The organism is Micromonospora sp. URMC 106 (assembly GCF_051386395.1).
Lineage (GTDB): Bacteria > Actinomycetota > Actinomycetes > Mycobacteriales > Micromonosporaceae > Micromonospora.
The window spans coordinates 1-49,953 of record NZ_JBPQTP010000042.1 but is presented as its reverse complement, the minus strand read 5'-3'; the positions used below and the strand labels follow the sequence as shown (position 1 = coordinate 49,953).

48 protein-coding genes and 1 pseudogene are annotated in these 49,953 nt (G+C 74.2%); 23 read left to right on the top strand and 26 right to left on the bottom strand.

What is annotated here, in order from left to right:
• Window positions 1–67: 67 nt before the first annotated feature.
• Complete coding sequence (locus ACSNOB_RS15610; protein ID WP_393103391.1) at window positions 68–769, bottom strand: lysophospholipid acyltransferase family protein; 702 nt, start codon at window positions 767–769, stop codon at window positions 68–70.
• Between the two features lie 524 nt (window positions 770–1,293).
• On the opposite strand from ACSNOB_RS15610, the gene ACSNOB_RS15605 reads away from it, so the two are divergent.
• Together ACSNOB_RS15605 and ACSNOB_RS15600 are read left to right on the top strand one after the other, a co-directional pair.
• Complete coding sequence (locus ACSNOB_RS15605; protein ID WP_436687275.1) at window positions 1,294–2,142, top strand: DUF308 domain-containing protein; 849 nt, start codon at window positions 1,294–1,296, stop codon at window positions 2,140–2,142.
• 217 nt (window positions 2,143–2,359) lie between these two features.
• Window positions 2,360–3,778: an alpha,alpha-trehalose-phosphate synthase (UDP-forming) gene (locus ACSNOB_RS15600; protein ID WP_436687274.1), complete on the top strand. Its 1,419-nt coding sequence runs from the start codon at window positions 2,360–2,362 to the stop codon at window positions 3,776–3,778.
• Window positions 3,779–3,787: 9 nt separating this feature from the next.
• Here ACSNOB_RS15600 and ACSNOB_RS15595 read toward each other — a convergent pair whose 3' ends face one another.
• From ACSNOB_RS15595 to ACSNOB_RS15570, 6 genes are all read right to left on the bottom strand, one after another.
• The gene (locus ACSNOB_RS15595) at window positions 3,788–4,591 is read right to left on the bottom strand and encodes an alpha/beta hydrolase (protein ID WP_436687273.1); all 804 of its coding nucleotides are present in this window, start codon (window positions 4,589–4,591) and stop codon (window positions 3,788–3,790) included.
• 11 nt (window positions 4,592–4,602) lie between these two features.
• Complete coding sequence (locus ACSNOB_RS15590) at window positions 4,603–6,009, bottom strand: flavin-containing monooxygenase (protein WP_436687272.1); 1,407 nt, start codon at window positions 6,007–6,009, stop codon at window positions 4,603–4,605.
• Window positions 6,010–6,101: 92 nt separating this feature from the next.
• Window positions 6,102–6,809 carry an endonuclease/exonuclease/phosphatase family protein gene (locus ACSNOB_RS15585; protein WP_436687271.1) on the bottom strand — a complete coding sequence of 236 codons (708 nt, stop codon included), beginning with the start codon at window positions 6,807–6,809 and terminating at the stop codon, window positions 6,102–6,104.
• A gap of 10 nt (window positions 6,810–6,819) precedes the next feature.
• Window positions 6,820–7,767, bottom strand: coding sequence for an ROK family glucokinase (locus tag ACSNOB_RS15580; RefSeq protein ID WP_436687270.1), 948 nt, complete (start codon window positions 7,765–7,767; stop codon window positions 6,820–6,822).
• Between the two features lie 76 nt (window positions 7,768–7,843).
• A complete protein-coding gene (locus ACSNOB_RS15575; protein WP_436687269.1) occupies window positions 7,844–8,488 on the bottom strand; it encodes a hypothetical protein in 645 nt (214 codons plus the stop codon).
• A gap of 31 nt (window positions 8,489–8,519) precedes the next feature.
• Complete coding sequence (locus tag ACSNOB_RS15570; RefSeq protein ID WP_393103375.1) at window positions 8,520–8,975, bottom strand: SRPBCC family protein; 456 nt, start codon at window positions 8,973–8,975, stop codon at window positions 8,520–8,522.
• A 190-nt stretch (window positions 8,976–9,165) separates the two neighbouring features.
• On the opposite strand from ACSNOB_RS15570, the gene ACSNOB_RS15565 reads away from it, so the two are divergent.
• The 5 genes from ACSNOB_RS15565 to ACSNOB_RS15545 all read left to right on the top strand — a co-directional run bounded on the left by ACSNOB_RS15565 (window position 9,166) and on the right by ACSNOB_RS15545 (window position 16,129).
• Window positions 9,166–10,977 carry an AMP-dependent synthetase/ligase gene (locus ACSNOB_RS15565; RefSeq protein WP_436687268.1) on the top strand — a complete coding sequence of 604 codons (1,812 nt, stop codon included), beginning with the start codon at window positions 9,166–9,168 and terminating at the stop codon, window positions 10,975–10,977.
• Between the two features lie 14 nt (window positions 10,978–10,991).
• Window positions 10,992–12,686 carry a sensor histidine kinase gene (locus tag ACSNOB_RS15560; RefSeq protein ID WP_436687267.1) on the top strand — a complete coding sequence of 565 codons (1,695 nt, stop codon included), beginning with the start codon at window positions 10,992–10,994 and terminating at the stop codon, window positions 12,684–12,686.
• Window positions 12,687–12,693: 7 nt separating this feature from the next.
• Window positions 12,694–13,362, top strand: coding sequence for a response regulator transcription factor (locus ACSNOB_RS15555; RefSeq protein WP_007072219.1), 669 nt, complete (start codon window positions 12,694–12,696; stop codon window positions 13,360–13,362).
• Between the two features lie 183 nt (window positions 13,363–13,545).
• Window positions 13,546–14,355, top strand: coding sequence for an SAM-dependent methyltransferase (locus ACSNOB_RS15550; RefSeq protein WP_436687279.1), 810 nt, complete (start codon window positions 13,546–13,548; stop codon window positions 14,353–14,355).
• 118 nt (window positions 14,356–14,473) lie between these two features.
• Window positions 14,474–16,129 carry a putative bifunctional diguanylate cyclase/phosphodiesterase gene (locus tag ACSNOB_RS15545; protein WP_436687278.1) on the top strand — a complete coding sequence of 552 codons (1,656 nt, stop codon included), beginning with the start codon at window positions 14,474–14,476 and terminating at the stop codon, window positions 16,127–16,129.
• Between the two features lie 18 nt (window positions 16,130–16,147).
• Here the strand turns inward: ACSNOB_RS15545 and ACSNOB_RS15540 are convergent, their stop codons facing one another.
• From ACSNOB_RS15540 to ACSNOB_RS15525, 4 genes are all read right to left on the bottom strand, one after another.
• Window positions 16,148–17,272 carry a glycosyltransferase family 4 protein gene (locus tag ACSNOB_RS15540; RefSeq protein WP_436687266.1) on the bottom strand — a complete coding sequence of 375 codons (1,125 nt, stop codon included), beginning with the start codon at window positions 17,270–17,272 and terminating at the stop codon, window positions 16,148–16,150.
• Window positions 17,269–18,528, bottom strand: coding sequence for a M48 family metallopeptidase (locus ACSNOB_RS15535; RefSeq protein ID WP_436687265.1), 1,260 nt, complete (start codon window positions 18,526–18,528; stop codon window positions 17,269–17,271). The genes ACSNOB_RS15540 and ACSNOB_RS15535 overlap by 4 nt, the downstream gene beginning before the upstream one ends.
• 250 nt (window positions 18,529–18,778) lie before the next feature.
• The gene (locus tag ACSNOB_RS15530) at window positions 18,779–18,994 is read right to left on the bottom strand and encodes a hypothetical protein (protein ID WP_436687264.1); all 216 of its coding nucleotides are present in this window, start codon (window positions 18,992–18,994) and stop codon (window positions 18,779–18,781) included.
• Between the two features lie 176 nt (window positions 18,995–19,170).
• Window positions 19,171–20,724 (bottom strand): NYN domain-containing protein, encoded by a 1,554-nt coding sequence (locus ACSNOB_RS15525; protein WP_436687263.1) that lies wholly within the window; start codon window positions 20,722–20,724, stop codon window positions 19,171–19,173.
• A gap of 127 nt (window positions 20,725–20,851) precedes the next feature.
• On the opposite strand from ACSNOB_RS15525, the gene ACSNOB_RS15520 reads away from it, so the two are divergent.
• The 5 genes from ACSNOB_RS15520 (at window position 20,852) to ACSNOB_RS15500 (ending at window position 26,387) form a co-directional block, all read left to right on the top strand.
• Window positions 20,852–22,606, top strand: a complete 1,755-nt coding sequence (locus tag ACSNOB_RS15520; RefSeq protein WP_393103361.1) for a DEDD exonuclease domain-containing protein — start codon at window positions 20,852–20,854, stop codon at window positions 22,604–22,606.
• Between the two features lie 130 nt (window positions 22,607–22,736).
• Complete coding sequence (locus ACSNOB_RS15515) at window positions 22,737–24,527, top strand: RelA/SpoT family protein (protein WP_436687262.1); 1,791 nt, start codon at window positions 22,737–22,739, stop codon at window positions 24,525–24,527.
• 52 nt (window positions 24,528–24,579) lie between these two features.
• Complete coding sequence (locus ACSNOB_RS15510) at window positions 24,580–25,122, top strand: NUDIX domain-containing protein (RefSeq protein ID WP_393103357.1); 543 nt, start codon at window positions 24,580–24,582, stop codon at window positions 25,120–25,122.
• Window positions 25,123–25,184: 62 nt separating this feature from the next.
• Window positions 25,185–26,063 (top strand): nucleotidyltransferase family protein, encoded by an 879-nt coding sequence (locus ACSNOB_RS15505; RefSeq protein WP_436687277.1) that lies wholly within the window; start codon window positions 25,185–25,187, stop codon window positions 26,061–26,063.
• A gap of 36 nt (window positions 26,064–26,099) precedes the next feature.
• Window positions 26,100–26,387, top strand: coding sequence for an Lrp/AsnC family transcriptional regulator (locus tag ACSNOB_RS15500; protein WP_436687261.1), 288 nt, complete (start codon window positions 26,100–26,102; stop codon window positions 26,385–26,387).
• A gap of 79 nt (window positions 26,388–26,466) precedes the next feature.
• Here ACSNOB_RS15500 and ACSNOB_RS15495 read toward each other — a convergent pair whose 3' ends face one another.
• The 5 genes from ACSNOB_RS15495 to ctaE form a co-directional block, all read right to left on the bottom strand.
• The gene (locus tag ACSNOB_RS15495; RefSeq protein WP_393103355.1) at window positions 26,467–27,144 is read right to left on the bottom strand and encodes a DUF4142 domain-containing protein; all 678 of its coding nucleotides are present in this window, start codon (window positions 27,142–27,144) and stop codon (window positions 26,467–26,469) included.
• 115 nt (window positions 27,145–27,259) lie between these two features.
• Window positions 27,260–28,888, bottom strand: a complete 1,629-nt coding sequence (gene qcrB / locus ACSNOB_RS15490; RefSeq protein WP_393103353.1) for a cytochrome bc1 complex cytochrome b subunit — start codon at window positions 28,886–28,888, stop codon at window positions 27,260–27,262.
• A complete protein-coding gene (qcrA, locus tag ACSNOB_RS15485) occupies window positions 28,885–29,973 on the bottom strand; it encodes a cytochrome bc1 complex Rieske iron-sulfur subunit (protein WP_436687260.1) in 1,089 nt (362 codons plus the stop codon). Before qcrA ends, qcrB begins: the two co-directional genes overlap by 4 nt.
• Before the next feature lie 67 nt (window positions 29,974–30,040).
• Window positions 30,041–30,874: a cytochrome bc1 complex diheme cytochrome c subunit gene (qcrC, locus tag ACSNOB_RS15480; RefSeq protein WP_436687259.1), complete on the bottom strand. Its 834-nt coding sequence runs from the start codon at window positions 30,872–30,874 to the stop codon at window positions 30,041–30,043.
• A 72-nt stretch (window positions 30,875–30,946) separates the two neighbouring features.
• The gene (gene ctaE, locus ACSNOB_RS15475) at window positions 30,947–31,546 is read right to left on the bottom strand and encodes an aa3-type cytochrome oxidase subunit III (RefSeq protein WP_436687258.1); all 600 of its coding nucleotides are present in this window, start codon (window positions 31,544–31,546) and stop codon (window positions 30,947–30,949) included.
• A 108-nt stretch (window positions 31,547–31,654) separates the two neighbouring features.
• Between ctaE and ACSNOB_RS15470 the strand changes: the two genes are divergently transcribed.
• The 4 genes from ACSNOB_RS15470 (at window position 31,655) to ACSNOB_RS15455 (ending at window position 34,703) form a co-directional block, all read left to right on the top strand.
• Window positions 31,655–32,599 (top strand): cytochrome c oxidase assembly protein, encoded by a 945-nt coding sequence (locus tag ACSNOB_RS15470; protein ID WP_436687257.1) that lies wholly within the window; start codon window positions 31,655–31,657, stop codon window positions 32,597–32,599.
• A 186-nt stretch (window positions 32,600–32,785) separates the two neighbouring features.
• On the top strand, window positions 32,786–33,181 hold the full coding sequence (locus tag ACSNOB_RS15465) for a hypothetical protein (protein WP_350682093.1): 396 nt from the start codon (window positions 32,786–32,788) through the stop codon (window positions 33,179–33,181).
• Between the two features lie 83 nt (window positions 33,182–33,264).
• Window positions 33,265–34,311, top strand: a complete 1,047-nt coding sequence (gene trpD / locus ACSNOB_RS15460; protein WP_436687256.1) for an anthranilate phosphoribosyltransferase — start codon at window positions 33,265–33,267, stop codon at window positions 34,309–34,311.
• Window positions 34,312–34,499: 188 nt separating this feature from the next.
• Window positions 34,500–34,703 (top strand): hypothetical protein, encoded by a 204-nt coding sequence (locus tag ACSNOB_RS15455; RefSeq protein WP_436687255.1) that lies wholly within the window; start codon window positions 34,500–34,502, stop codon window positions 34,701–34,703.
• Window positions 34,704–34,910: 207 nt separating this feature from the next.
• On the opposite strand, the gene ACSNOB_RS15450 is transcribed toward ACSNOB_RS15455, so the two are convergent.
• The gene (locus ACSNOB_RS15450) at window positions 34,911–35,339 is read right to left on the bottom strand and encodes a cytochrome c oxidase subunit 4 (protein WP_436687254.1); all 429 of its coding nucleotides are present in this window, start codon (window positions 35,337–35,339) and stop codon (window positions 34,911–34,913) included.
• A gap of 10 nt (window positions 35,340–35,349) precedes the next feature.
• Window positions 35,350–36,324, bottom strand: coding sequence for an aa3-type cytochrome oxidase subunit II (gene ctaC / locus ACSNOB_RS15445; protein WP_436687253.1), 975 nt, complete (start codon window positions 36,322–36,324; stop codon window positions 35,350–35,352).
• 196 nt (window positions 36,325–36,520) lie between these two features.
• Here ctaC and ACSNOB_RS15440 point away from each other — a divergent pair, with 196 nt between their 5' ends.
• Together ACSNOB_RS15440 and ACSNOB_RS15435 are read left to right on the top strand one after the other, a co-directional pair.
• Complete coding sequence (locus ACSNOB_RS15440; RefSeq protein WP_436687252.1) at window positions 36,521–37,672, top strand: cysteine desulfurase family protein; 1,152 nt, start codon at window positions 36,521–36,523, stop codon at window positions 37,670–37,672.
• Complete coding sequence (locus ACSNOB_RS15435) at window positions 37,669–37,902, top strand: sulfurtransferase TusA family protein (protein ID WP_250794567.1); 234 nt, start codon at window positions 37,669–37,671, stop codon at window positions 37,900–37,902. Before ACSNOB_RS15440 ends, ACSNOB_RS15435 begins: the two co-directional genes overlap by 4 nt.
• A 202-nt stretch (window positions 37,903–38,104) precedes the next feature.
• On the opposite strand, the gene ACSNOB_RS15430 is transcribed toward ACSNOB_RS15435, so the two are convergent.
• The 3 genes from ACSNOB_RS15430 to ACSNOB_RS15420 form a co-directional block, all read right to left on the bottom strand.
• Window positions 38,105–39,082, bottom strand: coding sequence for a carbohydrate kinase family protein (locus tag ACSNOB_RS15430; RefSeq protein WP_393103333.1), 978 nt, complete (start codon window positions 39,080–39,082; stop codon window positions 38,105–38,107).
• Window positions 39,083–39,250: 168 nt separating this feature from the next.
• Complete coding sequence (gene erpA / locus ACSNOB_RS15425; RefSeq protein WP_393103331.1) at window positions 39,251–39,619, bottom strand: iron-sulfur cluster insertion protein ErpA; 369 nt, start codon at window positions 39,617–39,619, stop codon at window positions 39,251–39,253.
• Between the two features lie 241 nt (window positions 39,620–39,860).
• Window positions 39,861–41,000, bottom strand: a complete 1,140-nt coding sequence (locus tag ACSNOB_RS15420) for a glycerate kinase family protein (protein WP_436687276.1) — start codon at window positions 40,998–41,000, stop codon at window positions 39,861–39,863.
• Window positions 41,001–41,068: 68 nt separating this feature from the next.
• On the opposite strand from ACSNOB_RS15420, the gene nadA reads away from it, so the two are divergent.
• The 3 genes from nadA (at window position 41,069) to ACSNOB_RS15405 (ending at window position 44,515) form a co-directional block, all read left to right on the top strand.
• On the top strand, window positions 41,069–42,268 hold the full coding sequence (gene nadA, locus ACSNOB_RS15415) for a quinolinate synthase NadA (RefSeq protein ID WP_436687251.1): 1,200 nt from the start codon (window positions 41,069–41,071) through the stop codon (window positions 42,266–42,268).
• Window positions 42,269–42,478: 210 nt separating this feature from the next.
• Window positions 42,479–43,834, top strand: a complete 1,356-nt coding sequence (murA, locus tag ACSNOB_RS15410) for a UDP-N-acetylglucosamine 1-carboxyvinyltransferase (protein WP_393103327.1) — start codon at window positions 42,479–42,481, stop codon at window positions 43,832–43,834.
• 72 nt (window positions 43,835–43,906) lie between these two features.
• Window positions 43,907–44,515, top strand: coding sequence for a DUF3043 domain-containing protein (locus ACSNOB_RS15405; protein ID WP_436687250.1), 609 nt, complete (start codon window positions 43,907–43,909; stop codon window positions 44,513–44,515).
• Between the two features lie 222 nt (window positions 44,516–44,737).
• Here the strand turns inward: ACSNOB_RS15405 and ACSNOB_RS15400 are convergent, their stop codons facing one another.
• Both ACSNOB_RS15400 and ACSNOB_RS15395 read right to left on the bottom strand, forming a co-directional pair.
• Entirely contained in the window at window positions 44,738–45,046 is a 309-nt protein-coding gene (locus ACSNOB_RS15400; RefSeq protein ID WP_436687249.1) for an AzlD domain-containing protein, read from the bottom strand.
• Window positions 45,040–45,897, bottom strand: coding sequence for an AzlC family ABC transporter permease (locus tag ACSNOB_RS15395; protein WP_436687248.1), 858 nt, complete (start codon window positions 45,895–45,897; stop codon window positions 45,040–45,042). The genes ACSNOB_RS15400 and ACSNOB_RS15395 overlap by 7 nt, the downstream gene beginning before the upstream one ends.
• A gap of 66 nt (window positions 45,898–45,963) precedes the next feature.
• Between ACSNOB_RS15395 and ACSNOB_RS15390 the strand changes: the two genes are divergently transcribed.
• On the top strand, window positions 45,964–46,524 hold the full coding sequence (locus ACSNOB_RS15390; RefSeq protein ID WP_436687247.1) for a helix-turn-helix domain-containing protein: 561 nt from the start codon (window positions 45,964–45,966) through the stop codon (window positions 46,522–46,524).
• Window positions 46,525–46,602: 78 nt separating this feature from the next.
• On the opposite strand, the gene ACSNOB_RS15385 is transcribed toward ACSNOB_RS15390, so the two are convergent.
• Genes ACSNOB_RS15385 through ACSNOB_RS15375 form a run of 3 tightly spaced genes read right to left on the bottom strand, consistent with a single transcriptional unit; the run spans window position 46,603 to window position 49,248 of the window.
• Window positions 46,603–47,565, bottom strand: a complete 963-nt coding sequence (locus ACSNOB_RS15385; protein ID WP_436687246.1) for an ABC transporter ATP-binding protein — start codon at window positions 47,563–47,565, stop codon at window positions 46,603–46,605.
• A complete protein-coding gene (locus ACSNOB_RS15380) occupies window positions 47,562–48,404 on the bottom strand; it encodes an ABC transporter permease (protein ID WP_436687245.1) in 843 nt (280 codons plus the stop codon). Before ACSNOB_RS15380 ends, ACSNOB_RS15385 begins: the two co-directional genes overlap by 4 nt.
• A complete protein-coding gene (locus tag ACSNOB_RS15375) occupies window positions 48,397–49,248 on the bottom strand; it encodes an ABC transporter permease (protein WP_436687244.1) in 852 nt (283 codons plus the stop codon). Before ACSNOB_RS15375 ends, ACSNOB_RS15380 begins: the two co-directional genes overlap by 8 nt.
• 236 nt (window positions 49,249–49,484) lie before the next feature.
• Here ACSNOB_RS15375 and ACSNOB_RS15370 point away from each other — a divergent pair.
• Window positions 49,485–49,953, top strand: a pseudogene (locus ACSNOB_RS15370) (hypothetical protein); the annotation flags it as partial.

The window sequence follows — 49,953 nt, the reverse complement described above, 5'->3', positions numbered from 1 at the left end:
CCCCCCGGCCACCCCCGCCGACCGCGCCCTGGCCTCCTGACCCGCGCCCGTCGGCTACCGCCCGCCGTCAGGCGGCGACCGGCTCGCGGGGAGCGGCGGCCGGGCTCTTGGCCTTCTGGGCGTACATGTCGACGTACTCGCGGCCGGAGAGCTCCATCACCTCGTACATGATCTCGTCGGTCACCGCGCGCTCGACGAACCGGTCACCGGCCATCCCCGCGTAGCGCGAGAAGTCCAGCGGCGCGCCGAACCGGATCCGCACCCGGGCGATCTTCGGGATCAGCTTGCCCGGCGGCTGGATCTCGTCGGCGTTGAGCATCGCCATCGGCACCACGGGGGCGCCGCTCTCCAGGGCCAGCCGGGCGACGCCGGTCTTGCCGCGGTAGAGCCGGCCGTCGGGCGAGCGGGTGCCCTCGGGGTAGATGCCGGCGATGCCGCCGGCGCGGAGCACCCGCAGCTGGGTGTCCAGCGCCGCCCTCGCCGCCCGGCCGCCCGAGCGGTCGACCGGAATGGTGCCGGAGCCGACGAAGAACATCTTCGTCAGCCAGCCCTTGACGCCCTTGCCGGTGAAGTACTCCGCCTTGGCGATGAACGTCACCCGCCGCTTGACGATCAGCGGCGTGAAGATCGAGTCGGAGAACGACAGGTGGTTGCTGGCGAGGATCACCGGGCCGGTGTCGGGCACGTGGTGCAACCCCTCGACCTGCGGGCGGAAGACCAGCCTCAGCAGCGGGCCGAGGAGGACGTACTTCATCAGCCAGTACAGCACCGGCGTCCTTTCCCAGAGTGGTCGCGACGCCACCGCGGTCGCGGTCGTGGGATGAGCCTACGAACCCGATGCCTGCCGCCACAACGGGCTCCCGGCCCGCCACGGCAGGGTCCATCCCGGACGCCGGGCCCGACCGGCGGGGACGTTCCGGGCCCTGCTCCAGCGCTCGCGGCGCCGCACATCAGCCCCACCACCACCGCCCGGAGGTACGTGAGCCGGCTGCTGGCCGAGCCGGACGCCCGGGACCGGTCACCGCTCGTCGTGGTGGCGTTCGAGAGCGGCCGGGGCCGGGCCCGACCCGGGCTGACCGGGCGGCCGACCGGGCCCGGTTGGCCAGCATTCAGCAAGAACGGACATAGAGCCCTCGGTCCCGACCTGCGGCAGGGCGCTGACTTCGTACGCCGCGCCACAAGGCACTCCCGGAACCGGGTCCCGACGTGTCACGATTCAAGGCACGGCGTCCGGGGCGGCGCCGAGGGGGCTCAGGCGACCGCGCCGCGGGCGCGTGATGAGGAGGATGTCCGGTGTCAGCGGGTGGTGCCCGCCGGGGACGGCGGGACAACGGGCTCGACGCGAGCGAGTACGCCGTCGCCGGCGACGTGGATCCGCGCGTCGGCGAACACCTCCTCGACGTCCTCGCCGCCGGCGGGATCGCCGCCTACCTGCAACCCTCGGCCGACCTGAACCCGGTGACCCGCACCACCACCGTCCCCGCCCGCCCCGTCGACCGGCTCTACGTCGACCGCTCGCACCTGACCACCGCCCGGGACTACCTGACCCAGCTCGCCGACGAGACCTCCACCGAGCGGCCCCGCGACGCCGAGCCGGACATCGACGCCGAGTGGGCGCGGATCGTCGCCGGATTCCACACCACCCCCGCGCCGGGCGACAACCCGTGGCCCGCCGCGGAGGACGTGGACGACCCGCCGGGGCCGGCCACGGGCCCGGTGACCCTCGGCGCGCCGGACGAGCCGTCCGGGCCGACCGCGACCGACGTGCGGCGGCTGCCGTACGCCGCGGACATCTCGGGGATCTCCGTCGGCCGGGCCCGTCAGGACGAGCCGTCGCTGCTGGACGGGCTGGACACCTTCGGCGCGGACCTGCCCGACGACGACGAGGCGGACGACGAGCGTTACACCCCGCCGCCGCCCCCGCCCCTGCCGCGCTTCTCCAAGTACACGGTGGTCGGCGTGCTGGCGATCGTGGTCGGCTTCGTGCTGTTCCTGTTCCCGTCGGTCTTCCCGATCGCCGACCCCTCGGTGGTGAACCTGTTCGGCTTCACCGGCATCCTCGCCGGTTTCGTCGCGCTGATCTGGCGGCTGCGCCCCGGCGGCGACGAGGACCACGACCCCGACGACGGCGCGGTCGTCTGACCGACGCCCCGGCCCCCGGCGTACGCTCCCCTCGATACCGGCTCGGGTCGCGGGCGCGCGGTGCCCGCATCTCGGGACGAGCGCCGCCCCACGCCGCAGACGTAACAGTGGTGTAACTTACTGTCAGTAGGAATACCGCTGTCCGTCACTCCCCTCCCTGACTGCCCGGTTGTTCCTCGCTCGCGGCGGTCACCCCCCTGCGATCGGAATGCCCGATATGCGACAGAGTTCCCTCGTAGTGGTCGCCAACCGCCTGCCCATCGACGACGGTGCGGCCCCCGACGGCGCGTGCGAATGGCGCCGGAGCCCCGGCGGCCTGGTCAGCGCCCTGCACCCCCTGCTGCGACACACCCCGGCGACCTGGGTGGGCTGGGCCGGCGGCACCGGGCCGGCGCCCGACGTGCCCGACGTCGACGGCGTCCGCATGCACACCGTGCCGCTCAGCGGCGACGACCTGCGCGACCACTACGAGGGCTTCGCCAACGCCACCCTCTGGCCGCTCTACCACGACTCCGTCGAGCAGCCGCAGCACCACCGGCGCTGGTGGGAGGCGTACCAGCGGGTCAACCAGCGGTTCGCCGAGGCGACCGCCCAGGTGGCCGAGCCCGGCGCGGTCGTCTGGGTGCAGGACTACCACCTGCAACTGGTGCCCGGCCTGCTCCGGGCGCTCCGGCCGGATCTGCGCATCGGCTTCTTCCTGCACGTGCCGTTCCCGCCCCCCGAGCTCTTCATGCAGCTGCCCCGCCGCGCCGAGCTGCTGCGCGGCATGCTCGGCGCCGACCTCGTGGGCTTCCAGCGGGCCCAGGCCGCGCACAACTTCGCCCAGCTCGTCGCCAAGGTGCTCGAACTCCCCGCCACCGACCGCCGGATCGCCGTCGACGACCGGGTGGTCCGGATCGGCGCCTTCCCCGTCTCCATCGACACCACCGAGATGGCCGCGCTCGCCGCCCGGCCGGACGTGGCCGACCGGGCCCACCGGCTGCGCCACGACCTGGGCAGCCCCGAGCAGGTCATCCTCAGCGTCGACCGGATGGACTACACCAAGGGCATCGAGCAACGACTCAAGGCGTACAGCGAGCTGCTCGCCGCCGGGCACGTCAAGGTGCGCGACACCGTGCTGGTGCAGGTGGCCGTGCCGACCCGGGAACGGGTCGGGCAGTACCAGATCCTCCGCGAGCGGGTGGAGCGCGAGGTCGGGCGGATCAACGGCGAGTTCGGCCGGGTCGGCGAGCCGGCGATCCACTACCTGACCCAGCCGTTCGACCGCGCCGAACTGGCCGCCCTCTACCGGGTCGCCGACGTGATGGCGGTGACCCCGCTGCGGGACGGCATGAACCTCGTCGCGAAGGAGTACGTCGCCGCCCGGGTGGACGACACGGGCGCCCTGCTGCTCAGCGAGTTCGCCGGCGCCGCCGCCGAGCTGCCGCAGGCGTACCTGGTCAACCCGCACGACCTGGAGGGGCTCAAGCAGGGGCTGCTCTCGGCGCTGCGGGCCAGCCCCGACGACGTCGGCGCGCGGATGCGGGCCATGCGGGCGCACTTGCACCGGCACGACATCCGGGCCTGGGCCCGCTCCTACCTCTCCACCCTCGACGAGAGCGGCTCGCTGCTGACCCGGCTGGGCGCCGCCGGCTGACGCCGGGGGTCAGGGCCGGCCGGGCGCCGCCGGGTCCTTCTCCAGCCAGTCCAGGATCGCGTCGACCGGCTCCCGCCACCGGGCGTCGAGCATCATGTCGTGCCCCATCCCGGGGAAGAGCAGCGGAGCCGAGCCGTACCGCCGGGCCGCCCGGGTCAGCGCCGCCGCCGGCACCACCCGGTCGTCCGGGCTGCCCAGCACCAGCACCGGCGGGTCGCCCACGGCGGGCTCCGCCGCCCGCCCGGTCAGCAGCTGCCACTGCGCCCGCCGGCCGGCCCGGCCGAGCCGGGAGACGTACCGCCGGGCCTCGGCCTCCGGCAGCTCCCGGCTGAACAACTGGCGACGGTGCAGCCGCAGCGGCCCGCCGAACACCGCCGGCAGCGTGCCGAGCGGGTTGCGGCGCAGCGCCGCGCCGAACGTCGCCCAGCCGCCGAGCACCGGCGCGACCAGCACCCCGGCCCGGGCCGGGTAACGGGCCAGCGCGTGCGTGACCACCAGGGCCCCCGCGCCGTGCCCCACCAGCACCGCCTGGCGCGGCAGGCCCGCCGCCACCTGGGCCACGTCGTGGGCGTACGCCCGCAGCGTCGCCTCCGGCGCCGGACCGCTGCCGCCGTGCCCGCGCAGGCTCAGCGCGTACGCCGGGAAGCCCCGGGACGCGGCGTGGCCGAGCCAGTGCTCGGCGAACGCCCAGGCGCCGTGCCCGAAGCCCGGCACGAAGAGCAGCGGCGGGCGCCCCTCCTCCAGCTCGGGGGCCACGCCGACCACCTCACGCCGGACCGGGCGGACCGGGCGGGCCCACTCCCGCCCCCGCATGACCCGCACCTTCACTTGTCCTCCAGGTCGTGGAGCGCGCGTTGGACGGCGCGCAGGTAGTCGGCGTGGCCCACCTCGAACCAGTGCCGGCTGCTGTCCTTGACGGGCCCGGAGTAGCGCTCCCCCGCCTTCGCCGCGACCCTGGCGGCGAAGGCCGCCGCCCGGTCGGGACGGGTCAGGCGCAGCCGCAGCAGCCGGGCGAAGAGCACCGTCTGCCAGTGCGACAGGGGCAAGATGCCCGAGTCCGGCTGCACCAGGCCGGCGACGGCGAGCGTCGGGTGGCCGGGGGCGAAGGCGTTGAGCCAGAGCGTGGGCCGGCCCGTCCCGCCGTCGTCGCCGAGCACCTTGGGGTCGAGGAACTCGAAGCGCGGCAGGTAACCGGTGGCGAAGACGACCAGCTCCGGATCGATCTCCCGGCCGTCGGACAGCTCCACGGCGTACGGGTGGAAGCGGGCGACGTCCGGCACCGGGGCGATCCCGCCGTGGCCCACGTAGTAGACGAGCTGGCTGTTGGCGATGGGGTGCGTCTCGTACACCCGGTGGTCGGGCTTCGGCAGGCCGAACCGGGTCAGGTCGCCGACGGTCAGCCGCAGCGTCCAGTGGTAGAGCCACTGCCGCACCCGCAACGGCACCCGCAGCGCCAGCAGCGCGTCGTTGACCTGGTCGGCCGGGCGGCCCAGGACGTACTTCGGGGCGTACCAGTAGCCCCGGCGGGTGGAGTGCCAGCAGCGCGACGCCTGCTGGGCGGCCTCGACGGCGATGTCGCAGCCGGTGTTGCCGGCGCCGACGACGAGCACCCGCTTGCCGCGCAGCTGCGCCGGGTCCTTGTAGGACGAGGCGTGCATGACCTCGCCCCGGAACTCCTCCAGCCCTTCGTAGCGGGGCAGCTTCGGCGACCAGTTGTGCCCGTTGGCGACCACCACCGCCGCGTAGCGGGAGGTGCGCTCCGGGCCGTAGCCGCCGGTGCTGCGGGTGGTCACGTCCCAGCGGTCGCCGTCGACCGGCTCGACCCGGACGACCTCGGTGCCGAACCAGACGTGCGCGCGCAGGTCGAAGTGGTCGGCGTAGCGCTCCAGGTATGACAGGAACTGGCTGTGGTGCGGGTAGTCCGGCCACTCGTCCGGCATCGGGAAGTCGGGGAACTGGGTGAACGGCCGCGACGAGATCAGGTGCGTGCTCGCGTACACCGGGCTGCGGTCGTGCCGCCAGTTCCAGGCCCCGCCGACGCCGGTCTCCCGCTCGTAGCAGTCGACGCCGAAGCCGTGCTCCTTGAGGTTCTTGATGGCGGCGAGCCCGCTGGCCCCGGCGCCGATGACGCAGACGGTGTCGCCCCGGTCGGAGACCGGCCGGCCGTCGCGGGTCAGGGCGAGCGTGCTCGCCTCCGGGTCGGGCCGGCCGTGGTCGGTGGAGGTGGACACCGGGGATCTCCTTTTGTGCGGCGCGAGGGCCGGGTCGCGCAGAATCCTCTCCACATCGGAGCGGGATGTCCAGCCCCGGGCGCGGAGGACGGTCAGTCGCCCCCCGGCAGCAGCAGGTCGACCAGGATCGGGAAGTGGTCGCTGGCCCGGCGGGTCTGCGGGGTGTCGACCACGTCGTAGTCGACCACGGTGATGCGCGGGTCGACGAAGAGGGCGTCGATCCGCCGCCGGGGGTTCGCGCAGGAGTAGGTGAGCCGGTCGGCCCGGTCCATCGCCACGGCGGCGTCGGTCAGCCCTCGCGCGATGGTGGCCCACGCGGGCCCGTCCGGCCCCTCGTTCAGGTCGGCCGCGGCGATGACCGGCGTGGCGGCGGCGTCCAGGTCACGCTTGAAGAGCGCGGCCTGCCCGGGCCGCTCCGCCGGGTCGGTGGACAGGTGCGACCCGGCCACGGTGAACCGGGCGCCGCCGGCGACCACGCACTCGGCGTACGCGGCGCCGCGCAGGTGCCGGCCCGGGGTGAGCGGGAAGCGCCGGCACCGGGTGGCCGCCACCCGCACCCGCAGGTTGGTCAGCAGCAGGTTGCCCAGCGCGGGCAGCCCGCCGGCTGCCACCACCAGGCCGAACGACTCGGCCAGCGCCGCGGACTTCTGCCGCCAGCGGAACCGGCGCGGCCCCTCCTGCACGACCACCACGTCCGGGCGGGCGGCGCGGACCACCGCGGCCAGCGCGGCCGTGTCGTCCCGCTGGCTGTGGATGTTGTACGACACGACGCGCAGCGGCACGCCCGGTTCCCGCGTCACCGGCACCGCCTCAGATCCGGCGGGCCAGGTCGGCGGCGCCGATGACACCGGCGGTGTTGCCCAGCTCGGCCGGGCGGATCTCGGCCACCGGCAGCCGGCTGCGCTGGGCGAGGGCGTCGGTGAACGACCGGCGGGTCGGGCCGAGCAGCAGGTCACCGGCGTCGATCACGCCGCCGCCGACGACGAGGACCTGCGGGTCGAGGATCTGCGCCATGTCGGCGAGGCTGGTGCCGAGCCAGCGCCCGACCTGGGCGAACGCCTCGGTGGAGACCGGGTCGCCGCCCTGCGCGGCGGCGGTGACCATGGGTCCGGTGACCGCCTCGGCCTCGCCGCCGGCCAACTCCAGCAGGGCCGTGGCACGGTGCGGCTCCTGCCGGGCGGCGGCGCGCGCGAACCGCACCAGGGCGCTGCCGCTGGCGTACTGCTCGATGCAGCCGAGCCGGCCGCAGCCGCACTGGTGGCCGTCGGGCACGGTGAGCATGTGGCCCAGCTCGGCGGCGATGCCGTTGGCGCCGCGCAGGAGTTCCCCGCCGAGAACGATGCCGCCGCCGACGCCGGTGCCGATGGTGAACATGACCATCGAGTCGTCGGCGTCGCGGGCCGCGCCGTGGCGGAACTCCGCCCAGGCGGCCACGTTGCCGTCGTTCTCCACGATCACCGGCAGGCCGGTCGCGGCGCTGACGTAGTCCCGCAGCGGCTCGTCGCGCCAGGCGAGGTTCGGCGCGAACAGCACGGTCGAGCGGCTGGCGTCGATCCAGCCGGCCGCGCCGATGCCGACCGCCTCGATCGACCGCCCGACGGCCAGCTCGCTGACCAGTTCGATGATGACGTCCCGGGTCTTGGCGACGTCGTCGGCGGGGGTGTCCCGTCGGGCCTGCACGAGGACCGTGCCGGCGGCGTCCACGACCCCACCGGCCACCTTCGTGCCACCGACGTCGACTCCGATGGTCAGCGTCACCGCTGCCACTCCCCTCTGCTGTGCTGCCCGCACCGGCGCCGCCGGGCGACCGGCGCGTGGTCGGGATGTGCGATGGTCAGGCTCCGTCGCCTGGTGGGTGCTCGCCCGCGTCACCGGGCACCCGCGAGGCGGGCACCACGGGACGGTCGGCGGACGTCCGCACGGTCGCCGCGGGGGCCGGCCCGGCGGCGTCGACGGGCGGTGCGGCGGCCGGGACGGCCACGTCCTCCGCCCGGGTGGCGGCGGACCAGACGTCCCGCTCCGCTGCCGGCTGAGAATCATGCCCGCTACGGGTGGCCTCGCGCCACACGTGGTCGTCCGCGCCGCCCGGCGAGCCGGTCGACGCCGCCGCGGCGGCCGGTTCGGCGGCGGGCTCCGGTGGAGCGAAGGCGCGCAGCAGGCTCGCCACCCCGGCGGCGAGGTCGCCGGCGCCGGTGGCGAGACGCTCGGCGAAGTCGGGACTCGGGTCGCGCACCGCCGCGATGCCGCGACAGACCGGACAGACGCAGCACTCGGGCGCGCCGGTGGCGAATCCGCCCCCGGACGCCCCGGCCGACCCGCCCGGCGCGGTGCTGTGACCGAGGACACCCGACACGATCCCACCGAGCGGACCCCACGGGCCCGTCGCGGAGCCGGCCGCGGCGAGCCGGGCGCCAGCCAGCAGCGTGGCGACCAGCCGTTCCGCCTCTTCCCGGGCCGAACCCGGATCCGTTGCACCCATGGTCGGCTCCTCTACCGTGCCGCCGGACGCGTCACTGCGCCGCACCGGGTGCTTCTACCCGGCGCTTGAGCTGCTTCAACGCGGTATCCATGATCATTTTTTCGGCCTTGCGGCGGAACATGCCGAGCATCCCCACGGAGAGCTCGACCTCCAGGGTGTAGGTCACCGTCGTCGTGCCGTCCGGGTTGGCCACCAGGTCGTACGAGCCGCGCTGGGACTTCTGCATCTTCGACGGCGCCACCAGGTGCCACTCGATCCGGGAGAGGTCCTCGGCGTACTCGTAGGCCAGCACGTACTCGTCGGCCATCACCCCGGCGTCGATGACGAACCGGACCTGGCTGGCGTAGCCGTCCTCGTACTCCTCGATCACCTCCGCCCGCCGCACCGCTTCGGTCCATTCGGGGTAGCTGGGGAAGTCGCAGATGACCGCCGCCACCCGTTCCGGTGGCGCGCCGACGACGATCGACTGGGTGGAGGAGTCCGCCATGGGGGGAGGCTACCCGGCGGTGGCCCCGTCCACGCCGCGCCGCCCCCGCACCCGGGGCGGGGCGTGTCCGCACGGGGGCGCGGGGCACGGGCCGACCTGCCTTTTCGGCCCGCCCGGCGGGGCGGGTAGGTTTCGACAGAGCCGACCCGTGGTGGCGGCCGGCACGGCCAGTGAGCACGAGGGAGTGCAGGTGCGCGAGTTCTCCGTCCCGCCGATCGTCACCGTCGGCGACGCGGCCAACCTCACCGATCCGGTCTGGGACAACGCCGAGGTCGCCCCGGACGCCGTCCAGTTCGTCCGCCCGACCCGGGCGGCGGACGGCGGGCAGGCGTGGGCCGACGTCACCTGCCGGCAGTTCCGCGACGAGGTCGTCGCGGCGGCCCGGGGGCTCGTCGCCGCCGGCGTCCAGCCCGGCGACCGGGTCGGCCTGATGAGCCGCACCCGCTACGAGTGGACCCTGCTGGACTACGCGATCTGGGCGGCCGGCGCGGTCACCGTGCCGATCTACGAGACCTCCAGCGCCGAGCAGGCCGCCTGGATCCTGGCCGACTCCGGCGCGGTGGCCTGCGTGGTGGAGAGCAACGCGCACGCCACGCTGGTCGCCGGCGTGCGCGACCGGCTGCCGGAGCTGCGGCAGGTCTGGCAGATCGACCTCGGCGGGGTGGACGAGCTGGTCCGGGCCGGCGCGACGGTCGACCCGGCGGAGGTCGAGCGGCGGCGCGCCGCCGTCGGCGCCGACGACCTCGCCACCATCATCTACACCAGCGGCACCACCGGCCGCCCCAAGGGCTGCGCGCTCACCCACCGGAACATGTACGCCGACATCGCCAACGCGGTGCCGGTGCTGCCGAACCTGTTCCGGCCGGGCGCGTCGACCCTGCTGTTCCTCCCGCTGGCGCACGCCTTCGCCCGGCTGATCCAGATCGGCGTGGTCCACGCGCGGGCCACCATGCGGCACTGCTCGGACACCAAGAACCTGGTCGCCGAGCTGCAGGAGTTCCGCCCCACCTTCGTGCTCTCGGTGCCCCGGGTGTTCGAGAAGGTCTACAACGGGGCGAAGCAGAAGGCCGAGGCCGAGGGCAAGGGCAGGATCTTCGCCCGGGCGGAGCAGGTCGCCATCGCGTACAGCGAGGCGCTGGAGACCTCCGGCGGGCCCGGCCTGGCGCTGCGCGCGCAGCACGCGCTCTTCGACAAGCTGGTCTACCGCAAGCTGCGCGCGGCGATGGGCGGCCGGTGCCGGGACGCCATCTCCGGCGGCGCCCCGCTCGGCGCGCGGCTGGGCCACTTCTTCCGCGGCGTCGGCGTCAGCGTCTGCGAGGGGTACGGCCTGACCGAGACCTCCCCCGCCGCCGCCGCGAACCTCCCCGACGCCACTCGGATCGGCTCGGTCGGCCGGCCCCTGCCGGGCGTGACGGTCCGGATCGACGACGACGGCGAGATCCTGATCTCCGGCGACCTGGTTTTCCGGGGCTACTGGCGCAACGAGGAGGCGACCGCCGAGGTGCTCACCCCGGACGGCTGGTTCCGCAGCGGGGACCTGGGCCGGCTCGACGACGACGGCTTCCTGAGCATCACCGGCCGGAAGAAGGAGATCATCGTGACGGCCGGCGGCAAGAACGTCGCCCCGGCCGTCCTGGAGGACCAGGTCCGGGCCCACCCGCTGGTCAGCCAGTGCGTGGTGGTCGGCGACCGGCAGCCGTTCATCGCCGCGCTGGTCACCCTCGACGAGGAGGCGCTGCCGCGGTGGCTGGCCGCCGCCGGCCTGCCGGCGGACACCCCGGTCGAGAAGCTGCACCGGCACGAGGGCCTGCTGGCCGAGATCCAGGGCGCGATCGACACCGCCAACCAGGCGGTCTCCAAGGCCGAGGCGATCAAGGTGTTCCGGATCCTGCCCCGCGACTTCACCGAGGCGACCGGGGAGCTGACCCCGTCGCTCAAGGTCAAGCGCCAGGTCGTGCACAAGTCGTACGCGGCGGAGATCGCCGATATCTACCGACGCTGACTACGATCCGTCACGTGCCCGCCTCGACGCCCTCCCCGCCCCACCCGCATCCCCTCGCCGCCGCGGCGCGCGTGGTCATGCTGGCGCTGGTCGCGGTCCTGACCCTGTTCGCCACGCGCGACCTCGCCCAGCTCTGGTGGGTCGCGCTGCTCGCCGCCGCCGGGCTGCCCGCCCTGTTGGCGCCCGAGCACCGGCTGGTCGGCCCGCTAAGCCGGGTGGCCGAGGTGGTGGTGCTGGGGCTGGCCGCGAGCCAGGTCGCCGCCGTGGCGACCATCGGCGGAGAGATCGGCGGGCTGGGCGCCTCCGCGGTGCTGCCCTACCTGGCGGTCCCGGTGACGGTCACCGCGCTGCGCCGCCGGTTCGCCGAGGGGGCCGCCCTGCTGGCGGTCACCGCGGCCACCCTGCTGCTGGCCGGCGCGCTCACCGAGGTCGACGGCGACCGGCAGATCGCCCAGCTCGGCTACCTCGCGGTCTGCGCCCAGTGGCTGATCCTGGCCGGGCTCGGCCTCTACGCGGCCAGCACCCTGCACCGGGTGATGCGGGTCCGCGACGAGGGCAAACCCCAGCCGTACGCCGAGGCGACCCGGCTGCTGACCCAGCTGCGCACGGTGGCCCGGCAGCTGCCCGGGGCCACCCTCGATCCGGGCGGCATCTCCGAGCACCTGCTGGAGGAGCTGCGCACGGTGGCCCGGGCCGACCGGGCGGCCGTGCTGTCGGCCAGCGGCGGCGGGCGGCTCGTGGTGCTCGCGCAGGTGGGCGTGGACCGGGTGGACTGGGAGACGACGCTGGACGCGGATTCGGCCATCGCCGACGCGTGGGCCAGCCAGCAGCCGCAGACCGCCGCCCGGTCGCAGGCCCGGTCGCACCGCGGCGGCGAGGTCTCCGCGCTGATCGTGCCGCTGGTCGCGGGGGTGCGTACGGTGGGTCTGGTGGTGCTGGAGGCGGACGCCGCGCAGGCGTACCCGGCCGGGGTGGTGTCCCGGGTGACCGGGCTGACCCGCCCGGCCGCGCTCCGGCTGGAGGCGGCGCTGCTCTTCGACGAGGTCCGCTCGCTGGCCACCAACGAGGAGCGGCAGCGGTTGGCCCGGGAGATCCACGACGGGGTGGCGCAGGAGCTGGTGATGGTGGGCTACGGCATCGACAACGCCCTGGCCACCGTGCACGACGACGCCGAGGAGACCGCCGAGAGCCTGCGCGCGCTGCGGCACGAGGTGACCCGGGTGATCACCGAGCTGCGGCTGAGCCTGTTCGAGCTGCGCAGCGAGGTGGACCGGCACGGCGGGCTGGCCGCGGCGATCGCCGAGTACGCCCGCACCGTCGGCGCCTCCGGCGGGCTGCGGGTGCACCTGTCCCTCGACGAGTCGACCGCCCGGCTGCCGGCCGCCACCGAGGCCGAGCTGCTGCGCATCGCCCAGGAGGCGGTCACCAACGCGCGCAAGCACGCCGGGGCCTCGAACCTCTGGGTCACCTGCGAGGTCGACCCGCCGTACGCCCAGATCGAAGTGTCGGATGACGGTCAGGGGATTGCTGACCAGCGCTCGGACGGGCACTACGGTCTTGCGATCATGGCCGAGAGGGCGGAACGTATCCGGGGCCGGTTGGAGATCAGGCCGCGGCAACCGAGCGGCACGACCGTGGCGGTGGTGCTCGGCTCCTCGCCCCGGCGCGATAACGTGCGCGGTAGCGCAGCGGCAGCAGAAGGGGAGTAACCCGAGGATGACCACAAGTCCGACACCGGCCACCCGTACCAAGGTCCTCCTTGTCGACGATCACGACCTGATCCGCAAGGGCCTGCGGCACGCGTTCGAGCGTGACCGGCAGTTCGAGGTCGTCGGCGAGGCCGCCACGGCGGCGGAGGGCGTGCGCCAGGCCGGTGCGCTGCAGCCGGATGTGGTGATCATGGATCTGCGGCTGCCCGACGGCAGCGGCCTGGAGGCCACCCGGGCGCTGCGCAAGTCGAGCGCCTCGATGGGCATCGTCGTGCTCACCATGTACGCCGGCGACGACCAACTCTTCGGCGCCCTGGAGGCCGGGGCCAGCGCCTTCGTGCCCAAGACCGCGCCGGCCGACGAGGTCGTCGCCGCCGCCCGGCACGCCGCCTCCTCCCCGAGCGCCTTCACCGCCGCCGATCTGGCCGAGGCGATGAAGCGCCGGCTGGCCCCGTCCGGGCCGCAGCTCTCCCCCCGCGAGGGCCAGGTGCTGCGGCTGCTCGCCGACGGGATGAGCGTGGCGGGCATCGCCAAGCAGCTCTTCGTCAGCGAGTCGACGGCCAAGACGCACATCTCGAAGCTCTACGAGAAGCTGGGCGCGGCCAACCGGGCGCAGGCGCTGATGACCGCGCTGCGGCTCGGCCTGCTCGAGGCTCCGGACGCCCCGAAGTTCTGAGCGCCGACTCCGTCGACGCACCACCGACAGGTCCGCGCCCGGCCGACGCCGGCGCGGGCCTGTCGTCGTATCGACCAGCGTCGTCACCTTCCCGGGCGGCGCGCTATGGTCTCCCCGGCGGTGAGCCGGCAGAATACCGGCGCGGGCAACGGCGTCCGCACCGCCGAGACGAGGGGTGAGCACATGCAGCGGCCGGACTGGGCACCCGACGAGATCGACATCGAGCGCCCCAGCGTGGCCCGCATGTACGACTACTACCTCGGCGGCTCGCACAACTTCGCCGTGGACCGGGCGGCGGCCCAGGCGATGGTGGCGGCCGTGCCGGAGGCGCCGCTGATGGCGCAGGCCAACCGGGCCTTCCTCCGCCGGGCGGTGCAGTTCCTGCTCGACGCCGGCGTCCGGCAGTTCCTGGACATCGGCTCGGGCATCCCGACCGTCGGCAACGTCCACGAGATCGCCCAGCGCGACGCCCCCGACGCCCGGGTGGTCTACGTCGACGTGGACCCCGTGGCGGTGGCGCACAGCCGGGAGATCCTCGACGGCAACGACCGCGCCGCGGTGGTGCAGGAGGACCTGCGCCATCCCGAGCGCATCATCGCCCACCCCGAGGTCCGCCGGCTGCTCGACTTCGACCAGCCGATCGCCGTGATGATCGTGGCGGTGCTGCACTTCGTGTCCGACGACGACCGGCCGGCCGAGCTGCTGCGCACGCTGCGCGAGGCGCTCGCGCCGGGCAGTTACCTGGTGCTCTCGCAGACCAGCGCCGACGGCCGCGCCGACGACGAGCGGGCCGAGGCCGAGCGGGTCTACCGGCGCACGGACAGTCCGCTGTGGATGCGCGGCCGGGGCGAGCTGACCGCCCTCTTCGACGGCTTCGAGCTGGTCGACCCCGGCGTGGTCTGGGTGCCGCAGTGGCGCCCGGAGACCGCCGACAGCGTCGAGGACGCCGAGCGGGCAGCCTTCATCGGCGGCGTCGGGCGGCTCGGTGGGTGAGCCGCCCGGGGCGGCCGCAGTCGCCACGCCGCCGGGGACGACCGTCGGAAGCCCGCCCCGCCCCGGCGTCTTCGCCCGGGCGTGGGCGAAGGCCGTCTCCGGCACCAGCTACCTGCCGATGACCCAGGCCCAGCTCGAGGCGCTGCTGCAACGCCTCACCGACCAGCTCGCGGCGGCGCTGCTGTCCGAGCCGTTCGACCTGCGGGTCGGGCATCGGGTCGCCACCGAGCTGGTGGCCGCGCACATCGCGTCGCCCGAGGCGTTGGGGCGTACGGTCGAGGTCGTCCAGCTCCGGTTGGCCCGCGACCTCGGGCTGGTCGGCGAGGAGGTCGGGGACCGGCTGGCCCGGCTGCTGGCCGCCGTGGCCACCGGCTACTCCCGCGCGCTGCGGGACCGGACGCTGGACGAGCAGGAGTCGATCCGGCGGGCCGCCATGACCGCCCGGGCGCAGGCGGAGCGGGCGCTGCGCGCCAGCGAGGCACGCTTCCGCCACCAGGCGACCCACGACCCGCTCACCGACCTGCCCAACCGCGCGCTGTTCACGGAGCGCCTGAGCGCCGCGGTCGACTCACCAGGCCGGGCCGCGGAGCGCGTCGGCGTCTGCTTCCTGGACCTGGACCGGTTCAAGGTGGTCAACGACTCGCACGGGCACCAGGTCGGCGACGGCCTGCTGACCACCGTGGCCGACCGGCTCCGCCGGGCCCTCGACGGGCACCTGGTCGCCCGGCTGGGCGGGGACGAGTTCGTCGTCCTGGTCGAGCGCACCACCGGCACCGACGACGTCGTCGCCGTGGCGGAGGCGGCGCTGGCCGCCGTCCGCGAACCGGCGCTGGTGGACGGGCACGAGCTGTGCGTGTCGGCGAGCATCGGCATCGTGGAGCGGCCGGTCGCCGGCACCTCCCCCGGTGACCTGATGCGGGCGGCCGACAGCACGCTGCACTGGGCGAAGGCCGCCGGCGGCGCCCGCTGGGCGCTCTACGACGCCGACCGCGACCGCCGGGAGCTGGCCCGGTACGCGCTCTCCGCGGCCATCCCGGCCGCCCTGGAGCGGGGCGAGTTCTACCTCGACTACCAGCCGCTGACCTCGCTGCGCGACGGCCGGGTGGTCGGTGTGGAGGCGCTGGTGCGCTGGCGCCACCCGGAGCTGGGCGTCCTGCGGCCGGACAGCTTCATCGGCCTGGCCGAGGAGACCGGGCTGATCGTCCCGCTCGGCGGGTGGGTGCTGGCCGAGGCGTGCCGGCAGGCGGAGAGCTGGTCCGCCGCGGCCGCCGCGGCCCCGTTCGTCAGCGTCAACCTGGCCGTGCGGCAGGTCCGCCGCCCCGGGCTGGTCCAGGAGGTCCGCGGGCTGCTGCGGCGCACCGGCCTGCCGCCGGAGCGGCTCCAGCTGGAGATCACCGAGAGCACCATGATGAGCACGGCCGAGGAGCCCGTCCGGGCGCTGCGGGTGCTGGCCGACCTCGGCGTACGCATCGCCATCGACGACTTCGGCACCGGCTACTGCAACCTGGCGTACCTGCGGGACCTGCCGGTGACGGAGCTGAAGGTGGCGGGGCAGTTCGTGGCCGGGCTGCGGGCGCCGGAGAGCCGCGCCGACGAGCGGATCCTCGCCTCGCTCGTGTCCCTGGCGCACGCGCTGGACCTGACCGTCACCGCCGAGGGCGTGGAGACCGCCGGGCAGGCCGAACGGCTGCGGGCGATCGGCTGCGACGCCGCCCAGGGCTGGCACTTCGGCCGGCCGGACTCCGCCGAGCGCCTCCTCGAACGCCTCCGCTGACCGTCGGCGCGCGGGGCCTCAGCCGGCCAGCAGGGCCGCCATCCGCTGGGCCTGCGCCTCCCAGCGCCACTCCCGCTCCACCCAGGCGCGACCGGCCGCGCCGAACTGGCGGGCCAGGTCCCGGTCGGCGAGCAGCGTGGCCACCCGGTCGGCGAGCTGGGCGACGTCCCGGCCAGACACGACGAACCCGGTCTCGCCCTCCCGGACCGCGTCCGGCGCGCCACCGGAGTCGCCGGCGACCACGGGCAGGCCGGTCGCGGAGGCCTCCAGGTAGACGATCCCGAGCCCCTCGACGTCCAGGCCCCGGTTGCGGGTGCGGCAGGGCATCGCGTAGACGTCGCCGGCGGCGTAGTGGGCCGGCAGCTCGGCCGACGGCACCGACCCGGTGAAGACCACGTCCCGCTCGACCCCCGCCTGGCGGGCCAGCTTCTCCAGCGTGGCGCGGTAGGGCCCGCCCCCGACCACCAGCAGCGCGGCGTCGGGCACCCGCCGCCGGATGGCGGGCATCGCCCGGATCAGCATGTCCTGGCCCTTGCGTGGCACCAGCCGGGACACGCACACCACCACCGGGCGGTCGGCCAGGCCGAGCCGGACGCGGACCGGGTCCCCGTCGACGGAAGGGTGGTAGGTGTCCACGTCCACGCCGGGCGCGAGCCGGTGCAGCTCGGTCACCCCGTGCAGCGCCCGCTCCAGCCGCACCCGGGTGTACTCGCCCAGGTAGGTGGTCACGTCCACGCCGCGGCCGATCCGGCGCAACGCGGCCCGGGCGGCCGGCAGCGCGGCCCAGCCGACCTCGTGCCCGTGGGTCTGCGCCACCGCCCGGCGGATGCCGGCCCGGCGACGCAGGCCGGCGGCGAGCAGCCCGAGGGGGGCCGCCGCGCCGAACCACACCGTGTCGCAGCCGTACGCCCGGGCCAGCCGGGCGGCCCGGCGGGCCACCAGTGGGGTGGGCAGCAGCACCCGGGTGCGCTCCCGGACCACCTCGAAGGGCTGGTCGGCGTCGAACTTCTCGGCGCCGCGCCAGGTGGAGGCGTAGACGACCACCGAGCCGGCGGGCTGGCGCACCGCGAGGTTGTGCACGAAGGACTGGATACCGCCCGGACGGGGTGGGAAGTCGTTGGTGATCAGCAGCGTACGGCTCATCGGCCGGCCTCCCTGGCGTGGGCCCGGGCGGCGGCCATCCGCTCGACCGTGGACGGGTGCGTGGCGGAGTAGAGGTACTCCCAGCGCGGCGGATCGGGGTCGGAGAGGTTGATCCCGGCGAGCCGGCGCTGCATCGCCTCGAAGGCCGCCGGGTCGCCGGTCAGGGCCAGCGCGTGCGCGTCGGCACGCGCCTCCACCCGCCGCGACATCAGCGCCTGCACCGGCGCGGACACCAGCCCGGCGACCGTCACCAGGGCGATCAGCAGGGGGAAGGCACGCGGTTGGGCGACCGAGTCGACGCCGGCCAGCCGCAGCAGTGGGCCGGAGGACCCGAGCAGGTAGAGCGCGATCACCGCGGCGGCGGCGCCCAGCGCCCCCGTCAGCGTGCCGACCGCCACGTCGCGGTCCTTGGCGTGCCCCAGCTCGTGCGCCACGACGGCGGTCACCTCGGCCGGCGTGGCCTCGCGCAGCAGCGTGTCGTAGACGACCACCCGCCGGGTCGGCCCGAGCCCCGAGACGTACGCGTTCACCGCCCGGGTGCGCCGCGACGCGTCGGCGACCAGCACGTCACGCACCGGTACGCCGTCGCGGGCCGCCATCTCCACGAGCTGGGTGCGCAGCGGGCCCTGCTCCATCGGGGTGAACCTGTTGAACACCGGCTCCACGAGCACCGGCAGCACGAAGGAGAGCAGCACCACCAGCGTCGCCGCGCCGGCCGCGCCGAACGCCCACCACCAGCGCGGCGACAGCCGGATGACGGTGTAGAAGCCGAGCAGCGCCACCGCACCGATGACGGCACTGACCGCGTACGACTTGAGCAGGTCGACCGTCCAGCCGCTCCAGCCGTTGGTGCTCAGCCCGTAGCGTGTGAGCACGCTCTGGCGCCAGGCGGCGAACGGCAGGGTGACCAGGTCGGCGACGAGCACCACGGCGAGCCCGCCGACCACGGCCTGAGCGGCCCAGTGGCCGCCGAAGGGGCGGCCGGCCAGCTCGACGAGCCGGCTGCCCAGCGGGGTCAGACCGAGCGCCAGGGCGACCAGCAGGCCGACGGCCAGGGCGGTCCAGCCGGCGGGGCGCAGCGCGGAGCGGAACTCCCGGCTGCGGGCCACCTGGTCGGCGGGCAGGTCGCCCAGCGCGGCCAACTGGTCAGCCCGCGGCGCGGGCGGGCGTTGCCACGGGATCAGCAGCACGGCGGTGACCACCAGGGCCACGGTCAGGCCGACGAGGGTCAGCACCGCCCAGCCGCGCGGGGTCACCGCCGCCCTCCCGGCGCCGCGCCGCGGCCGGCTGGCCGCACCGCAGGCGACCGTCGGGCACCCGCGACGCCGCCGATCGCGGCGGATCTGCCGTCACCGCGCCGTACCCGCGTCATGCCGCCGCTCCCTCCCGCCGTGAGCGCTCATCCTATTGCCCGCCTCGACGGCACCGTCCTCGGCCGAGGGCCGGGGCCGTCGGTGGTCGGTGGTCGGTGGTCGGTGGTCGGTGGGCGGTGGTCGGACGAGATTGTCAGGCCACCCGGCGGCGGCCGGGTCGGGTGCGGCCGACGGGACGTCGGGGCTCGGGCAGCACCTCCACCTCGAACCCGGCCCGCGCGAACACCTCGATCGCCCGGATCTCGGCGCCGCCCAGCCCGTCACCCGGGGACGCGTCGAACAGAGCGGTCACCAGGCAGCCGGCGCAGCCGTCGCCCCGCACCCCGCACCCGTCGCAGTCGATGAGCATCTCGCCTCCTGATGCGCAGCGGCGACGGGCGGGACACCGGCGTCACCACCCGACCACCGTCGGTCATCCCGACGCTACGGGAGGGGTACGACAGAAACGGACAACCGGTCGCGGAGGCCCCGAATGCGATCAAGCAGCCCCGCCGGGCCGTTCCGGCGGCGTACCGGGACCCTCGGTCAGGAGCGGGCCAGGCGGCGCAGCAGCGAGTCGGCGCCGAGCGGGTACGCCCCGTGCCGGCGTACCCCGTCGGCGACCTCGCGGTCGGACGAGACCACGACCACCGGCCGCCCGGGCGGCTCGGCGCGGACCAGGCGCCGGATCAGCTCGTCGGCGGTCTCGCCCTTGCGGGAGAACAGCACCCGGACCCCACGCGGCGACGGCGGCAGCCCGTGCATCCGTTCCGCGCCGTCGAAGACCACGGTCACCTCGTCGCCGGTCTGCGCGGCGATCCCGCCGAGGCCGGTGATCAGCCGCTTGCGCTGCTGCTCCAGGGACATCTCCCCGAAGCCGCGCTTGGTGACGTTGTAGCCGTCGACGACGAGGTGCGCGCGGGGCAGCGCCAGCAGCTGGTCGAGGCGGGCCGGGTCGTCGGTGTCCCGGGCGCGGGCCGCGGCGGCCTGCGGGGCGGCGGGCTGCTCGGCGAAGGCGTCGGCGACGAAGTCGGCGGGCAGCTTGTCGACCGGGTCGAGCGCCAGCTCGCGACGCAGCCCGACGGCCGCCTGCCCGATGGTCTCCAGCAGGAGCCACAGCCGTGCGTCGTCGACGGAGCGGGCCTCCTTCGCGGTGGCCCGGGCGACCCCGGCCGCCGCCTCGGCCTCGGCCAGCCGGGCCCGGACCCGGCGCAGCTCCGCGTCGGCGTCGGCCGCCGCCCGGGAGGCCCGGCCCCGCTCGGTGGCCAGCAGCTCGCCGGCCTTGCGCTCGCGGGCCTGCGTCTCGCGCAGCGACCGGGCCAGCTGGCGGTTCTCCTCGCGCAGCTGGCCGAGCTCCTCGCGGACCCGGGCCAGCTCGTCGCGGAGCTTCTCCGCCTCCACCCGGGCCACCGCCCGGTCGTGCTCGGCGCGGGTGGCCCGCTGCTCGGCCTCGCGGACCAGCTCGGCGACGACCGCGCTGTCGGCCTCCGCGCGGACCGCCGCGCCGCTGGCCTCGATCAGCTCCCGCCACCCCCGCGGCCGGGCCAGGTAGGCCAGCGCGGCCACCTCGACCGGGTCGGCGGCGGCGGGCGCGGTGCCCTCGAGCACGGCGGCGCCGAGGTCGCCGGTGTCGGCGAGCACCCGGGCGGTGATCCGCTGCCGGAACAGCGGGTCACCGGTGAGCTGGGCGGCGATGGCCGGAGCGCCGAGCCGGGCCCGGCGGTTGGGGGCGAACTTGGCCACCCGGCGCAGCGGCACCGGCACCTCGTCGGCCGGCAGCCCGGGCAGCACGGCGGCGGTGAGCGCCACGATCCGCTGGCGCACCGGCTCGGGCAGGACGGGCTCCGGCTCGGGCACGGCCCCCTCGGCACCGGATTCTGCGGTTGCGGACCCCTCGCCCGTGGACCCGTCGGCGCCGGGCCCGCCGCCCGCGGTCCCGTCGGCCGCGTACCCCTCGGTCCCGGACGCCTCGCGCTCCCGGCCCGCGCCGACGGCCGCGGCCAGGTCGGCTGCGTCGGGGGCGCTCCCACCGGCGCCGCGCTCGGCGTCGACCGACTCCTCCTGCGGGAGTCGGTCGTCGTGCGGCTCGGTGAGGGGCATGTGGCAAGTCTCCCACCGCGACCGGGCCCACCGCCCGGTGAGTGAGCCGATCTCTCATCCTAGACCGGTGGCGTCGTCTGGTGCCGGTGGGACGGGAGTGTCGGACCGGGACGCTAGCGTGCCGCCGATGGCACAGACGGAGTACGTCCAGGAGCCGCTGGCCGGCTTCGACCCCGGCGCGGGCGGGATCGACCCGGCGCTGCCGCTGTACGCGACCACGTTCGTCGTGGTCGATTTGGAGACCACGGGAGGCGCGCCGGACGGCGGCGGGATCACCGAGATCGGCGCGGTGAAGGTGCGCGGCGGCGAGGAGCTGGGCGTGCTCGCCACCCTGGTAAACCCGGGCGTGCCCATCCCCCCGTTCATCACGGTGCTCACCGGCATCACCCAGGCCATGCTCGTTCCGGCCCCGCCGATCGAGCAGGTGCTGCCGAGCTTCCTGGAGTTCATCTCCGACGCCGTGCTGGTCGCCCACAACGCCCCCTACGACGTGGGCTTCCTCAAGGCCGCCTGCGCCGCCCACGGCTACCGCTGGCCCAACCCACGGGTGCTCGACACCGCCGCCCTGGCCCGCCGGGTCCTGACCCGCGACGAGGTGCCCAACCGCAAGCTCGGCACCCTCGCCGCCTACTTCCGCACCGCCACCCAGCCGAACCACCGGGCGCTCGACGACGCCAAGGCCACCGTCGACGTGCTGCACGGGCTGATCGCCCGGCTCGGCGGGCACCGGGTCGACACGATCGGCGACGCCATCGAGTTCGCCCGCGCGGTCACCCCGACCCAGCGGCGCAAGCGGCACCTGGCCGAGGGGCTGCCCAAGGCGCCGGGGGTCTACATCTTCCGGGCCGCCGACGACCGGCCGCTCTACGTCGGCACCTCCGGCGACATCGCCACCCGCGTGCGCAGCTACTTCACCGCCGCCGAGAAGCGCGCCCGGATCTCCGAGATGCTCGCCGCGGCCGAGCGGGTGGAGGCGGTCGAGTGCGCGCACTCGCTGGAGGCGGAGGTCCGCGAGCTGCGGCTGATCGGGGCGCACGCGCCGCCGTACAACCGGCGGTCGAAGTTCCCGGAGCGGGCGGTCTGGCTGAAGCTGACCGACGGGCCCTATCCCCGGCTCTCGGTGGTCCGGGGCATCTCCCCCGGCGACGCCGGCTATCTCGGCCCGTTCAGCTCCCGCCGCGCGGCGGAGCTGGCCGCCGCCGGCTTCCACGACGCCGTGCCGCTGCGCCAGTGCACCCACCGGCTCTCGCTGCGCACGGTCACCCCGGCCTGCGCGCTGGCCGAGCTGGGTCGCTGCCCGGCGCCCTGCGAGCACCGGATCACCCCGGAGGAGTACGACGCCCGCGCGGTCGCGCCGTTCCGCACCGCGACCGCCAGCGACCCGCAGCCGGTGGTCGACGCGCTGCTGGCCCGCATCGAGGTGCTCTCCCGCGACCAGCGCTACGAGGAGGCCGCGGTGGTGCGCTCCCGGCTGGCCGCGGTGCTGCGGGCGACGGTACGGATGCAGCGGCTGGCCGCGCTGACCGGGATCGCCGAGCTGGCCGCCGCCCGCCCGGCCGCACGGGGCGGCTGGGAGCTGGCGCTGGTGCGGCACGGCCGGCTGGCCGGGGCGGGGGTGTCGCCGCCCGGGGTCCACCCGCGACCGACGATCGCCGCGATCCGGGCGACCGCCGAGACCGTTCCGCCCGGCCACGGCCCGATCCCGCGCGCCTCGGCCGAGGAGACCGAACGCATCCTGTCCTGGTTGGAACGACCGGAGACCCGGCTGGTCGAGATGTCCTCCGGATGGGCGTCCCCGGTGGCCGGCGCGGCGCGCTTCCGCGACCTGCTGAGCAAGGCCGAGAGCGCCGCGTCCCACCAACTCTCGACCGAACGCTCATGACCAAGTGACCGATCGGACTACGTCGACTCGCTTAGGCTGTTAGAGAAGTGCAGTCCTGCCCGTTTCGTGGGCCTGCTCCCGGTTGCCGGGGTGTCGGCAGCCGTGGGGCCGGGGTGAGGAGGTGTCCCACGTGGACGTCGACGCCGGACGCGGCGCCGCCCTGGGGGGCGCCCTTCCGACCCAACCCGGCGAGCTGCCGCTGGCCCGCCGGCTCCGGTCGCTGCTGAGCTGGCCCACGGCCGACACCGACCCGGTCAGCCACCTCGTCCGGACCCATCGGACGATCCACCCGGGGACCGAGCCCTCGGTGCTGCGCCGGGCCTACACGATCGCGGAGAACATGCACCGCGGGCAGTTCCGCAAGAGCGGCGAGCCCTACATCACGCATCCGCTGGCGGTGGCCCAGATCTGCGCCGAGATCGGCATGGACGCCACCACCCTGGTCGCGGCGCTGCTGCACGACACCGTGGAGGACACCCGCTACACCCTCCAGGCGCTCGCCGAGGACTTCGGGCGGGAGGTGGCGCACCTGGTCGACGGGGTGACCAAGTTCGACAAGGCGTTCTACGGCAAGGCCGCCGAGGCCGAGACGATCCGCAAGATGATCATCGCCGCCGGCAAGGACGTCCGCGTCTTGATCATCAAGCTGGCCGACCGGCTGCACAACATGCGCACCCTCGGCGTCCGGTCCGCCGCCTCCCGGGAGCGGATCGCCCGCAAGACCCAGGAGGTGCTGATCCCGCTCTGCGACCGACTGGGCATCCAGACGCTCAAGCGGGAGCTGGACGACGTGGTGCTGCTGCACCTGGAGCCGGAGGAGCACGCCCGCATCGCCCGGCACGTGCACGACCGGCCCGGCTGGGACGCGTACCTCGACGAGGTGGTCGCCCGGGCGAAGTCGGCGCTGCGCCGCAACCGGGTCGACGCCGAGGTGACCCCGCGTCCCCGGCACCTCTACTCGATCTGGAAGGACACCGTGGCCGGCGGCCACACCGCCCCCTACGACCTGCCCCGCATCGCGATCGTGGTGGACGGCCCGGCCACCGACTGCTACGCGGCGCTGGGCGCGGTCCACGGCCTGTGGCGGCCGATCCCCGGCCGGTTCAAGGACTTCATCGCCTCCCCGAAGAACAACCTCTACCGCTCCCTGCACACCAGCGTCTGCGGCCCGAAGGACCGCACCGTGGAGGTGCTGATCCGCACCGAGGAGATGCACCGCTCGGCCGAGTACGGCGTCGCCGCCGACTTCCGCTTCCCGCGCCCCGGTGGCGGCACGGCGGCGTGCGCGGAGCAGCTCGACTGGCTGCGCCGGGTGCTCGACTGGGAGCAGGACGCGGCCGATCCGGCCCAGTTCCTCGAGTCGCTGCGCTGCGACCTCGCCGAGGCGCAGATCCAGGTCTTCGCCGACGGGCGCCAGATCGTGCTGCCGGCCGGGGCGACCCCGGTCGACCTCGCGTACGAGCTGGACACCGAGCGCGGCGACCACTGCCTGGCCGCGCGGATCAACGGCCGGCTGGCCCCGCTCTCCTCCGCGCTGGAGGAGGGCGACGTGGTGGAGATATTCACCGAGACCGACGCGGCGAACGGCTTCGACGCCGACGTGGCCCCCCGGGGCCCGCGCCGGGAGTGGCTCGACTTCGTCAAGTCGCCGCACGCGCAGATGCAGATCAGCCGGTGGTTCGCCGAGCACACCGAGCCGGGCATCTCCATCATCGACAAGGTCCGCCTCGGTCGGGCCACCATCGGGCTGGCCCTGCGCAAGCACGACCGCGGGCTGGCCAGCGACCTGCCCCTGCTGCGGCTGTCCGAGGAGCTGGGCTACCCCGACCTGGAGACGCTGCTGGTGGCGGTCTTCGACCGGGTGATCGAGCCGGACGCCGTCGTACGCCAGCTCATCGACCTGGTGGACCACCGGCAGTGACTCCTCGGGCCCGGGTCGTCCGAACGTTCCTCGCGGCCACTAGCCTGGAGTCATGATCCCCCGCTCGCGCGCCACCGGCCGGGCCGTCGCCTACCAGGTCTTCTACCGGCTGCCCCTGCCGGTACGCCGCCGCCTGGTCCGGCTGGCCGTGCCGAAGTACATCGTCGGCGCGGTCACCCTGGTCCGGGACAGCGAGGCCGAGGGGGCCGGCCGGCTGCTGCTGCTGCGGCAGCCGCCCGGCAAGGGCTGGGGGCTGCCCGCCGGCCTGTTGCAGAAGGGCGAGGCGCCGGTGGTGGGGGCCGCCCGGGAGCTGTACGAGGAGTCCGGCGTCCGGCTCTCCCCCCGTCAGCTCAGCCCCGCCGTCCCGAACGCGGTGGTGCACGCCAAGGGCTGGGTGGACGTCGTGTTCACCGCCGAGGTCCCGGCCTCGACCACCGAGCTGAAGGTCGACGGCGCCGAGGTCTACGAGGCCGCCTGGCACCCGCTGGACGACCTGCCGAAGCTGACCTGGCCCACGGCCCGGCTGCTCGCGTACTACGACATCGGGCCACTGGCCGGCCAGTTCCCGCCCCCGGTGCCCGACGTGCGCCCGTGAACAGCGACCGGGCCGACCACCGCGCGCCCGCGAGCACCGACCGGGCCGACCAGCGCGCGCCCGTGCACACCGCCCGGGTCGACGTCTGCGCGGTGGTGCTCGCCGCGGGCGAGGGCACCCGGCTGCGGCCGCTGACCGAGCGGCTGCCGAAGGCGCTCTGCCCGGTGGGCAACGTGCCGCTGCTGAACCGGGCGCTGGACCGGCTGGCCGGGCTCGGCCTGGTCGGGCCGGCCCGGGTCGCGGTCAACGCCTGCTACCTCGGCGCGCAGGTCGTCGCCCACGTCGGGGAGCGCGCCCACCTGTCGGTCGAGCCGGGCTCGCCGCTGGGCACGGCGGGCGGAGTGGCGAACCTGCGGGACTGGATCGCCGGGCGGGGGGTGCTGGTCGGTAACGCCGACGCCTACCTCGCCGACCCCGCGCGTCCCCCCGGCCCGGACATCGCCGCGCTGCTGCGCGACTGGGACGGCGAATCCGTACGCCTGCTCGGCCAGCCGGCCGCCGACCCGGCGGCGCCCGGCACCTTCGACGGCCACGTGTTCACCGGCTTCTCGCTGTTGCCGTGGCGGCTGGTGCGGGACCTGCCGACCGGCTTCGGCGACCTGGTCCGGGCGATCTGGCGCCCGGCGGAGGCGGCCGGCGCGTTGACCGTCGTGCCCTACCCCGGCACGTTCTACGACACCGGCACGCCGGCCGACTACCTGGCGGCCAACCTGCACGCGGCCGGCGGCGGCAACCTGGTGGCGCCCACGGCCACGGTGACCGGCCGCTGCCGGGAGGCCGTGATCGGCGCGGGCGCGGTCGTCCAGGGCGACGTGGAGCGCGCCGTCGTCTGGCCGGGCGCCACCGTCCGCCCCGGCGAACGCCTGCGTGGCGCGATCCGCGCGGACGCCGACCTCACCGTCCCCGCCACACCTCCGTCCGGGGGCCCGGGGAGCACATAGCATGGGCGACGACGCCGACGAACGGAGAAATGTCCCGTGATCACCGCGATCGTGCTGATCGACTGCGCCACCGACTCCATTCCCGAGGTGGCCGAGGCCCTGGCCGCCCTGCCCGGCGTCAGCGAGGTCTACTCGGTGGCCGGCCACGTCGACCTGATCGCCATGGTCCGGGTTCGGGAGTTCGACCAGATCGCCCAGGTGATCGCCGGCAGCATCTCCAAGGTGCCGGGGGTGCTGAACACCGAGTCGCACATCGCCTTCCGGGCGTACTCCCAGCACGACCTGGAGGAGGGGTTCGCGATCGGGCTCGCGAACGCCGACTGACCACGGACGCCGGGCCCGGCGCGGACGACGCGACGGCCGGCCCACCCGGAGGTGGACCGGCCGTCGTGGTACGGCGACGTCAGCTCTGCGTCGGAGCCGGCGTCTCGGTGACGGTGCCGCCCGGAGCCGGCGACTCGGTCGTGCCGCCCGGAGCCGGGGTCCCGGTGGTGCCGCCCGGAGCCGGCGTGGTGCCGCCCGGGCCCGGCGTGCCGGTGCCGCTGGTCTGCGGAACCGGGATGCCCAGCTGCTCGGCGAGCTGGACCAGCGCGTCGTAGTGCGCCTGCAGCGTCGGCAGGGCGGTCTGGGCGAGCTGGACCACCGACTGCTCGGAGCCCTGCGAGATCTCCGTCTGGGTGGCCTGGATGGCCTGGACGTGACCGGTCAGCTCGCTGGTCACCCAGAGCCGGTCGAACTCCTCGCCGCTGGCGTTGTTCAGCTGGTCGATCACGGACTGCTGGTCCGCGGTCGGCTCGTTCGGCAACTGGACCCCGAGCTGGGACGCGGTCTGCTGCACCGTCTGGTCCAGCTGCGTGTGGTCCGTCTTGAGCCGGGCGCCCAGGTCCTTGACCCCCTGGTTCTGGCCCTTCTGCTGGGCCAGGTCACCCGCGGTGATCTCGAACAGGTTGACCTGGTGGATGGCCTGCAGGTACTGGGTGTCCTGCTGTGACGGCTGCACCGCGGCCTGCGCCGCCGCAGCCGGCGCGATTCCCACCAGCACCAGCGCGGCCAGCAGGCCGAGGCGTTTGATACCCAACATGCTTCCCCCCCTTGAGACGTTGGACCGCACGGATACCCGGCTGACCGGGGTTATTCCTGCGATCCCCCGCCCGGAGGGCGAGGGACGACACGGCTCACGTCGGGGTGTCGCGAGGTCAGCGACGGCTCTCGCCGCTGCCGATCTGCTCCCGTTCCGGTCGCGGCTCGACCGGCGGGTGGCCCGGCGAGACCGGCGCCTCGGCCGGCCTCTCGATCGGGTAGAAGAAGCCCCGGATGGCCGGGCCGAGGGCGCCGAGCCGGTTCATCTTCTTCGGCACGACCCAGCCGGCGTACTCCAGCCCACCGTGACCGTCGTGCGCGTCCACCGCCGCGAGCGGCTGGTGCACCTCCTCGAACCGGCCGTCGGGCAGTCGCCGGATGATGCCGGTCTCCACACCGTGGGCGAGCACCTCCCGGTCGTGCTGCTGGAGGCCGAGGCAGATCCGGTAGGTGACGTAGTACGCCAGCGGCGGGACCACCAGCAGGCCGATCCGGCCCGCCCAGGTCATCGCGTTCAGGCTGATCTGGAACTTGTCGGCGATGACGTCGTTGGCGCCGGAGAGGGTCAGCACGATGAAGAACGCGACCGCCATGGCGCCCACCGCGGTGCGGGCCGGCACGTCCCGGGGACGCTGGAGCAGGTTGTGGCTGCGGTAGTCCTTGAGGCGGCGGGCCTCCAGGAACGGGTAGAGCGTGGAGAGCCCCACCAGGATGCCCGGCAGCACGACCGTCGGCCAGAACAGCGGCGGGATCACGTACCCGTCGCCGATCGGGATGTTGATCTCCCATGCGGGCATCAGACGGGTCGAGCCGTCGAGGAACATGACGTACCAGTCGGGCTGGCTGGCGGCCGAGACCACCCACGCCTCGTACGGGCCGAACAGCCAGATCGGGTTGATCTGGAACAGGCCGCCCATCAGCGCGATCACGCCGAAGACGACCATGAAGAAGCCGCCCTGCTTGATCGCGTAGCGGGGGAACATCCGCTCGCCGACCACGTTGCCGTTGGTCCGGCCGGGGCCGGGCCACTGGGTGTGCTTCTGCTTGAAGACCAGCCCGAGGTGGACGCTGATCAGCGCGACCAGCAGACCCGGGATGAGCAGCACGTGGGCGATGTAGAACCGGCTGATGATGATGGTGCCCGGGAACTCCCCGTCGAAGATCGACGAGGTGACCCAGGAGCCGATCACCGGGATGGAGAGCATGATCGCCGAGGCGATCCGCAGACCGGTGCCGGAGAGGCCGTCGTCCGGCAGCGAGTAGCCGGTGAAGCCGGCCAGGAAGCCGACCCAGAACAGCAGCGAACCGATGATCCAGTTCGTCTCACGCGGCTTGCGGAACGCGCCGGTGAAGAACACCCGGAGCATGTGCACCACGATCGCGGCCATGAACAGCAGCGCCGACCAGTGGTGCATCTGCCGCATGATCAGGCCACCGCGGACGTCGAACGAGATGTCCAGGCTGGAGGCGTACGCGGCCGACATCGGCGTGCCCCGCAGCGGGGCGTAGCTGCCGTTGTAGACCACCTCGGTCATCCCCGGCTCGAAGAAGAAGGTCAGGAAGACCCCCGTCAGCAGCAGGACGATGAACGAGAAGAGCGCGATCTCGCCGAGCAGGAAGGACCAGTGGTCCGGGAAGACCTTGTTCAGCAGCCGGCGCAGCGGGGTGGCCACCTGGAAGCGGTCGTCCACACCCCGGGCGGCGTTGCCCGGCACAGCTGCCATGTCAAACTTGCGCCGTTTCACGGCCGCTCCCAGAAGTCGGGCCCGACGGTCTCGGTGTAGTCGGACTTGGCCACGAAGTAGCCCTCGGAGTCCACCTCGATCGGCAACTGCGGGAGCCGCCGGCTGGCCGGACCGAAGATGGGCCGGGCATTGTCGGTGATCAGGAACTGCGACTGGTGGCACGGGCAGAGCAGACGGTTCGTCTGCTGCTCGTACAGGCTCGCCGGGCAGCCGGCGTGCGTGCAGATCTTCGAGTAGGCGGCGTAGTTGCCCCACATGTAGTCGCCGTGCCCGACCCGCTCGTTGGCCCGGCGGGACTCCTCCGCGTCCGAGTCACGCAGGTGGATCAGCAGCGTCGGCGAGTCGGCGTGCCGGTTGCTCACGCCGTGGTCGATGCCGGGGAAGACCGTGATCTGGCCGCCCGAGCTGATGTCCGCCGGGCGCACCGGACGGCCGTCCTCGCGGACCAGCCGGACCTTCTTGCCGCCCTCCGCCGGGGCGAACCCGGTGGTGAACATCTGGTTGTCCTTGTGCGGGTGCGAGATCAGCCCGCCGACCAGCGGCGCCGCGGCGACCGCGCCGACCGGCGCGAGACCGGCCAGCAGCGAGATGCCGAGCAGCGGCCGGCGCTTCACGCCCAGCTCGTCGGCCATGTAGAGCATGGTCTGGCCGGTGATGATCCGCTCGTCCTCGCTGACGGCGCCCTCGTGCCGGTCCTGGATCGAGACCTCCTTGGGCAGCAGCTTCTTGCCCCAGGTCAGGATGCCGAAGCCGATGCCCAGCAGGGCCACGCCGAGGGTGACGCCGAGCAGGGGGGTGTACCACTTGTCGCCGCCGCGGCCGGGAGCGTACTCCCACGGCCACCAGATGTAGATCACCAGGAAGGCGGTCGCCGCCAGCCCGGTGAGCAGGAAGAACGACGCCACGGTGCGGGTCAGCCGGCGCTCGGCCTTGCTGCCCGGGGCGACCTGCGGCTCGTAGTGGACGATCTCGATGTCGTCCCGGCGCGCGCCCTCGCGGACGATGTCGAACTGGCTGAGCCCGGGGGTCCTCACGTCGAGCGGCTCCCGGCCCTGCTGGGCCTGGTGCTCGGTGTGCGTGGTCATGCCGTCACCTCGCTACGGGCGGTGCCGGACCCCGGCACCACAGCACTGAATCGGATGATCCGTCCGGTCACGACTTGCCCGCGATCCACAGGCTCGCGAAGACGAGCGCGACGATGCCGACCAGGAAGATCGCCAGGCCCTCGGTGGACGGCCCGTACCGACCGAGGTTGAAGCCACCCGGATCCTGGTCGTGCTTCAGCGTCTCCTGGATGTAGGCGATGATGTCCGCCTTCTGCTGCGGGGAGATCTGGTTGTCGCCGAAGACCGGCATGTTCTGCGGGCCGCTCAGCATCGCGGCGTAGATCTGCCGGTCGCTGGCCGGACGCAGGCTCGGCGCGTACTTGCCGGAGGAGAGGGCGCCGCCGCCACCGCCGAAGGCGTGGCACTGCGAGCAGTTGATCCGGAACAGCTCGCCGCCGGCGGCGATGTTTCCGTCCTCGTGCAGGTTGGTGCCGTCCGGAACGATCGGGCCGCCACCGAGCTCCTGGACGTACTGCGCGAGCTGGCGGACCTCCTCGTCGGTGAAGAGCTCCGGCTTGCGCTGCGCCTGGGCCTCCTGCCGGGCCATGGGCATCCGGCCGGTGCCGACCTGGAACTCCACCGAGGCCGCGCCGACGCCGATCAGGCTCGGCCCGCGCCCCTCGACACCCTGGGCGTTGCGACCGTGACAGGTCACACAGCTCACGTCGAACAGCGCCTTGCCCTCCGCGGCGGCGCCGGTGAGCGGGGTGTCCTGCGCCTGCACGCCGGGGGCGAAGACGGTGTAGGCGCCGCCGGCCAGCATCAGCGCGGCGAACAGCCGGACCGCGGCACCCAGCCGGCGGCGGCCCCTGCTGCGCGCCGCGGGCCGCTCGCGCAGCCGCGCGAGCAGACCGCGTCGGCGGTCGTTGTCAGAAGTCATGACCTGTGTCCTTAACCGGTTGGACCTTGTCTCAGGGGACGGAGCAGCGGCGCGGTTCGTGACGCGCCAAGATCACTGAAGCCAGTAGATCATGGCGTAGAGCCCGATCCACACGACGTCGACGAAGTGCCAGTAGTAGGACACGACGATCGCCGACGTGGCCTGCGCCGGCGTGAACCGGCCCATGGTCGTGCGGATCATGAAGATGACGAAGGCGATCAGACCGCCGGTCACGTGCAGACCGTGGAACCCGGTGGTCAGGTAGAACATCGACCCGTAACCGTCCGAGTTGATCTTGATGCCCTCGTGCACCAGCTCGCGGTACTCGTTGACCTGACCGAGCACGAAGATCAGGCCCATCACGAAGGTGACCGTGAACCAGCGCCGCAGGGCGTGGACGTCACCCTTCTCGGCGGCGAACACACCGAGCTGGCAGGTCACCGAGGACAACACCAGGATCACCGTGAAGGTGGTCGCGTAGGGGATGTTGAGGTGCTCGGTGTGCTCCGCCCACTGCTCCGGCGCCGCCGCGCGGATGGAGAAGTACATCGCGAACAGCGCCGCGAAGAACATGAGTTCGCTGGAGAGCCACACGATCGTCCCGACGCTGACCATGTTGGGTCGGGTCAGGGAGTGGATCCGGCTCTTGTCAATGGCTGGGGCCGCAGTCACGCGGTCATTATTGCCCTTGACCGGGGCCGCCGATCAGCGGGGGGCCAAACCCGTGGCCCCGGCAGCCCGATCGGGGTCGTCCGGTTCGCCTGACCTAGGCTGAAAAGCGTGCTGCACGTCGATCCGATCTCCACCGCAACCTCGGCCGCCGGGCCGACGGTGGCCGCGGCCACCCCGCCGCCGTTCACCGTCACCTCCGTGTTCACCGAGACCCGGCTGGACAGCTGGCTGGCCGTCGGCCTGGTGCTGGCCGCCGGAATCTACCTCTACGGGGTGCACCGGCTGCGGATCCGGGGCGACCGGTGGCCGGTGGCCCGGACGATCTTCTTCCTCGGCCCCGGCCTCGGCGGGATCGCGGCGGTCACCGTCAGCGGCCTGCACGCGTACGACACGGCGCTGCTGTCGGTGCACATGGTCCAGCACATGGTGCTCTCCATGATCTCGCCGATCTTCCTCGCGCTGGGCGCGCCGGTGACGCTGGCCCTACGCACCCTGCCGCAACGGCCGCGCAAGCGGCTCCTGGCGATCGTGCACAGCCGGATCGCGCGGATCTACAGCTTCCCGCTGGTGGCGTTCACCATCTTCGTGGTCAACCCGTTCGCGCTCTACTTCACCGACCTGTACCGCTACACGCTCGAACACGCGTGGGCGCACGAGGTCGTGCACGCGCACTTCATCATGACCGGCTGCGTGTTCTTCTGGCCGCTGCTCGGCCTCGACCCGCTGCCCGGCCGCTGGCCGTACCCGGCCCGGGCGCTGCTGATGCTGCTCTCCGTGCCGTTCCACACGGTGCTCGGGCTCACGATCATGCAGAGCAGCACGCTCTTCGGCGGCGACTGGTACCCGTCGCTCGGGTTGACCTGGTCGGACCCGTGGCAGGACCAGGTGGTCGCCGGCGGCATCCTCTGGGCCGGCGGCGAGTTCGTCAGCGTCACCATGCTGGCCGTGCTGGTCGTGCAGTGGATGCGCCACGCCGAGCGGGAGGCCCGCCGGCTCGACCGCGACCTGGACCGCCAGGAGGCCCGCCAGCGCGCCGCGGAGTCGGCCGCCTGAGCTGCGCCGACGGTACGCCCCGACGCCGCACCCGGCCGGACGTCGCGTACCTCACACCGACCGGTAGGATCAGCGGGCAGCTACGAGGTGGGAGCCAGTCCAGCCAATGAGTGAGCGCAGCGAACGATTCATCAAGCGCAGTGCGATGGTGCCTCATGACGGCACGGAGCGAAGCGGAGTGCCGGCATGAGCGATCGTCTTTGCACCGTCCTGCTCTACAGCGACGACCCGCAGGTCCGTGACCGGATGCGGCTCGCCGTCGGCACGCGCCCCGCGCCCGGTCTGCGGATCGAGTTCGTCGACGCCTCCACCTACGCGGAGTGCGTCCGGCTCGTCGACGACTACGAGATCGACCTGCTGCTACTCGACGGCGAGGCGACCCCGGGCGGCGGCATCGGCATCGCCCGGCAGATCAAGGACGACCGGGACGACGCTCCCCCGACCTGCGTGGTGATCGCCCGCGCCGCCGACCGATGGCTCGCGGCCTACGCCGAGGTCGACGCCACCCTGGTGCACCCGCTCGACCCGGTGACCACCGGCACCACGGTGGCCGAGCTGCTGCGGACGCACGCCCCCGCCTGACGTCCCCGCTCCGGCCCGGCACGGCGCCGGACCGTCCGGCGCCGGCTCCGTCCCACCCGCTTCGCACGCTCGGGAGGCCCGCCATGGGCGATCGGACCTGGCCGCACCTGCTCGCCGCGCTCCTGCGCGGCGAGGAGCTCTCCACCGCCGACACCGCCTGGGCGATGGGCGAGATCATGTCCGGCGCCGCCACCCCGGCGCAGATCGCGGGCTTCGCCGTCGCGCTGCGCGCCAAGGGCGAGACCTCGGCCGAGCTGGCCGGCCTGGTGGAGGCGATGCTCGGCCGGGCGGTCCCGGTCGAGCTGCCCGACGCGCTGCGCGACACCGCCCTCGACGTGGTCGGCACCGGCGGTGATCTCGCGCACACGGTCAACATCTCCACCATGGCCTCGCTGGTGGTGGCCGGCGCCGGCGTCCGCGTGGTCAAGCACGGCAACCGGGCGGCGTCCTCCTCCTGCGGCACGGCGGACGTGCTGGAGTTCCTCGGGGTGCCGCTCGACCTCGGGCCGGAGGGGGTGGCCCGGTGCGTCGCCGAGGCCGGCATCGGCTTCTGCTTCGCGGCCCGGTACCACCCCGGCATGCGCCACGCCGGCCCGGTACGCCGGGAGATGGGCGTGCCCACCTTCTTCAACTTCCTCGGCCCGCTGACCAACCCGGCCCGGCCACGGGCCGCCGCGGTCGGCTGCTTCGACCTGCGGATGGCCCCGGTGATGGCCGGCGTCTTCGCCGCGCGGGGCGACTCGGCGCTGGTGATGCGCGGCGAGGACGGTCTGGACGAGTTCACCACCGCCGCGCCGACCCGCGTCTGGGCGGTCCAGGGCGGCGTCGTCAGGGAGGCGCTGCTCGACGCGGCCGACCTCGGGGCACCGCGGGTCACCCTGGCCGACCTGCGGGGCGGCGACGCCGCCTACAACGCCGACGTGGTACGCCGGCTGCTGGCCGGCGAGACCGGCCCGGTGCGCGATGCCGTCCTCGTCAACGCGGCGGCGGCGCTGGCCACCCAGGGCCCGCTCGACGGCGACCTGACGGAGGCGCTGCGCGCCGGGATGGACCGGGCCGCCGAGTCCGTCGACTCCGGGGCCGCCGCGGCGGTCCTCGACCGCTGGATCGAGATCGCCCGCGCCGACTGACCGCGGGCCGCCGCCGTGCCGGCGGGTGGCGCGCGGAAGTTTGTCAGACCCCCGTGGGAAACTACAACTGAGTAGTTTTCCACTTCCATCCTGCGCTGTTCACCACAGCACGTCCGTCGTGCGCCGTGTGGCGCGGCACTCCCGTCGCGCGGCACGCCACGACGGGACCGGAGCGAGAGGAGACGCCCGTGTCGGAGCGCGAGCTCTACTGCGACACCTGCGAGGGCGTTCAGCCGTTCGAGGCGCCGCTGTGCGCCGACGGCCACGGCGCCGACTGCCCCGAGCTGGCCTGCACGGGCTGCGGCGAGGCCGTGCTCGTCGCCACGTTCACCTTCCGGGCCCCGCGTCTGGCGCGGCGGCGGCACCCGTCGCCCCACCGCCGCGCCGCCTGACCCAGCCAGCGCCGCCGCACCGCCTGGGCCGCCGCCCACCCTCACGGCAGTCCACGCCGCGCCGCCTGCCGGCGACGGGTCGCCGGCTTCGACGACGAGGTCTCCAGCGCCAGGTGACCGTCGAGGTGCAGGTGAACCACACGACGAGGCCCGCCTCCCCGAGGGAGGCGGGCCTTCGTGACGTGACCGGACCGTGGTCCCGCCGGCTCAGTGCTCGGCGGTGCGCCGGGTGCCGGAGTAGTACTCGAACAGCAGGCCGCAGGCCGCGAAGATGACCGCCACCGCGCCGACGCCCATCAGCCAGAACTGCCAGAACACCAGGCCGAAGCCGGTGATCGCGGCGGCCAGCGCCAGCCCGAACGGCCAGTAGCTGCCCGGGCTGAAGAAGCCGATCTCGCCCGCGCCGTCGGCGATCTCACCGTCCGGCCGGTCCTCCGGCCGCAGGTCGATCCGGCGCGAGACGAACCAGAAGAAGCCGCCGCACATCGCGCAGAGCAGGAAGCTCAGCAGCAGGGCGACCGTGCCGACCCACTCGACCTGGCCACCGGCGTCGGCGGCGGTCCAGCCACCGTAGAGGAAGGTGGCGAAGAGCAGGAACCCGGCGATGATCAGGAAGATGCGCCACTCGGTCTTCATGCCCGCTCCCTCAGCTTCCCGCGCCGGCCGGGGCAGCGCTGTCCGGGTTGAAGTTGGCCGTGTTGCGCCGCGTCTCGAACGGCTTCGTGGTCTGCGCGTACGGCTCCTCGCCGATGGCCGTGAGCGCGTCCTGCGTGGACTTGCCGTCGCGCTTGGCCGCCAGGAACTGGTCGTACTTCTCCGGCGAGACGACCCGCAGCTCGAAGTTCATGAAGGCGTGGTAGCTGCCGCACAGCTCGGCGCAGCGGCCGACGTAGGCGCCCTCGGTGTCGAGCTTGGAGACCTCGAACACGTTGCGGATCTTGCCCGGCATGACGTCCCGCTTGAACAGCAGCTCCGGCACCCAGAAGGAGTGGATGACGTCGCGGCTGGTCTCCTCGAACCGGATGGACCGGTCCGTCGGGAGGACCAGGATCGGGATGACCTCGCTGGTGCCGAGCACGGAGGCGACCGTGTTGGCGTCCTTGCCCTGGCCGTCGCGGTAGTTGAACTGCCAGTTCCACTTGAACGCGACCACCTCGACCGTGACGTCGGGGTTCTTGGTCGTCCGCACCACGTCGGTCTGCACGACCGCCGTGTAGTAGAAGAGCACGGAGACGATCAGGATCGGCGCGATGGTGTAGAGGAACTCCATCGGCATGTTGTAGCGGGTCTGCACCGGCAGCTCGTTGCCCCGCTTGCGGTAGCGCACGATGCACCAGAAGATCAGGCCCCACACGAAGACGCCGACCGCGAGCGCCGCGATGCACGAGGCGATCCACAGGTCGTACATCCGGTGCGACTCGGGCGAGATGCCGCCCTGCGGCCAGCCGAAGCCGCCGAACGCCGCGCCGACGTCGCAGCCCGTGAGCAGGACCAGCAGCGCCGCTCCGCCGAGACCGAGCCCGGCGAGCCGACCAGCACCACGTCCCCGGCGCCCACCGGCTCCTGGGGAAGCGCTGTGCCGTACGGCCGACGGCCGTACCTCCGAACTCCTTGCGACCACCTGGTCCTGCCTCCCTAGCGCGCCGCGGTGTCTGTTCTGTCTGCCGGCCTCCGCCGGGCGGAGCGACAGCACCGGCGGCAAAGGCGTCACCGACGGTCGCAGATTACTCGACCATGACGGGCTCGACCGTCTTGGGGTCACTCTCCGCCCCCATCGGGGGGATCTTGGGCGTACCGGCGCGATAGCGTTGGCTTCCGTGAGCGCTTCCCCGGTCTACCTGGACGCGGCCACGGCCGCGCCGCTGCATCCGGTCGCCCGGCAGGCGCTGCTGGCCGCCCTCGACGACGGCTGGGCCGACCCCGGCAGGCTCTACACCCAGGCCCGCCGCGCCCGCCAACTCCTCGACGCCGCCCGCGAGGCCACCGCACAGACGCTCGGCGTCCGCGCCGACGAGATCTCCTTCACCCCCAGCGGTACGACCGCCGCCCACGCCGCCGTGCTCGGCGGCCTGGCCGGCCGGCGGCGGGTGGGCCCGACCCTGGTGCACTCCGCGATCGAGCACTCGGCGGTGCTGCACGCCGCCGAGAAGCACGTCGCGACGGGCGGCGCGGCCACCTCGGTGCCGGTGGACCGGCTCGGCCGGCTCGACCTGGACGGCTGGTCGGCCGCGGTGCGGGCGCCGAAGGTGGCGCTGGCCGCGCTGATCGCCGCCAGCCACGAGGTCGGCACGCTCCAGCCCGTCGCCGAGGCCGCGCGGGAGTGCGCCGAGGCCGGGGTGCCGCTGTACGTGGACGCCGCCCAGGTGGTGGGCCGGGCGGCAGTGCCGGCGGGCTGGTCGGTGCTGACCGCCAGCGCGCACAAGTGGGGCGGCCCGCCCGGGGTGGGGCTGCTGGTGGTGCGCAAGGGCACGCGGTGGGAGTCGCCCTGGCCGGCCGACGACCGGGAGGCCGGGCGTACGCCGGGGACGCTCAACCTGCCGGCGGTGGTCGCGGCGGCGGCGAGCCTGCGCGCGGCGGCGGCCGACGCGGCGGCCGAGGCGGCCCGGCTGGCGCCGCTGGTGGACCGGATCCGCGCCCGGGTGGCCGCGGAGGTGCCCGACGTGGAGGTGGTGGGTGATCCCGACCACCGGCTCCCGCACCTCGTGACGTTCTCCTGCCTGTACGTCGACGGCGAGGCCCTGCTGCACGCGCTGGACCGGCGCGGGTTCGCCGTCTCCTCCGGCTCCTCGTGCACCTCCTCGACGCTGCACCCGTCGCACGTGCTGGAGGCGATGGGGGTGCTCTCGCACGGCAACGTGCGGGTCTCGCTGCACCGGGACACGACGGAGGCGGACGTCGAGCGGTTCCTCGCCGAGCTGCCCGGCATCGTGGCGGAGCTGCGCGCCGAGGCGGGGGTGGTGGGGCTGTGACCGCGCCGGCGGAGATCCTCGACTGCCGCGGTCAGCGCTGCCCGCTGCCCGTGATCGCCGTGGCCCGGCGGCTGCCCGAGCTGCCCGTCGGCACGGTGGTGCGGGTGCTGGCCGACGATCCGGCGGCGGCGGTGGACCTCCCCGCCTGGTGCCGGATGCGCGGCCAGGAGTTCCTCGGCACGGTCACCGGCCCCGACGGCCCCGCGTACGACGTCCGCCGCCGGCACTAGAGGGTGCGGAAGGGCACCCGTCGGACGCATACGGCGCAGGAGGGCGGCCATCTGAGCGCCGTCGCCGAGCGGGCCGCGCCGGGCCCGCGCCCGCTCGACGGGGTCGACCGGCGAGACCGGGGCGCGCAGGGCCGCGCGCAGCCGGGCCGCCAGGGTGCTCTTGCCCACCCCGGCAGCCCGACGAACGCGACGAGCAGCGAGGTCAGGGCAGCAGGTGCGGCCGGACGTCCTCGGCGGCGACGTCGCCGTACGACTCGGCCATCCGCTTGACGAACAGGTCGCGGCGGACCTCGTACTCCTGGGTGCCCACGGTCTCCAGCACCAGCGTGGCGAGCAGGGAGCCCACCTGGGCGGCCCGCTCCAGCCCGAGACCCCAGGAGAGCGCGGTGAAGAAGCCGGCCCGGAATCCGTCGCCGACCCCGGTCGGGTCGACCGCGCGGATCTCCCGCGCGATCGGCACGTGGATGGGGTCGAAGTCCCGCCCGGCGATCTCCACGCCGTGCTTGCCCAGCGTGGTGACCCGCACCTTCACCCGGTCGAGCAGCTGCGCGTCGCTCAGCCCGGCCTTGCTCTGCAGCAACGACTTCTCGTAGTCGTTGGTCATCAGGTACTCGGCGCCCTCGATCAGCGCGACGACGTCCTCGCCCTCCATCCGGGCGAGCTGCTGGGACGGGTCGGCGGCGAAGGGGTAGCCCCGGTCCCGGCACTCGGCGGAGTGCCGCAGCATCGCCGCCGGGTCGTTCGCGCCGACCAGGACCAGGTCCAGCCCGTCGAGCCGGCGGGCCACCGGCTCCAGCTCGATGTTGCGGGCCTCGCTCATCGCGCCGGCGTAGAACGAGGCGATCTGGCACATGTCGGTGTCCGTGGTGCAGACGAACCGGGCGGTGTGGGCCACCTCGCTGACGTGCACCGAGTCGCAGTCGACCCCGTGCCGCTCCAGCCAGGAGCGGTAGTCGGCGAAGTCCGCACCGACCGCGCCGACCAGCACCGGCCGCAGGCCGAGCTGCCCCATGCCGAAGGCGATGTTCGCCGCCACGCCGCCGCGCCGCAGCACCAGGTCGTCCACCAGGAAGGAGAGCGACACCTTGTGCAGCTGGTCGGCGAGGAGCTGGTCGGCGAAGCGGCCGGGGAAGCTCATCAGGTGGTCGGTGGCGATCGAGCCGGTCACGGCGATCTTCATGGCAACCTCGGGGTCGGGAGCAGGGCGCCGGTCAGCCTACCGGCCCGGCCCCCTCAGGATCACCCGTCGGTCCGGCCCCGGCCATCTTCCCGGCTGCGCAACCGGGCCCGGACGCGACAGCGGGGCCGCCCGGAAGGGACGGCCCCGCTGTCGCGAGCGCAGGTCGGCTCAGCTGAACGAGTCACCGCAGGCGCAGGAGTTGCCCGCGTTGGGGTTGTCGATGGTGAAGCCCTGTGCGTCGATGCGGTCGGCGAAGTCGATGGTGGCGCCGGCCAGGTAGGGGGCGCTCATCCGGTCGACGACGACCTCGACACCGTCGAAGTCGGTGACGACGTCACCGTCGAGCGAGCGCTCGTCGAAGAAGAGCTGGTACCGCAGGCCGGAGCAGCCACCCGGCTGCACGGCGACCCGGAGCCGCAGGTCGTCGCGGCCCTCCTGCTCGATCAGGGCCTTGACCTTCTGCGCCGCGACGTCGGTGAGGACGACGGACGTGGGGGCCTTGGCCTCGGTCGAGTCGGTCTGCGCTGGCGTGGTCACGTGAAATCTCCCTGCGCGGTTGGGTCCGGACGCACTGGCCAACATCTCCCGTCGCCCAGTCATTCCCGGTGTGGTCCAGAACCGATGGTACGCCGCTGCGACCGGCACCACCCGGCCGCCGTGACGTGCGCGGTCGGGCCCGGCGCGCCGACGGGCCCGGCCGAGCGCGGGCGGGCGCCCCGGGCGGCGCGGCCACCCGCCGGTGAGCCCGCGCCGGATCACGCCCCCGGCGCCGTCCCGGTCAGCGGCTCCACTGCCGGGCCAGCCGGGCGCCGAGCGCCCGCAGCCCCTCGGCCGGGCGCTCCAGCGCGGCGCCCAGCCCGCCGCGCTCCTCGCCCCCGAAGTGCTCCACCAGGCTGTACGCGTCGGTGACCCCCGCCGCGCCCGCCTCCCGCCGGCCGGTGCTCACCTGACCGGCCAGCACCACGCAGGGCAGGCCACGGTCCCGGGCGGCGCCGGCGACCCCGGCGACGACCTTGCCGCGCAGCGACTGGTGGTCGAAGGAGCCCTCCCCGGTGATCACCAGGTCGACCTCGTCCAGCGCGGCGTCCAGCCCGATCGAGCGGGTGACCAGGCCGATGCCCGACTCGCAGTGCCCGCCGAGCGCCAGGACGGCCGCGCCGAGGCCGCCGGCCGCGCCGCCGCCGGGCAGGGCGCCCAGCCGGTCGGGGCAGCCGGGCAGGTCCCGCTCCAGCACGGCGGCGAAGCGCTCCAGCGCGGCGTCGAGCAGCAGCACGTCGGCCCGGTCGGCGCCCTTCTGCGGGCCGAACACGCTGCTCGCCCCGTGCAGGCCGAGCAGCGGGTTGTCCACGTCCGTGGCGGCCACCAGCCGGGCGTCGCGCAGCCGGGGCGCCCCGTCGAGCGCGACCGCGGCGCCCAGCGCCGCGCCGCCGTACGGCAGGGCCCGGCCCGCCTCGTCCAGCGGGGTCACCCCGAGCGCGGTGAGCATTCCCGCGCCGCCGTCGTTGGTGCCGGAGCCGCCCAGCCCGATCACCACCGTCCGGGCGCCGGCCTCCACCGCGGCGGCGACCAGCACCCCCAGGCCGTACGAGGTGGTCGCCTTCGGGTCGCGCTCGGCAGGGGCGAGCAGGTGCAGCCCGCACGCCTGGGCGCTCTCCAGCCAGGCGGTCGCCCCGTCGGCGGTGAGCAGGATCTCACCGGCCACGGGGCGGCCCAGCGGGTCGACGGTCGGCACCGGCACCCGCCGCCCGCCGAGCGCGTCGGCGAGCACGTCGAGGAAGCCGGGCCCACCGTCGGACAACGGCCGGACGAGCAGGTCGTCCGCCGGGGCCACCTCGCGCCAGCCGGCGGCCACGGCGTCGGCGACGTCAGGGGCCGACAGGGTGCCGGCGAACTTGTCCGGGCAGAGCAGCACGCGCATGCCGAGCAGTGTGGCAGCCCACACCGGCGGAGGCTGCGCGCCGGCCGCCCTGTGGGACCATGGGGTACGTGACTTCGACCTGGGTAGAACCCTCCAACACCGCGACGGCACTGCTGCTGCTCGGCCGGGGCAGCGACCCCGCCACCGAGCGTGGCGTCGAGTGTCCGGGTGACCTCCCGGCGCCGAGCGACCCCGACCTGGTGGCCCGGGCGGCGGCGGCCAAGGCGGAGCTGGGCAGCAAGGTCTTCGTGCTGGGGCATCACTACCAGCGCGACGAGGTGATCCAGTTCGCCGACGTGACCGGCGACTCGTTCAAGCTGGCCCGCGAGGCGGCGGCCCGGCCCGACGCGGAGTACATCGTCTTCTGCGGCGTGCACTTCATGGCCGAGAGCGCCGACATCCTCACCTCGGACGCGCAGAAGGTCATCCTGCCGGACCTGGCCGCCGGGTGCTCGATGGCCGACATGGCGGTGCTGTCGCAGGTCGAGACGGCCTGGGACGTGCTCACCGAACTGGGCGTCGCGGCCGACACCGTCCCGGTGACGTACATGAACTCCTCGGCGGACATCAAGGGCTTCGTCGGCCGCAACGGCGGCGTGGTCTGCACCTCGTCGAACGCGAAGCGGGCGCTGGACTGGGCGTACCAGCAGGGCTCGAAGGTGCTCTTCCTGCCCGACCAGCACCTGGGCCGCAACACGGCGGTGCTGGAGATGGGCTTCTCGCTGGACGACTGCGTGCTCTACGACCCGCACAAGCCGAACGGCGGGCTCACCCCGGAGCAGCTGCGCGACGCGAAGATGGTCCTCTGGCGGGGGCACTGCTCGGTGCACGGCCGGTTCACGCTCGACAGCGTCGACGACGTGCGGGAGCGGGTGCCCGGCGTGAACGTGCTGGTGCACCCGGAGTGCCGGCACGAGGTGGTCACCGCCGCCGACTTCGTCGGCTCGACGGAGTACATCATCAAGACCATCGAGGCGGCCCCGGCCGGCTCGGCGTGGGCGGTCGGCACCGAGCTGAACCTGGTCCGGCGGCTGGCGCTGGCCCACCCGGACAAGCAGATCATGTTCCTGGACAAGGCCGTCTGCTACTGCTCGACCATGAACCGGATCGACCTGCCCCACCTGGTGTGGGCGCTGGAGGAGCTGGTGGCCGGCCGAGTGGTCAACCAGATCACGGTCGACCCGGACACCGCGCACCACGCCCGGGTGGCGCTGGACCAGATGCTCGCCCTGCCCGGGGCCGACACCCCGCCGCCGACGGCGGGCTGATCACGCTCGGTAGCACCACTGGTACGGAAATGGGCCCGATCACCGATTAGTGCCCTCAGGGGCGATGTGACCGGTTCCATTTTCGTCACCGAGGGCTATGCTGCCGGGGCGACGACTCACGCGGGCCGTTTCGACATGGCCGCATTCCGGGTAGCGATGACATCGCGAGCCCACCATCAACACGGCAGCACCGACGCGCTGGAGGTTGCGTTGACCGACGACGTCCTGGTCGTACACGGAGGTACTCCGCTGGAAGGGCGGATCCGCGTGCGCGGCGCGAAGAACCTGGTTTCGAAGGCGATGGTCGCCGCGCTGCTGGGCGACAGCCCAAGCCGACTGTTCGACGTGCCGAAGATCCGCGACGTCGAGGTGGTCCGCGGCCTGCTCGGCCTGCACGGCGTCAAGGTCACCGACGGCGAGGAGGACGGCGAGCTCGTCTTCGACCCGGCGAACGTGGAGAGCGCGAGCACGGACCAGATCAACGTGCACGCGGGTTCCAGCCGGATCCCGATCCTGTTCTGCGGGCCGCTGCTGCACCGCCTCGGCCACGCCTTCATCCCCGACCTGGGTGGCTGCCACATCGGGCCGCGCCCGATCGACTTCCACCTCCAGGCGCTGCGGGAGTTCGGGGCGACGGTCGAGAAGACCCCGGAGGGGCTGCACCTGTCCGCGCCGAACGGGCTGCACGGCACGAAGTTCGCGCTGCCGTACCCGAGCGTCGGGGCGACCGAGCAGGTGCTGCTGACCGCGGTGATGGCCGAGGGCGTCACCGAGCTGCGCAACGCGGCCGTGGAGCCGGAGATCATCGACCTGATCTGCGTCCTGCAGAAGATGGGCGCGATCATCAAGGTGCACACCGACCGGGTGATCGAGATCCAGGGCGTGCCGAAGCTGCACGGCTACACCCACCGGCCGATCCCGGACCGGATCGAGGCGGCGAGCTGGGCGGCGGCGGCGCTGGCCACCCGGGGCCACGTCGAGGTCCTCGGCGCGCAGCAGGCCGACATGATGACGTTCCTGAACGTGTTCCGCTCGGTCGGCGGCGAGTACGAGGTCACCGACGCCCGGCCGCCGAAGCTGGGCGACCCCGGCCAGGAGGGCGGCATCCGGTTCTGGCACCCGGGCGGCGAGCTGAAGTCGGTGGCGCTGGAGACCGACGTGCACCCCGGCTTCATGACCGACTGGCAGCAGCCCCTGGTGGTGGCGCTCACCCAGGCCCGCGGGCTGTCCATCGTCCACGAGACGGTCTACGAACAGCGGCTGGGCTACACCGAGGCGCTGAACTCGATGGGCGCGAACATCCAGGTCTACCGGGACTGCCTGGGCGGCACCCCGTGCCGCTTCGGCCGGCGCAACTTCAAGCACTCCGCGGTGATCGCGGGGCCGAGCAAGCTGCACGCCGCCGACCTGGTCATCCCCGACCTGCGGGCGGGCTTCAGCCACCTGATCGCGGCGCTGGCCGCCGAGGGCACGTCCCGCGTCTACGGCGTCGACCTGATCAACCGGGGCTACGAGGACTTCGAGGCGAAGCTCGCCGACCTCGGCGCGCACGCCGAGCGTCCGTAACGTCGACCACTCCGACCGCGCCCGGTGCACCGCGATGTGCACCGGGCGCCGTCGTTTGGCTACCCTTTCCGCGTGCCGTCGCTGTTTCGCCGCAAGTCCACCGACCTCGTCGACGAGGCCGTCACCCCGGTGACCCCCGACGAGGAGTCCTCGACCGCCCAGCCCCGGGGTTACACCCCGAGCAAGAAGGAGCTGGGCAGGGTCACGCCGAAGCGGCCCAGCGCCGGTCGCCGGCCGGCCACGGCCACCAAGCCGATGACCAAGGAGGAGCAGCGGGAGCACCGGCGCAGGTTGCGCGCCGAGGCTTCGGCGGAGTTCCGGCGCGAGGGCGGCCCCCGCGACCGTGGCCCGGAGCGGCTGCTGGCCCGCAACGTGGTCGACTCCCGGCGTACGGTCGGCACCTGGTTCTTCGGCGGCGCGCTGATCGTGCTGATCGGCTCGAACGCGGCGATGCCGCCGATCGTCCGACTGGTTTCCAACATCCTCTGGGGCGCGCTCGCCCTGGGTGTGGTGGTCGACTCGTTCCTGATCTCGCGCAAGATCCGGAAGCTGGTCCGGGAACGCTTCCCGAACACCGGGCAGCGGATGGGCTCGCTCTACCTCTACGCCATCATGCGGTCGATCACCTTCCGCCGGATGCGCGCGCCAGAGCCCCGCGTCAACATCGGCGACCCGGTCTGAGCCTGCCGTGACGACGGCCCCTCCCGCGCGGCGGTGAGGGGCCGTCGTCGTCCGCGCCCGGCACCGAGGCGTCGTCGGCACCGGGCACCGAGGGTCGTCGTCAGCGCCCGCCTGCGCGGTGCAACGGCCGACACGTCGTCGGGCGCCCGCCGGAGGCCACGGTGCCCCCGGCGGCCGCGGAGGCGTCAGCCGGGTTCGGCACCACGAACCGTCCGCGCCGCGCTACGGCACCCCGAGCAGGCGGAGCAGGGCGGTGGTCCCGGCGGCCGCGAGCACCACCAGCACGAACGACACCCGCCGCCAGGCCAGCAGCACGCCGACCAGAACGCCCGCGGGCCGGGCCCAGCCGGCGAACTGGCCGGCCTCCGTCAGCGCGGCCGTGGCGCCCAACGCGGCCAGCAGAGCGGCCGCGCCGACCGGCAGCAGCCGCCCGGACCACTCCGGCAGGTCGAGCCGGTCGCGCAGCAGCACCCCGGCGACCCGGAAGCCGTACGTCCCCGCGGCCAGCGCCACGATCACGGCGATCAGCACGGTCCCTCCCCCGTTCGGCCCGCCGGCACGGATCCGTGCCGCGGCTGCGTCCCGTCCGCCGGCCACACCGGCCCCACCCCGTCCGGCGGCTCGGCGACGCTCCCCGGAAGCAGGCCCGGCGCGGTGACCGGCGCGGTGACCGGCGCCGGGCTGCCGCCCGTGCCGCCGGCCCGCCGGCTGCGGCGTACGGCCGCCACGGCCAGCACGGCCGGGCCGGCGAGGGCCAGCAGCACCGGCAGGCCGGCGGGCAGCAGGGGGGTGGCGAGCACCGCGAGCACCGCGCCGGCCAGCGCCATCCGGCGGGTGTCCCGGTCCCGCAGCGAGGGCAGCAGCATGGCGATCAGGCCGGCCGGGAACGCGGCGTCCAGGCCGAACGCGGCGGGGTCGCCCACCGCCCCGCCGGCGAGCACCCCGAGCACGGTGCCCAGGTTCCAGGTGAGGAAGAGCACCGTGCCGGCGAGCCAGAACGCGCGCCGGCGGGCGGCCCCGGCCGGACGGGCCAGCGCGAAGGCGGTCGCCTCGTCGGTCATCAGGTGACTGCCGAGCAGCCGGCGCCACGGCGGGCGGCCCATGCTGTCGGCCAGCGCCAGCCCGAACGGCAGGTGCCGGGCGTTGAGCAGCAGCCCGGCGAGGACCGCCGCGAGCGGGCTGCCGGCGGCCACCAGGCCGACCGCCATGAACTGCGCGCCGCCGGCGAAGACCAGCAGGGACATGGCGACGGTGGCCCAGGCGGGCAGGCCGGCGGCCACCGCCACCGCGCCGAACGACGCGCCGACTGCCACCATCGCGGCCCCGAGGGCGGCGACGTCACGGGTCGCAGCGGCATCGCCCGTTCGCTGTAACGTACGCATGGTCCATCATGATGAACAGGCCCCCCGCGTTCGTCAAACCGAACAGACGGAACAATGGAGCGAACAATGCCCGCCGAACCGGCTCCCCCGCTGGCCACGATCGCCGCCGCGCTGCGCCGCGAGCGCGAGCGCGTCGGCATCTCGCTCACCGAGCTGGCCCGCCGGGCCGGCATCGCGAAGTCCACCCTCTCCCAACTGGAGTCCGGGGTCGGCAACCCGAGCGTGGAGACGCTCTGGGCGCTCGGGGTGGCGCTCGGCGTGCCGTTCAGCCGACTGGTCGAGCCGCCCGCGGCCGTCGTCCGGGTCGTCCGGGCCGGCGACGGGCCCCGGATCCGCTCCGAGCACGCCGACTTCACCGGCACGCTGCTCGCCGCCGGCTCCGCCCACACCCGCCGGGACGTCTACCTGATCGAGCTGGAGCCGGGGACGGCCCGCACCGCCGAGGCACACACCCCGCGCAGCGTCGAGCACGTCGTGGTGGGCGCCGGGCGGCTGCGCGTCGGGCCGGAGGGCGACCCGGTGGACCTCGGCCCGGGCGACTACGCGACCTTCCCCGGCGACACGCCGCACCGCTACGAGGCACTGGCCCCCGGCACCTTCGCCGTCCTGGTGATGGAGCACCCCTGACGGCCGGCGCGACACCCCGACGGGCCCGCGCTCGGCTCGGTGGGAAGAGCCGGGCCCGGGTCAGGGGGTGGAGCCCGCTCAGCTCCCCCGGTAGAGACGGGCCACCACGTCCTCGATGTCCGGCTCGACGATGGAGACGTCCCGCAGCGTGCCCAGCGCGGCCAGGGCCGCCACCACCTCGGCCACGCCCGCCGACTCCAGCGCGAACGCCAGCCGGTGCCCGTCGGCCTCCACCCGGTGCAGCGGCGCGCCGGGCAGCACCGGCGGCTCGAGCAGCGGGGCCTCCAGGTCGGCGACGAGCAGGCGGCGCGAGCCGTACCGCGTGTGCAGCGCGGCGATCGACCCGTCGTGCACCACCCGGCCGTGGTCGACCACCACCAGTCGGCGGCAGAGCCGCTCGATGTCGGCCAGGTCGTGCGTGGTGAGCACCAGCGTGGTGTCCCCGGCCCGGCCCAGCTCGCCGAGGAAGCCGCGGACCGCCTGCTTGCTCACCACGTCCAGGCCGATCGTGGGCTCGTCGAGGAAGAGCACCTCCGGGCCGTGCAGCAGGGCGGCGGTCAGCTCGCCGCGCATCCGCTGCCCGAGGGAGAGCTGCCGGACGGGGGTGTCCAGGAAGGCGTCTAGGTCGAGCAGGCTGCGGCAGCGGCGCAGCCGGGCGGCGTGCGCGGCGGCGGGCACCCGGTAGACGTGCCGCAGCAGCGCGAACGACTCCCGCAGCGGCAGGTCCCACCACAGCTGCGAACGCTGACCGAAGACCACGCCGACGCGCAGGGCGAGCCGGGTGCGCTGGGCGACCGGGCGCAGGCCGCAGACGCGTACCTCGCCGGCGGAGGGCGTCAGCACGCCGGTGAGCATCTTGAGCGTCGTCGACTTGCCCGCGCCGTTGGGCCCGATGTAGCCGAGCATCTCGCCCCGGGACACCCGCAGGTCGATCCCGTCGACGGCGGTGACCCGCCGCTTCTCCCGGCGCAGCCGGCCGGCCCGCACCCGGACGGTGAACTCCTTGCGCAGCCCGTCGGCCACGATGACGTCGTCGCTCATGACCCCGTACTCCGGTAGTGGCGGACCCCGGTGCGCCAGGCCGCCGCCGCCCCGGCGGCCGCGACCAGCGCGACGGCCGGCGCCGCCCAGCCGACCCAGGCCGGCAGGCCGAGCGGGTCGGCCCGGCCGAGCAGCGCCAGCGCCGGGTGGTAGCTGACGAAGGCGAACCCCAGGCCGTACGCGAACAGGGCGCGGAACCAGCCGCCGAAGACGGTGATCGGGTACGAGGTGAAGTCCCGTCCGCCGTAGGTCACCGAGTTCGCCAGCTCGCCCGAGTCGACCCACCAGAACGACACGGTGGCGGTGGCGACGAAGACGGCCCCGAAGAAGACCACGCCGGCCAGCGGGGCGACGACCACCAGCGCCACCCGGGCGGGGGTCCACGCGATGCCGGCCGACTGCACCGCGACCACCAGCACGGCGAGCCCGAAGACCGCCCGGGACGCCTTGCGCAGTGGCAGGTCCATGAGCAGCAGCTGCGGCAACGCGCCGAGCGGGCGGACCAGCACGGCGTCGAACAGCCCCGTCCGCACGTAGCGGGGCAGCCGCTCGATGTTGCCCACCAGCAGGTCGGCGGTGGCGAACGCGCAGGTCGACAGGCCGACGATCACCAGCGTCTCGCGGAGCGTGAAGCCGCCCAGTTCCCGGGTGACCCGGAAGATGACCAGCACGGTGAGCACGTCGAAGACGGTGGACCCGACGTTGCCGACCACGTCGACCACGAACGAGGTCCGGTACGCCGCCTGCGACCGCGCCTGCGCGCCGAGCAGCGCCCGGTACGCGGCCAGCGCCCCGCCCGCGCGGCCCCGGGCAGGCGGCGCGACGGCGCCGTCAGCCACCCTGCACCACCAGCCGGCGTTCGGCGCGACCCTGCACCAGCCGGCAGGCGGCCAGGATCAGCACCGCCCAGGCGAGCTGGAGGCCCACCAGCCCGACCTGCGCGCCGGGCGGGTCGCGCTCAACGAGCACGTCGAGCGGAGTCTGGAGCAGGCTCGGGAAGGGGGTGCCCAGCCAGAGGGCGTGCTGGAGCCACTCCGGCAGGAAGCGCAGCGGGAAGTAGAGCCCGGCGAGCACGCCCGAGGCGAGGGTCCAGAGGATCATCGGGCCCCGGACGTCCTGCAACCAGTAGGCGGTCGCGTTGACCAGGAACCGGCAGCCGAAACAGAGCACCACGGCGACGACCGCGGAGAGCGCGAAGAGCGGCAGGGTGGTCCAGCGGCGGGGCAGGTACACCTCGAAGAAGATCGGTCCGACCAGCACCGGCGGGAGCAGCCGGACCAGCGCGGCGTGGCCGGCGCGACCCAGGTCGGTGGCGAGGTGGCTGGTCACCGGGTGCACCGGCCGGAGCAGGTCGCTGGCGACGTCGCCAGTGCGGATCCGGTCCGCCAGCTCCGTCCACCCCCAGAGCAGGACGACGGCGAGCAGGCCCTGGCCGACCCAGACGAAGGTGGCGAGCTGGCCCCGGTCGTAGCCGGCCACCGTGCCGGCGGCGCCGGCCGCGGCGAGCAGGACGTAGCAGCGCAGGAAGCCGAAGACGGTGTTGGTGACGACGCCCGCCACCGTCGCCTGCCGATACGTGGCGTAACGCCGGAAGCCCGATCCGGTTATAGCCCTAAATGTCCGGAACCATAGGATAACGTTTGAGGTGGTGGGCGGTGCCACAGTGGCGGTGAGCGAGCCCACGCCGCTACCCTCCTTCCGCAGCCACGCCGTGCCGGAGCGGGCGACTCTACCGGCATGTGGGGCGCCCAGCGCGACAATTTGCAACGAGGTGACATCGCCGTGAGCGAGCGGACGCGAGCCGGCCACCGGGGCGCCGCCGTGAACGGGCGGACGCGGGCCGGTCACCCGGGCGCGCCCGCTCCCCGAGGGCGCGCCGCGGCCGTCCCGCTCACCCGCCGTGGCGACAGGTCCTCCGGATGAGCCGCTACGCCGACCGGTGGCACGACGCCGCCGAGCCGTCCTGGATGGTCGAGCCGACCACCGAGTGGCAGCCCCAGTTCCCGGGCCAGCGCTACCCGGGCGACATCGGCATCCAGCACGCCCCGCCGCCCGCGCCCCGGGGACGGGCGGCCGTCGTCGGCCGCGCCGAGGTGCCGCCGCTCGCGCCGACCCGGCCCGACGGGACCTACCTCGGCCGGTCCTGGGACGACGAACCCGACGGCTGGCACGGCCGGCCGGCCGGCCCCGACGGCCGGCGGCGGGACGACGAGCCGTACCGCCGCCCGCACGCGGAGCCGATCTGGCCGGACGACCGGCAGTCGCCGCACCGGCAGGAGCCGCCGCACCGCAACGTCCGGGACGGCTTCGACGGGCCCGGCCGGTCCGGCGCGGGTCGGCCGGGCGAAACCCCCCGGCCGCGCGACCACGCCGGCCACGACCTGTCTC

Coding starts and splice junctions, on each gene's coding strand:
- ACSNOB_RS15545 (WP_436687278.1), top strand. CDS start 14,474: ATGACCCAGGCCCAGCTCGAGGCGCTGCTGCAACGCCTCACCGACCAG.
- ACSNOB_RS15570 (WP_393103375.1), bottom strand. CDS start 8,975: ATGGCGGACTCCTCCACCCAGTCGATCGTCGTCGGCGCGCCACCGGAA.
- ACSNOB_RS15465 (WP_350682093.1), top strand. CDS start 32,786: ATGAGCGATCGTCTTTGCACCGTCCTGCTCTACAGCGACGACCCGCAG.
- ACSNOB_RS15525 (WP_436687263.1), bottom strand. CDS start 20,724: ATGCCCCTCACCGAGCCGCACGACGACCGACTCCCGCAGGAGGAGTCG.
- ACSNOB_RS15530 (WP_436687264.1), bottom strand. CDS start 18,994: ATGCTCATCGACTGCGACGGGTGCGGGGTGCGGGGCGACGGCTGCGCC.
- ACSNOB_RS15595 (WP_436687273.1), bottom strand. CDS start 4,591: ATGCGGGGGCGGGAGTGGGCCCGCCCGGTCCGCCCGGTCCGGCGTGAG.
- ACSNOB_RS15430 (WP_393103333.1), bottom strand. CDS start 39,082: ATGAAGATCGCCGTGACCGGCTCGATCGCCACCGACCACCTGATGAGC.
- ACSNOB_RS15520 (WP_393103361.1), top strand. CDS start 20,852: ATGGCACAGACGGAGTACGTCCAGGAGCCGCTGGCCGGCTTCGACCCC.
- qcrC (WP_436687259.1), bottom strand. CDS start 30,874: ATGACTTCTGACAACGACCGCCGACGCGGTCTGCTCGCGCGGCTGCGC.
- trpD (WP_436687256.1), top strand. CDS start 33,265: ATGGGCGATCGGACCTGGCCGCACCTGCTCGCCGCGCTCCTGCGCGGC.
- ACSNOB_RS15450 (WP_436687254.1), bottom strand. CDS start 35,339: ATGAAGACCGAGTGGCGCATCTTCCTGATCATCGCCGGGTTCCTGCTC.
- ACSNOB_RS15575 (WP_436687269.1), bottom strand. CDS start 8,488: ATGGGTGCAACGGATCCGGGTTCGGCCCGGGAAGAGGCGGAACGGCTG.
- ACSNOB_RS15510 (WP_393103357.1), top strand. CDS start 24,580: ATGATCCCCCGCTCGCGCGCCACCGGCCGGGCCGTCGCCTACCAGGTC.
- ACSNOB_RS15555 (WP_007072219.1), top strand. CDS start 12,694: ATGACCACAAGTCCGACACCGGCCACCCGTACCAAGGTCCTCCTTGTC.
- ACSNOB_RS15495 (WP_393103355.1), bottom strand. CDS start 27,144: ATGTTGGGTATCAAACGCCTCGGCCTGCTGGCCGCGCTGGTGCTGGTG.
- ACSNOB_RS15385 (WP_436687246.1), bottom strand. CDS start 47,565: ATGAGCGACGACGTCATCGTGGCCGACGGGCTGCGCAAGGAGTTCACC.
- ACSNOB_RS15540 (WP_436687266.1), bottom strand. CDS start 17,272: ATGAGCCGTACGCTGCTGATCACCAACGACTTCCCACCCCGTCCGGGC.
- ACSNOB_RS15420 (WP_436687276.1), bottom strand. CDS start 41,000: ATGCGCGTGCTGCTCTGCCCGGACAAGTTCGCCGGCACCCTGTCGGCC.
- qcrA (WP_436687260.1), bottom strand. CDS start 29,973: ATGACCACGCACACCGAGCACCAGGCCCAGCAGGGCCGGGAGCCGCTC.
- ACSNOB_RS15600 (WP_436687274.1), top strand. CDS start 2,360: ATGCGACAGAGTTCCCTCGTAGTGGTCGCCAACCGCCTGCCCATCGAC.
- ACSNOB_RS15550 (WP_436687279.1), top strand. CDS start 13,546: ATGCAGCGGCCGGACTGGGCACCCGACGAGATCGACATCGAGCGCCCC.
- ACSNOB_RS15390 (WP_436687247.1), top strand. CDS start 45,964: ATGCCCGCCGAACCGGCTCCCCCGCTGGCCACGATCGCCGCCGCGCTG.
- ACSNOB_RS15395 (WP_436687248.1), bottom strand. CDS start 45,897: ATGCGTACGTTACAGCGAACGGGCGATGCCGCTGCGACCCGTGACGTC.